This is a genomic window from Methylobacterium haplocladii, assembly GCF_007992175.1.
Lineage (GTDB): Bacteria > Pseudomonadota > Alphaproteobacteria > Rhizobiales > Beijerinckiaceae > Methylobacterium > Methylobacterium haplocladii.
This window is the reverse complement of the sequence record NZ_BJZT01000013.1, coordinates 57,672-115,342: the sequence shown is the minus strand read 5'-3', so window position 1 is coordinate 115,342 and position 57,671 is coordinate 57,672. Positions and strand designations below refer to the sequence as shown.

At 68.2% G+C, this 57,671-nt stretch carries 48 protein-coding genes (2 of these 48 cut by a window edge); 13 read left to right on the top strand and 35 right to left on the bottom strand.

Translation table 11 applies throughout. From position 1 onward, the window contains the following. Positions 1-467, top strand: partial view of an SH3 domain-containing protein gene (locus tag MHA02_RS07055; RefSeq protein ID WP_147077938.1) — the 3' portion only. 76 nt of this gene lie to the left of the window's left edge; 467 of the gene's 543 nt are visible here — the last part of the coding sequence; its start codon lies beyond the left edge, outside the window; it ends in the stop codon at positions 465-467. A gap of 53 nt (positions 468-520) precedes the next feature. On the opposite strand, the gene irr is transcribed toward MHA02_RS07055, so the two are convergent. Then, complete coding sequence (gene irr / locus MHA02_RS07050) at positions 521-1,030, bottom strand: Fur family transcriptional regulator Irr (RefSeq protein WP_147077937.1); 510 nt, start codon at positions 1,028-1,030, stop codon at positions 521-523. Positions 1,031-1,435: 405 nt separating this feature from the next. Beyond that, complete coding sequence (locus MHA02_RS07040) at positions 1,436-2,650, bottom strand: polyhydroxyalkanoate depolymerase (RefSeq protein ID WP_147077936.1); 1,215 nt, start codon at positions 2,648-2,650, stop codon at positions 1,436-1,438. A 398-nt stretch (positions 2,651-3,048) separates the two neighbouring features. Here MHA02_RS07040 and MHA02_RS07035 point away from each other — a divergent pair, with 398 nt between their 5' ends. Then, positions 3,049-3,705 carry a glutathione S-transferase family protein gene (locus MHA02_RS07035; protein WP_147077935.1) on the top strand — a complete coding sequence of 219 codons (657 nt, stop codon included), beginning with the start codon at positions 3,049-3,051 and terminating at the stop codon, positions 3,703-3,705. A gap of 330 nt (positions 3,706-4,035) precedes the next feature. Here MHA02_RS07035 and ligA read toward each other — a convergent pair whose 3' ends face one another. Beyond that, entirely contained in the window at positions 4,036-6,477 is a 2,442-nt protein-coding gene (ligA, locus tag MHA02_RS07025) for an NAD-dependent DNA ligase LigA (RefSeq protein WP_147077934.1), read from the bottom strand. Between the two features lie 104 nt (positions 6,478-6,581). Here ligA and MHA02_RS07020 point away from each other — a divergent pair, with 104 nt between their 5' ends. The 3 genes from MHA02_RS07020 to MHA02_RS07010 all read left to right on the top strand — a co-directional run bounded on the left by MHA02_RS07020 (position 6,582) and on the right by MHA02_RS07010 (position 8,604). Then, entirely contained in the window at positions 6,582-6,905 is a 324-nt protein-coding gene (locus MHA02_RS07020) for a hypothetical protein (protein ID WP_147077933.1), read from the top strand. A gap of 72 nt (positions 6,906-6,977) precedes the next feature. Further along, on the top strand, positions 6,978-7,505 hold the full coding sequence (locus MHA02_RS07015) for a Uma2 family endonuclease (RefSeq protein WP_306424456.1): 528 nt from the start codon (positions 6,978-6,980) through the stop codon (positions 7,503-7,505). A gap of 85 nt (positions 7,506-7,590) precedes the next feature. Further along, positions 7,591-8,604, top strand: a complete 1,014-nt coding sequence (locus MHA02_RS07010; RefSeq protein WP_147077931.1) for an adenosine kinase — start codon at positions 7,591-7,593, stop codon at positions 8,602-8,604. An 89-nt stretch (positions 8,605-8,693) separates the two neighbouring features. On the opposite strand, the gene MHA02_RS07005 is transcribed toward MHA02_RS07010, so the two are convergent. The 4 genes from MHA02_RS07005 to MHA02_RS06990 all read right to left on the bottom strand — a co-directional run bounded on the left by MHA02_RS07005 (position 8,694) and on the right by MHA02_RS06990 (position 14,277). After that, complete coding sequence (locus tag MHA02_RS07005; RefSeq protein ID WP_147077930.1) at positions 8,694-9,278, bottom strand: hypothetical protein; 585 nt, start codon at positions 9,276-9,278, stop codon at positions 8,694-8,696. A gap of 189 nt (positions 9,279-9,467) precedes the next feature. Then, positions 9,468-9,803 carry a hypothetical protein gene (locus MHA02_RS07000; RefSeq protein WP_147077929.1) on the bottom strand — a complete coding sequence of 112 codons (336 nt, stop codon included), beginning with the start codon at positions 9,801-9,803 and terminating at the stop codon, positions 9,468-9,470. An 83-nt stretch (positions 9,804-9,886) separates the two neighbouring features. Further along, complete coding sequence (locus tag MHA02_RS06995) at positions 9,887-10,480, bottom strand: hypothetical protein (RefSeq protein ID WP_147077928.1); 594 nt, start codon at positions 10,478-10,480, stop codon at positions 9,887-9,889. Further along, a complete protein-coding gene (locus MHA02_RS06990; RefSeq protein WP_147077927.1) occupies positions 10,477-14,277 on the bottom strand; it encodes a glycosyltransferase in 3,801 nt (1,266 codons plus the stop codon). Before MHA02_RS06990 ends, MHA02_RS06995 begins: the two co-directional genes overlap by 4 nt. 403 nt (positions 14,278-14,680) lie before the next feature. On the opposite strand from MHA02_RS06990, the gene MHA02_RS06985 reads away from it, so the two are divergent. Next, positions 14,681-15,340: a CmcI family methyltransferase gene (locus MHA02_RS06985; RefSeq protein WP_147077926.1), complete on the top strand. Its 660-nt coding sequence runs from the start codon at positions 14,681-14,683 to the stop codon at positions 15,338-15,340. Positions 15,341-15,571: 231 nt separating this feature from the next. On the opposite strand, the gene MHA02_RS06980 is transcribed toward MHA02_RS06985, so the two are convergent. The 5 genes from MHA02_RS06980 to MHA02_RS06960 all read right to left on the bottom strand — a co-directional run bounded on the left by MHA02_RS06980 (position 15,572) and on the right by MHA02_RS06960 (position 21,284). After that, complete coding sequence (locus MHA02_RS06980) at positions 15,572-16,522, bottom strand: glycosyltransferase family 2 protein (protein WP_210245056.1); 951 nt, start codon at positions 16,520-16,522, stop codon at positions 15,572-15,574. Positions 16,523-16,971: 449 nt separating this feature from the next. Next, a complete protein-coding gene (locus tag MHA02_RS06975) occupies positions 16,972-17,997 on the bottom strand; it encodes a glycosyltransferase family 61 protein (RefSeq protein ID WP_170249080.1) in 1,026 nt (341 codons plus the stop codon). Between the two features lie 136 nt (positions 17,998-18,133). After that, the gene (locus tag MHA02_RS06970; RefSeq protein WP_147077923.1) at positions 18,134-18,568 is read right to left on the bottom strand and encodes a hypothetical protein; all 435 of its coding nucleotides are present in this window, start codon (positions 18,566-18,568) and stop codon (positions 18,134-18,136) included. 286 nt (positions 18,569-18,854) lie between these two features. Then, positions 18,855-20,939 (bottom strand): ATP-binding protein, encoded by a 2,085-nt coding sequence (locus MHA02_RS06965; protein WP_147077921.1) that lies wholly within the window; start codon positions 20,937-20,939, stop codon positions 18,855-18,857. Between the two features lie 138 nt (positions 20,940-21,077). After that, entirely contained in the window at positions 21,078-21,284 is a 207-nt protein-coding gene (locus tag MHA02_RS06960; protein ID WP_147077919.1) for a hypothetical protein, read from the bottom strand. A gap of 302 nt (positions 21,285-21,586) precedes the next feature. On the opposite strand from MHA02_RS06960, the gene trpA reads away from it, so the two are divergent. Then, on the top strand, positions 21,587-22,420 hold the full coding sequence (gene trpA / locus MHA02_RS06955; RefSeq protein WP_147077917.1) for a tryptophan synthase subunit alpha: 834 nt from the start codon (positions 21,587-21,589) through the stop codon (positions 22,418-22,420). Between the two features lie 83 nt (positions 22,421-22,503). Here the strand turns inward: trpA and MHA02_RS06950 are convergent, their stop codons facing one another. The 4 genes from MHA02_RS06950 to MHA02_RS06935 form a co-directional block, all read right to left on the bottom strand. Beyond that, positions 22,504-23,760, bottom strand: a complete 1,257-nt coding sequence (locus MHA02_RS06950; RefSeq protein ID WP_147077915.1) for a CCA tRNA nucleotidyltransferase — start codon at positions 23,758-23,760, stop codon at positions 22,504-22,506. A gap of 184 nt (positions 23,761-23,944) precedes the next feature. Further along, positions 23,945-24,202 carry a DUF6111 family protein gene (locus MHA02_RS06945; protein ID WP_147077913.1) on the bottom strand — a complete coding sequence of 86 codons (258 nt, stop codon included), beginning with the start codon at positions 24,200-24,202 and terminating at the stop codon, positions 23,945-23,947. A 92-nt stretch (positions 24,203-24,294) separates the two neighbouring features. Continuing rightward, the gene (locus MHA02_RS06940) at positions 24,295-24,978 is read right to left on the bottom strand and encodes a CoA pyrophosphatase (protein WP_147077911.1); all 684 of its coding nucleotides are present in this window, start codon (positions 24,976-24,978) and stop codon (positions 24,295-24,297) included. Beyond that, the gene (locus MHA02_RS06935) at positions 24,975-25,580 is read right to left on the bottom strand and encodes a DUF1285 domain-containing protein (protein ID WP_147077909.1); all 606 of its coding nucleotides are present in this window, start codon (positions 25,578-25,580) and stop codon (positions 24,975-24,977) included. The genes MHA02_RS06940 and MHA02_RS06935 overlap by 4 nt, the downstream gene beginning before the upstream one ends. Positions 25,581-25,981: 401 nt before the next feature. On the opposite strand from MHA02_RS06935, the gene MHA02_RS06930 reads away from it, so the two are divergent. Then, positions 25,982-26,905: a crotonase/enoyl-CoA hydratase family protein gene (locus MHA02_RS06930; protein ID WP_147077907.1), complete on the top strand. Its 924-nt coding sequence runs from the start codon at positions 25,982-25,984 to the stop codon at positions 26,903-26,905. A gap of 48 nt (positions 26,906-26,953) precedes the next feature. On the opposite strand, the gene MHA02_RS06925 is transcribed toward MHA02_RS06930, so the two are convergent. The 3 genes from MHA02_RS06925 to MHA02_RS06915 all read right to left on the bottom strand — a co-directional run bounded on the left by MHA02_RS06925 (position 26,954) and on the right by MHA02_RS06915 (position 30,253). Next, the gene (locus MHA02_RS06925; protein ID WP_147077905.1) at positions 26,954-29,284 is read right to left on the bottom strand and encodes a putative bifunctional diguanylate cyclase/phosphodiesterase; all 2,331 of its coding nucleotides are present in this window, start codon (positions 29,282-29,284) and stop codon (positions 26,954-26,956) included. Between the two features lie 152 nt (positions 29,285-29,436). Continuing rightward, on the bottom strand, positions 29,437-29,784 hold the full coding sequence (locus MHA02_RS06920; RefSeq protein WP_147077903.1) for an antibiotic biosynthesis monooxygenase: 348 nt from the start codon (positions 29,782-29,784) through the stop codon (positions 29,437-29,439). A 46-nt stretch (positions 29,785-29,830) separates the two neighbouring features. After that, positions 29,831-30,253, bottom strand: a complete 423-nt coding sequence (locus tag MHA02_RS06915) for a PaaI family thioesterase (RefSeq protein ID WP_147077901.1) — start codon at positions 30,251-30,253, stop codon at positions 29,831-29,833. A gap of 211 nt (positions 30,254-30,464) precedes the next feature. Between MHA02_RS06915 and MHA02_RS06910 the strand changes: the two genes are divergently transcribed. The 4 genes from MHA02_RS06910 (at position 30,465) to MHA02_RS06890 (ending at position 37,772) form a co-directional block, all read left to right on the top strand. Continuing rightward, the gene (locus MHA02_RS06910; RefSeq protein ID WP_147077899.1) at positions 30,465-31,472 is read left to right on the top strand and encodes an AAA family ATPase; all 1,008 of its coding nucleotides are present in this window, start codon (positions 30,465-30,467) and stop codon (positions 31,470-31,472) included. Between the two features lie 235 nt (positions 31,473-31,707). Next, entirely contained in the window at positions 31,708-32,622 is a 915-nt protein-coding gene (locus tag MHA02_RS06905) for a DUF58 domain-containing protein (protein WP_147077897.1), read from the top strand. Between the two features lie 10 nt (positions 32,623-32,632). Continuing rightward, entirely contained in the window at positions 32,633-35,485 is a 2,853-nt protein-coding gene (locus MHA02_RS06900) for a DUF4159 domain-containing protein (RefSeq protein ID WP_147077895.1), read from the top strand. Between the two features lie 199 nt (positions 35,486-35,684). Continuing rightward, positions 35,685-37,772: a hypothetical protein gene (locus MHA02_RS06890; protein WP_147077893.1), complete on the top strand. Its 2,088-nt coding sequence runs from the start codon at positions 35,685-35,687 to the stop codon at positions 37,770-37,772. Positions 37,773-37,781: 9 nt separating this feature from the next. Here MHA02_RS06890 and MHA02_RS06885 read toward each other — a convergent pair whose 3' ends face one another. The 5 genes from MHA02_RS06885 to MHA02_RS22080 form a co-directional block, all read right to left on the bottom strand. Beyond that, positions 37,782-38,306 carry a GNAT family N-acetyltransferase gene (locus MHA02_RS06885; protein ID WP_147077891.1) on the bottom strand — a complete coding sequence of 175 codons (525 nt, stop codon included), beginning with the start codon at positions 38,304-38,306 and terminating at the stop codon, positions 37,782-37,784. 190 nt (positions 38,307-38,496) lie between these two features. Further along, positions 38,497-39,600, bottom strand: a complete 1,104-nt coding sequence (locus tag MHA02_RS06880; RefSeq protein WP_147077889.1) for a microcin C ABC transporter permease YejB — start codon at positions 39,598-39,600, stop codon at positions 38,497-38,499. A gap of 401 nt (positions 39,601-40,001) precedes the next feature. After that, on the bottom strand, positions 40,002-40,232 hold the full coding sequence (locus MHA02_RS06875; protein WP_147077887.1) for a hypothetical protein: 231 nt from the start codon (positions 40,230-40,232) through the stop codon (positions 40,002-40,004). A 549-nt stretch (positions 40,233-40,781) separates the two neighbouring features. After that, on the bottom strand, positions 40,782-44,243 hold the full coding sequence (addA, locus tag MHA02_RS06870) for a double-strand break repair helicase AddA (protein WP_147077885.1): 3,462 nt from the start codon (positions 44,241-44,243) through the stop codon (positions 40,782-40,784). A 131-nt stretch (positions 44,244-44,374) separates the two neighbouring features. Then, positions 44,375-44,521 (bottom strand): hypothetical protein, encoded by a 147-nt coding sequence (locus MHA02_RS22080; RefSeq protein WP_170249078.1) that lies wholly within the window; start codon positions 44,519-44,521, stop codon positions 44,375-44,377. Positions 44,522-44,762: 241 nt separating this feature from the next. Here MHA02_RS22080 and gcvP point away from each other — a divergent pair, with 241 nt between their 5' ends. Further along, complete coding sequence (gene gcvP / locus MHA02_RS06865) at positions 44,763-47,609, top strand: aminomethyl-transferring glycine dehydrogenase (RefSeq protein ID WP_147077883.1); 2,847 nt, start codon at positions 44,763-44,765, stop codon at positions 47,607-47,609. A 263-nt stretch (positions 47,610-47,872) separates the two neighbouring features. Here the strand turns inward: gcvP and recA are convergent, their stop codons facing one another. The 11 genes from recA to hemH form a co-directional block, all read right to left on the bottom strand. Then, positions 47,873-48,940, bottom strand: coding sequence for a recombinase RecA (gene recA / locus MHA02_RS06860; protein ID WP_373318367.1), 1,068 nt, complete (start codon positions 48,938-48,940; stop codon positions 47,873-47,875). Between the two features lie 158 nt (positions 48,941-49,098). Further along, positions 49,099-49,494 carry a cupin domain-containing protein gene (locus tag MHA02_RS06855; protein ID WP_147077879.1) on the bottom strand — a complete coding sequence of 132 codons (396 nt, stop codon included), beginning with the start codon at positions 49,492-49,494 and terminating at the stop codon, positions 49,099-49,101. 141 nt (positions 49,495-49,635) lie between these two features. Continuing rightward, positions 49,636-50,040 (bottom strand): F0F1 ATP synthase subunit epsilon, encoded by a 405-nt coding sequence (locus tag MHA02_RS06850; protein WP_147077877.1) that lies wholly within the window; start codon positions 50,038-50,040, stop codon positions 49,636-49,638. A 207-nt stretch (positions 50,041-50,247) separates the two neighbouring features. Next, positions 50,248-51,705 carry a F0F1 ATP synthase subunit beta gene (gene atpD, locus MHA02_RS06845; protein ID WP_147077875.1) on the bottom strand — a complete coding sequence of 486 codons (1,458 nt, stop codon included), beginning with the start codon at positions 51,703-51,705 and terminating at the stop codon, positions 50,248-50,250. An 85-nt stretch (positions 51,706-51,790) separates the two neighbouring features. Continuing rightward, entirely contained in the window at positions 51,791-52,681 is an 891-nt protein-coding gene (locus tag MHA02_RS06840) for a F0F1 ATP synthase subunit gamma (RefSeq protein ID WP_147077873.1), read from the bottom strand. Between the two features lie 164 nt (positions 52,682-52,845). Continuing rightward, positions 52,846-54,375: a F0F1 ATP synthase subunit alpha gene (atpA, locus tag MHA02_RS06835; RefSeq protein ID WP_147077871.1), complete on the bottom strand. Its 1,530-nt coding sequence runs from the start codon at positions 54,373-54,375 to the stop codon at positions 52,846-52,848. A gap of 68 nt (positions 54,376-54,443) precedes the next feature. Further along, positions 54,444-55,010, bottom strand: coding sequence for a F0F1 ATP synthase subunit delta (locus MHA02_RS06830; protein ID WP_147077869.1), 567 nt, complete (start codon positions 55,008-55,010; stop codon positions 54,444-54,446). 239 nt (positions 55,011-55,249) lie between these two features. After that, entirely contained in the window at positions 55,250-55,621 is a 372-nt protein-coding gene (locus tag MHA02_RS06825; protein ID WP_147077867.1) for a VOC family protein, read from the bottom strand. 41 nt (positions 55,622-55,662) lie between these two features. Beyond that, the gene (locus MHA02_RS06820; RefSeq protein ID WP_170249076.1) at positions 55,663-56,343 is read right to left on the bottom strand and encodes a nucleotidyl transferase AbiEii/AbiGii toxin family protein; all 681 of its coding nucleotides are present in this window, start codon (positions 56,341-56,343) and stop codon (positions 55,663-55,665) included. Further along, on the bottom strand, positions 56,330-56,626 hold the full coding sequence (locus MHA02_RS22075; RefSeq protein WP_170249074.1) for a hypothetical protein: 297 nt from the start codon (positions 56,624-56,626) through the stop codon (positions 56,330-56,332). Before MHA02_RS22075 ends, MHA02_RS06820 begins: the two co-directional genes overlap by 14 nt. Positions 56,627-56,651: 25 nt before the next feature. After that, on the bottom strand, positions 56,652-57,671 hold the 3' portion of the coding sequence (gene hemH, locus MHA02_RS06815; protein WP_147077863.1) for a ferrochelatase. It continues 75 nt past the right edge of the window; the window shows 1,020 of its 1,095 coding nt (coding positions 76-1,095); its start codon lies off the right edge, out of view — the gene reads right to left on this strand; its stop codon occupies positions 56,652-56,654.

The following is a 57,671-nucleotide window of genomic DNA, read 5'->3' as shown; positions in this document are numbered from 1 at the left end:
ACGGCGGGCGGGCGACGAAGCTGCCGCTGCCGCGCTATGCCAGCCTCAAGACCGATCGCGTCAACCTGCGCGAGGGACCCTCGAAGGATCACCGCACGCTCTGGGTGTTCCGCCGGGCTGGCCTGCCCGTGGAGATCATCGCCGAATACGAGACCTGGCGCCGCATCCGTGACTCCGAGGGCACGGAGGGCTGGGTGCTGCACTCGCTGCTGTCGGGCCGCCGCACCGCTGTCGTCACCGCACCGACGGGCGACAAGGCCGCGCCGACGGTGCCGCTGCTCGCTCGCGCCGATGGCGGCTCGAGCGAAGAGGCCAAGCTCGAAGCCGGCGTCATCGGCAGCGTGAAGAACTGCAGCGGCAGCTGGTGCCGCATCGTCGTCGCGCTGCCGCAGACCCGCGGCGACGTCGACGGCTACATCCGCCAGGAGCGGCTCTGGGGCGTCTACCCGAACGAGTCGGTGGAATAGAAAAAGCCGGCGATCCTCTCGCCGGCTTCACAACGTCCGATAGCGGTTCGGGATCAGGCCCGGCCGGCGACCGCCCGTCGGCGCAGGCGCACGATCACCTCGACGCCGGCGATCTCCATGCCCTCGGGCGCGTCCGGCAGGGAATCCACCGAGATGCCGCATTCCGGCATGTCCAGCACCTCGCCCTCTTCCTCAAGGAAGAAGTGGTGATGCTCGCTCGGGTTGGTGTCGAAATAGGCCTTGGAGCCGTCCAGCGCGAGCTGGCGCAGCAGGCCGGCTTCCGTGAACTGGTGCAGCGTGTTGTAGACGGTGGCCAGCGAGACCGGCACCTTGGCCCGCATCGCCTCGTCGTACAGCATTTCCGCCGTCAGGTGGCGGTCGCCGCGGCCGAACAGGAGCCAGCCCAGCGACAGGCGCTGACGGGTCGGCCGCAGACCCGCCCGGCGCAGGCGATCGCGCAGGTCGGACAGAGGGCAACCGCGACGGCCCGGCAAACCGGACTCGCTCGGAACGGACGACGTCCGCGCGTTCAACGCGGCCTGTAGCTGCACGAAATCGGACATCGGCGGGACTGACGGCTCACTCTTCACCTGAGAATATAGCTCGGACTATATGAGGCTCGGCCGCCTGCGGCAAGCCGTCCGTCGCCGCGGAGCAGCGCGTCCCACGCGGGTCGAGGCTTTGCAGCCTGGACGGCGCGCTCCCATTCCGGTCGATCAGACCGGCGACGCGCGCTCTCCCTCTGCCCGTACGCGGGGAGAGGGCCGCATGGACCTCGTCGTCCATGCGGGAAGCGCAGGCGAAGCCGGAGCGACGGTGAGGAGGCGGCGCCGGACGAGGTTCTTACGTCGAAGCCCCCTCACCTTCGGCTGCCGCCTCGCCGCGCCGACAACGAGGTCGTCGCGGCCCTCTCCCCGCAAGCGGGGCGAGGGGATGCGCGCCACCGGTCCGACCGACCGGAAACGGTCTCAGGCGTGGGACTGGATGAAGTTGCGCACCAGCGGATAGGTCTGCGTCTCCCAGCGGCGGCCGGAGAAGACCCCGTAATGGCCGACGCCGGCCTGCAGGTGGTGGCTTCGCATGTGCGGGGGCAGGCTGCTGCAGAGATCGTGCGCCGCCATGGTCTGGCCGACGGCGCAGATGTCGTCGCGCTCGCCCTCGACCGTCATCAGCGCGGTCCGGCGGATCTCGCGCATGTCGATCGGGTTGCCACGGTAGCTCAGCTCGTTCTTGGCCAGGGTGTAGTCCTGGAACACCGTCCTGACCGTCTCGATGTAGAACTCGGCCGGGAGATCGAGGACGGCGAAATACTCGTCGTAGAACGACTCGACGGCGCGGGCCTTGTCGGCATCGCCCCGGACGTAGTGCCAGAACAGGTCCTGGTGGGCCTGGCTGTGACGCTGCGCATTCATCGCGATGAAGGCCGAGACCTGCATGAAGCCCGGATAGACCCGGCGGCCGGCGCCCTTGTGACGGGCGGTCACCGTGCTGAGAAGATTCTTCTCGAACCACGCGATCGGCTTCGACGTGGCGAGCTCGTTGACCGAAGTCGGGCTGATGCGGCAATCCACCGGCCCGGCCATCAGGGTCATGCTGCGCGGCTGCGCAGGGTTCTTGGCGTGGGCCATCACGGCCGTCGCCGCCAGGGCCTGCACGGCGGGCTGGCAGACGGCGAGAAGATGCGAGCCCTCGCCCATCGTCTCCAGGAAGCGCACGACGTGGTCGACGTAGTCGTCGAAGCCGAACGCGCCGTCCGCGAGCGGCACGTCGCGGGCATTGTGCCAATCGGTAATGTAGACGTCGTTGTCGGGCAGAAGGGTGCGGACGGTGCCGCGCAGCAGCGTCGAGAAGTGGCCCGAGAGGGGGGCGAGCACCAGCACTTTCGGCTGCGGCGTCTCGATGTCCTTGCGGAAGCGCAGCAGCGTGGCGAAGGGCGTCGCCGTCACCGCCTCCTCGACCACCGGCACCTCGCGGTTGCCGACGGTGACCGTGCCGATGCCGTAATCCGGCCGGGCGAAGGTGAGGCCGGAGCGCATCATCATGCGCGCGCCGGCCGACCACCAGTTCGCTTGCTCGCGGAACGGCGTGCCGGACCAGGGCGAGGCGGCGGCGTTGAGGAACTGCCCCCAACCCCGGGTCTGCCGGGCCAGATCCGTCTGGGCGTCGAACGCACGGTACATCATCGGGTCCGCAACTCCTGGCGCGTACCCGCCGGAAACTCCGGCGCGTCCACGAGGGACCGGAATGCCGCCACTCGATCGAGCGCAGCAGCGGGTTAAACAAAGATTAAGGCCGGCTCGGAACTCCGCAACCGGCAAAGGTTACGAATTCCCCTGTATTCGCCGGGGGTGCAGCAAAAATGCCTCACGCCCCGCATCACCCGCAAATATTTGTTCCGACTTCGAAATTGTCGATTGGGACGAACACGTACCCTCGAACGTTGGACGAAAGGCCATGATCGTTCATTTCGGGCGATCCCGGCCTCCAGCGCAGGCCACGTTGCGGATCACGGCACAGGCATGCGACGGCACGAGTCTTGGATGCCGGTCTCGGCGACGACTTCGGCACGGGGAGGACGGCCATGGCCGACGCGACGCTCACGATTTCCAGCCGGAACTACTCGTCCTGGTCCCTGCGCGGCTGGCTCGTCTGCCGGATGGCCGGGCTCGACTTCGACGTCGAGCTTCTCTCGGGCAAGGAGACCTCCACGCGCGCCGAACTCCTGCACCTGTCGCCGTCGTTCCTGGTGCCGCGGCTGACGCACGGCGCCGTGGTCGTCTGGGATGCGCTCGCCATCGCCGAATACCTGAACGAGGTCCGTCCCGCCGCCGGCCTGCTGCCGGAGGCACCGGCGGACCGGGCGCGCTGCCGCGCCGTCTCCGCCGAGATGCATGGCGGCTTCATCAACCTGCGCTCGGCGATGCCGATGAACCTGCGCGCGCAGATCCCCGGCTTCCCGATCTTCAACGGCGCCCGGGGCGACATCGAGCGCATCCTCGCGATCTTCGAGGAGTGCCTGTCGCGCTCGGGCGGCCCCTACCTGTTCGGGGCGCGCCCGACGCTGGCCGATGCGATGTACGCCCCCGTCTGCTCGCGCTTCCGCACCTACGACGTGCCGCTGCCCTTCATGGCGGAGACGTTCCGCGACACGATCCTCGCCTGGGACCTGATGGCCGAATGGACGCAGGACGCGCTGGCGGAACCCGACGAGATCGAAGAACTCGACATGGAGTTTTGAGAAGCCGGTCGCGCATCCCGACCGCCCTCACGGACTACGCCTTCGGGCATCGCCGCTCGATCTGATCGGTTGTGCGCATTGCCCCTCTCCCCGCTCGCGGGGAGAGGCCTTCATGGACCTTGTCGTCCATGAAGGAAGCGCAGGCGAAGCCGAAGCGGCGGTGAGGGGGCGGCACCGGACGAGGCCCTTTCGTCGAAGCCCCCTCACCTTCGGCTGCCGCCTCGCTTCGGCGACGACGAGGTCGCCGAAGCCCCCTCCCCGCACGCGGGGCGAGGTGATGCTCGCGGCCCGAACGGACCAGCGGGAAGCCGGATCAAATGCCCGATCGGATCACGCCTCGGCCAGCATCGCCAGCCAGTCCTCCTCCGAGATCACCTTGACCCCGTGCTTCTCGGCATCCTTGAGCTTCGAGCCGGCACCGGGCCCGGCGACGACGAGGTCGGTCTTGGCCGAGACCGAGCCCGAGACCTTGGCCCCGAGGCGTTCGGCGGTCGCCTTGGCCTCGCTGCGGGTCATCTTTTCGAGGGTGCCGGTGAAGACCACGGTCTTGCCGGCGAAAGCCGTCACTGTCGCGGCGGCAGCCATCGGCTCGGTCGTCACTTGGCTGAGCAAGGCCGCGACCGCGCCGGCATTGTGGGGCTCGGCGAAGAACTGGATCAGCGAGTCCGTCGCGACCGGGCCGATCTCGCCGTCGTCGGCGAGAAGGTGGTAGGCGTCCCCGGGCACCTGCGTCATCGCCCGTTCGAGGGCCGCGTCCGCGGCGTCGGTGGTCTCGTAGTGCGTGAGCAGCGCCTCGCCCTGCGCCGAGGTCAGGCGCGCGCGCAGGCGGGCGCCCGTCGAAAGCCCCTTCAGCGCCTCGCCCGGCAACGGCTCGGCCTCGGCGAAGAGCTTATCGCGCGTGCCCGGCCCGATGCGCGGGATCGCCGAGAGTTCGAGCCAGTCCGGCCCGGCCTGCGCCTCGGCGGCGGCGGCGAGCGCGGCCTGGAGCGCCGGCATGTCCGGAAAGCGCTTGGCGAGGGCCTTCGCCGTCGACTCGCCGATATGTCGGATGCCGAGGGCGAACAGCAGGCGGTTGAGGGGGATGGTCCGGCGCGCGTCGAGGGAGGCGAGCAGATTCGTGATCGCCTTGTCCTCGTCCTCGCCCTTCTTCTTCGTCGGCTTCTTCGGGGCGGTCTCGCCCTCGGCCCGGCGCTGGGCCGAAAGTTCTTCACGACGCGCGACGATCGCGGCCTTCAGCGGCTCGAATTGCAGGCGGAACAGGTCGGCCGGCTGCTTCACCAGGCCGGCCTCGAACAGCACCTCGATATAGGTCTGCCCGAACCCCTCCAGGTCGAAGCCGTTGCGCGAGACGAAGTGCTTGAGCCGCTCGACGCCCTGCGCCGGACAGATCAGGCCGCCGGTGCAGCGCCGGATCGCGTCCAGCTTCTTCGTCCGCGGGTTGATCTCGCGCACCGCCCGGCTGCCGCAGGCCGGACAGTGGTCGGGAAACACGAACGGCTTGGCGGCGGCGGGGCGCTTGTCGAGCACCACGTCCATCACCTTCGGGATGACGTCGCCCGCCCGCACGACGATGACCGTGTCGCCGATGCGGATGTCGCGGCCCTCGCGAATGGGCTCGCCGTCGCCGCCGACGCCCTGGACGTAGCCCTCGTTGTGGAGCGTGGCGTTCGAGACGACCACGCCGCCGACCGTGACCGGCTTCAGCCGCGCCAGCGGATTCAGCGACCCCGTTCGCCCGACCTGGATGTCGATCCCCTCCAGCGTCGTGAAGGCCTCCTGCGCCGCGAACTTGTGCGCGAGCGCCCAGCGCGGGCTGCGCGAGACGAAGCCGAGGCGCTTCTGCAGGGCTAGGTCGTCGACCTTGTAGACGACGCCGTCGATGTCGTAGCCGAGGTCCGCCCGCTGCCGCCCGATTTTTTCGTAATGGGCGATCAGGTCGGCGGCGCTCGTGCAGCGGACCGTCAGCGGGTTCACCGACAGGCCCCAGTCGCGAAATTTCTCCAGCGTCGCGAACTGCGTCGGCGCCACCGGCTCCGACACCTCGCCCCAGGCATAGGCGAAGAAGTGCAGCGGCCGCGACGCGGTGATCGCCGCATCCTTCTGGCGCAGCGACCCGGCGGCGGCGTTGCGCGGATTGGCGAAGGCCGGCTTGCCGTCCGCCTCCTGGCGGGCGTTGATGCCCGCAAAATCCGCGTGCGACAGGTAGACCTCGCCGCGCACCTCCAGCACGTCGGGCCAGCCCTTGCCGGACAACGTCTCGGGAATGTCGTCGACGGTGCGCGCGTTGGCGGTGACGTTCTCGCCGACTTCGCCGTCGCCGCGCGTCGCCGCGGTGACGAGCCGGCCCCGCTCGTAGCGCAGCGACAACGACAGGCCGTCGATCTTCGGCTCGGCGGTGAAGGCGAGCGGCTCCCCATCGGGCTGGTTCAGGAAGCGGCGCACCCGCGCCACGAAGTCTTCGACCTCCTCGTCGGCGAAGGCGTTGCCGAGCGAGAGCATCGGCACGGCGTGCCGGACCTTCTCGAATCGGCTCGAGGGTTTCGCACCGACGGAGGCGCTGACCTCACCCGTTCCCGCGAGATCGGGAAATCGCGCCTCGATCTCTTCGAGTTCACGGCGCAGCGCGTCGTAGTCCGCGTCCGTGATCTCGGGCGCGTCCTCGCCGTGATAGAGCCGGTCGGCCTCGGCGATCTCGGCTGAGAGGGCGGCATGGCGCGCCTTCGCGCTCGCCTCGGTCAGGCTGTCGATTTCGGCGTTGGAACGAGCGGGCATGGACGGTTTCTAAGCGAAGATTCGACGGCGGCAGGTTAACACCCGAATCCTGCCACACATGCCGCATCCTAACGCGGGCGAGACGGCCGGAGAGGATATTGGCGATGCGGAGAAGCGTGATCGGAGCGGGGCTTCTGCTCTCATTGGCGTGGTCCGCTGCAGGGCACGCGGCCTGCACGGCGCCGGTGCCCCCGCCCTCCGACGGCAAGCCCGAAAAGCCCAAGCTCCCCGAAAAACCCGCCTGCCTCGACGCCAAGGGCGGCTGCCCCGGCTGGGAGGCCTACAGCTACAACGACGCGATCAAGGCCTACAATGCGCAGGCCCAGGTCTTCCGGCCGCTGGCGGAAGCCTATGCCCAGAAGCTCAACGCCTACGTCAAGGCGAGCGGCGAATACGCGCAGTGCGAGATGAAGAGCCTGCAGCAGTAGAGGTTCGGCCGCTTCGCCGCGTCCGCAACCCATGGTACGTTCCGTAACATGGGCGTGCAGCCGAAACCTCGCATGACGGTCGACGCGTTCCTGGCCTGGGCCGACGGCCGGGACGGGAAGTACGAACTCGTCGACGGCGAGGTGGTGGCGATGGCGCCGGAGCGCGTGCGGCACGCCGAGACGAAAGCGGCGGTCTTCGATGCGCTGCGGGCGGCGATCCGGGAGGGTCGGCGCCCCTGCCGCGCGCTCATCGACGGCGTGGCCGTCAGGGTCGACGCGCAGACCAGCTACGTGCCCGATGTGCTCGTCTATTGCGGTGAGCGTGCCGACCGCGACGCCATGGAGGTGGCGCCCGTGATCGTCGTCGAGGTGGTCTCGCCGTCCTCGCGCTCGATCGATACGAACCGCAAGCTCAACGGCTATTTCCGCATCCCCAGCGTGATGCACTACCTGGTCGTCGACCCGAGCGGTCCGCTCATGATCCATCACAGCCGCGACGGCGCGGGCGGCATCGCGGCACGCATCCTGTCTGCCGGCAGCCTCGATCTCACGCCGCCCGGCCTGACCGTCGCCGTGGCGGACCTGTTCGGACACGCCTGAGCGGGAGCGCAGCACCGCTTCGCCTTGACGCTCGCCGGTGCGGCTGCCACAGGCCCGAAGCATCGCTGACCAGACCGGACACCCGATGCCCGAATCCCTCGATCTCCTCGTCCTCGGCAACGCCATCGTCGACCTGATCGCGCGCACCGACGAGACCTTTTTGGCCGCCCAGGGCGTGCCGAAGGGCGCGATGCAGCTGATCGACGAGGCACGCGCCGAAGAGCTCTTCGCGGCGATGGGGCAGACCACGGTCGTCTCGGGCGGCTCGGGCTCGAACACGGCGGCGGGTGCGGCGATCCTCGGCGCGAAGACCGGCTTCGTCGGCAAGGTTCGGAACGACGAACTCGGCGGCCTGTTCGCGCACGATCTCCGGGCCACCGGCGTGCGCTTCGACGTCGCCGCCGCGACCGACGGGCCGGCCACCGCCCGCTGCTTCATCCTGGTGACGCCGGACGGCGAGCGTACCATGAACACCTATCTCGGCGCCTGCCAGGGGCTGTCGCCGGCCGATGTCGACGAGGCCACCGCCGCGAGCGCCCGCACGATCTACCTCGAAGGCTACCTGTGGGATCCGCTGGAGGCCAAGGAAGCGTTCCGCAAGGCGGTGAAGATCGCGCACGGCGCCGGCAACGCTGTGGCGCTGACGCTCTCGGACGCCTTCTGCGTCGGCCGCTACCGCGACGAATTCCTGGGCCTGATCCGCGACGGCAGCGTCGACATCCTGTTCGCCAATCTCGGCGAGCTGAAGAGCCTCTACCAGACCGACGACGGCGAGGCCGCGATCAAGGCCCTGCGCGACGAGCGCGACGCAAGGGGCCGGCATCTCCTCGGACTCGTCACCCGCTCGGCCGAAGGCGCCCTCGTGGTGAAGGGCGGCGAAGTCCGCGCCGTCGAGGCGTTCCCCGTGCGGGAAGTCGTCGACACCACCGGTGCGGGCGATCTGTTCGCCGCCGGCTTCCTCGCCGGCCATGCCCGCGGGCTCGACAACGTCGCGAGCGCACGTCTCGGAGCGCTCGCCGCCGCCGAGGTGATCGAGCATATCGGCGCCCGCCCCCAGCGGGACCTCGTCGCCCTGGCCAAGGCGCAGAACCTGCTTTGATCGTCGTCTGACCCGGCGGCAGCCTCGGGACCGGCACGGACAAGGGCCGGCCCTGCCGGTGTCCGGGTGGGGCCGACCGCCCGCGCGACTCAGGCTTCGAAGTTCAGGAGCAGGGCGCTGGCGGATCGGCTTCCGCCGGAGGTGGCGTTCGCACCGTAACCGCTCGGCTGGTTCTGCGCGCTCTGCAGCTGCTTCATGAAACTCGCCAGGATGTCACCGGCGCTCTGGCCCGTCGTGCTGCCGGAAGCCGATGTGCTCGGGTCGGCGAACGGGTCGCTCGGGGCGGTGTCGTCGGCGGGGGGCGGCCCTGGCGGAGGGCCGCCCGAACGGCCGACCTCGCCGTGTCCACCTTTTCCGCCGTGACCCTCGGATCCTTGGGCGAAGACCTGCTTGAGGGTCTCGGCCTGGTCGCTGGTGAGAGTGCCGCTGCCGACCTGCTGGGAAATCAGGTCGTCGATCCGGCTCTTCATGTCCGAGGGGCCGAGCTTCGCCGAGGCGGAAGAACGGCCGCTGCCGCTCGACAGGGCGCTGTCGATGGACTCGACGGCGCTGTCGAGCGCGGTCTCGTCGGTGCTGCTGATCTTGCCGGCGCTGACCTGGCTCGTGATGCTGTCGAGGAGGCGCTGCTTCGGCGAGGTGAACGCCATGGCGCTGGCGGAGGAGACCGTACTCATCGTCGCGATTCCGATAGAGTGGGCAAAATTCCCACCGGCTGGAACCTGGGCCCGGACCGTTAAGATTCGGTCACCCGGTCCCGGAAAACGCTCGCGTGCGAGCTGGAGCGTTCAGACCTGCCGGCATCACCGACGGGGCGATGTCCACGACGCCCGCCGAGGGAATCGCCGCCGAGCGAGCGTAGCGGGTCAGTGCAGACCCTCCAGCGCCTCGAACGCGGTCACCGCTTTGGCGCAGGCGGCCTCGGACGGGCTCGGCAGGCTGGTCTCGAAAGCGATCGCCCGATCGAGCTCGGGCAGGTAGCGATCCTCGGTGAAGGCCGAGCCGACCGCCGCCAGCATCCGCGCCCGGTTCGCCGTGACCACGGCGCCCGTCCGGCCCTTCGCCACGCCGCAGGCCATGGCGCGGCCGATCACGCGACCCTGCTTCGCACCCTCGACCTGCGGGATGACGAGGGGCCTGTCCTGAGCCACCGCAGCGCTGCCGGTCAACACGACGACCAGCGACAGAGTTCGAACCTTCATCCCGGCCCCTCGAAGCGCCTGTCCGACGCCATGGTTATCGTCATCCGCCCGGCGAATGCGAATCACCCGCGTCGTCGCGACCTTCAATCCGACACGCGGGTGCCACGCCGCAGGACGGCTTCGTTGATCCGCAGGAGGATCTCGTCGGGCACGTGCAGGCTGAACCCGGCATCGCGCGCGTCGGACGTGAACCGGGCGACGAGGGCCTCGGCGGCCCGCGACGTTGTCCTGTGACCGGCCAGAGGCGAGCGGAACGCAAGGCGGCCCTCCGCCCGGCCGTGCCGGATGTAATGCATGAGCGGCTCGATGCCGGCCGCGGCGACATCCGGATTGGCCGCAAGATATTCGCCCGCGCCGAAGTCCGGACCGGGATCGCGCCGCTCGCGCCGGCCGATGCGGGCGTAATGGAACAGCGCTGGCTGCGACCCGAGATCCTTATAGAACCGGGCATACCATTCGGGATCGATGAAGCGGTTCGGCAGCCGGCCCTCGTCGGCCCCGTGATCGCGGAAATGGCCCAGGGGGTCGACGCCGGCAGCGGTCACGTCCGGGTAGCGCTCCAGATACCATGCGACATCGAAGCTCTCGGCGAGCGCGGCGATGGCCGCCGCCTGAGGCCGCATCGACCGGCGAAGGCGGCGGATTCGGTGCAGCTTGCCGCGAAGATAGCGCTTCATGACGACGCTCCGATCCGACGCTGGCGGCCAGCCGGCTGCTCGTCGGGGTCCAGCGTGCGATAGACCCGCTCGCCGCGCACGATGGCCAGGAGCTGCGCGGTCGCCTCGGCCCAGCTTAGGCGGGCCATCGGTACCGGCGCTACGACGCGTCCTGATTGTCTGGCGGCGAGCCAGGACCGGATGGCGGCGGCAAGGCCGCCGGGCCGGTCGTCGAAGTAATCCGCACCTGCCCCCCCGACCTCCCGGAAGACCGGCAGATCCCGCGCGATGATCGGCGTGCCCCGCGCAGCCCCCTCGACGAGCGGCAACCCGAAGCCCTCGCCGTGCGAGGCGACGACAACCGCCGTGGCCGCGCCATAGAGCGTGTCGAGGTATTCGTCGCTGACCTTCGGCAGCCAGACGAGACGCGCCCCGTGTTCTGCGTGGCCCCGGATGCGGTCGGCGAGCTCCTGGACCATCCAGCCCTCCTTGCCGACCACGACGAGGGCCACGTTGCGGCCCTCCGCCCAGAGTGCCTCGAAGGCATCGAGCGCATCGACGTGACCCTTCCGGGGTTCCACCGTGCCGACGATCAGGAAGGTCGGCCGCCGGACCATCGCCGCCAGCACAGCCTCGCCGTCGTCGGGGACTCCCGTCGTCGGCATGCCCACCGCGAGGTCGTGGCCGAGATGGAACCAGCCGATCTCGAGCGCGTCGGCGCGACCGGCGATCGTCGCCGGGTCGGCGAGCCGTGCGACGCTGTCGGCGGTCGCGGCGGAGATGCAGGCGAGGTGATCGGCGCAGGTTGTGATGGTGTCGAGCCAGCGCCGATCCAGCGCTTCGAGCCAGTCCGGAAAGAACCGGGGCATCTCGAGCGGCAGCAGATCGTAGACGACGAAGGTAATACCGCCGCCTGCCCGCCGGAAGCGGCCGAGCCAGGGCGCCGCGTCCGGAATCCGGTCCGGCACCCAGTCCAGGCCGAGGTAGCGATCGCCCGGGCCGAAGGCGACGGGCGTGTCGTCGAGCGGGCCGGTCGGCAGGCCGAGCCGGTCGCGGAGAAACGCACGCGCGTAATGCGGGACACCGTCCCGGATCACGACCGGCTCGATGCGAAAACCGTCCGGCGGCGCAGCGATCAACCGTTCCAGGACGGCGCGCACCACCCGCTCGATACCGGTGCGCAGGTCCTCTCGGGCTATTCCCGAGACGTCGCAGAGTAACTGGCGAAGGCGCGGCGGCGGATAGAGCGCCTGCAGGTGGCCGGCGAGGCGCGCGAGATCGTTCGAAGTCGGGCGTGTCTCGGCGGCGATATCGGCAACGGCTTCGACCAGCACACGCTCGCTGACACGCGGGGAGGTTGCTGCAAAACCTTCGACGAGTTCAGAGAGGCGGCGACCGATGGCCCGCGGCTCGAGCGCGCCGGCGATATAGGCACGCGCGGCCTCGCCGAGCCGGCGGCAGTCCTCGGGATCCCGGCGAAGCCGAAGCAGGATCGCCGCGACATCCTCGGCGCTCGCATCCGGTTCGAGCTTGACGAGGCAACCGTCGGGGAGTTCTGCGACGGGACCGAGGTCGGTCGCGAGGGTCGGCAACCCGTAGGCCATGGCCCCGAGCGTGGCACCCGAGGTCTCACCGCGGGACTCGGTCCGAAGCTGGACCGCGATATCCGCCGCTTCCATGTACTGCCCGTACTCGGTGTCGGACAGGCGTCCGGCGAACACCACGCCGGCATCGGGATGGTCTGCCGTCGCGGCAGCCAGAACTTCGCCCGCATAGGGCTCCTGATGGGGGCCAACGAAGACGAGGCGGTTTTCGGGGTCCGCAGCGAGGCCGCTCGACGAAAACGCTTCCGCCGTCAGGAGATTGAGCTTGCGCGGATCGACGATGCCGAAACTCGCGACGACGAAGGCATCCGGCGGAATCCCGAGCGCCTTCCGCGCGGCTTTCCGCCCGCCGCGCTTCGGCAGGGAGCGCAGATGCGGCACCACGGCGATCATGGACCGCACCGTCGGCCCGAAGGCCGCTTCGGCGATCCCGGCCGCGAAGTCTGAATGCACGATGACGCCGTGGGCGTTTCGGAAGACGCCGCCGCTCATGGTTAGGTCGCGGGCGACGCCGTCGTAGCCCTCCTCCGTCAGTAGGCGCAGTCCGGTCACGCCGTGGGACGCGTAGATCTCCTCGGCGATCGCGTCTGCCGGCTTGCCGGCGACATGCAGCAGGTGGATGGCGAGGTTCGAGAGGAAGGCGTCGTGCAGGATGACCGTGCCCGGAAAGCGCGCGAGCAGCCGGAACATGTGGGTGTGGAAGGTCGAATTGCCGAAGGAATAGACGATGCGGTCGTATTCGCCCGCATGCCGTTCGAAATGGACGATGTCCCGCACCGCGCAATTGCCGGCGAGCCAGGCATCGTCCGTCGTGCCGTCCGGATGCACGAGGTCGATCTCGTAATGGTCGAGCAGTTCGCGAAGGAGTTCGGCGCTGTAGTCGGCGATGCCGGAATGGTCGGGTGGCAGGGGCGAGACGAAGGCCATGCGGGGCCGGCGCACCGGTGCGGGCAGCGGCATCCGTTCCGGCAGTCGCACCGCTTCACGCTCGCGCAGTCGGCGGGCGTGAAGCGTCTCGAAGGCGTCGAGGGCGCGTCGGGCCGCCGCCCGCCACGTGAACAGCTTGGCCCGTTGCGGCCCGTAGGCGCGCATCGCCTCGCGCCACTCCCGATCGCCGAGGGCGAACAGCAGGCGCTCGCGCAAGGACTCGACGTCGAAGGGATCGAACATGCAGTCCTGCCGCCCGACCACCTCGGGCAGGCTGGTGTTGTCGGCGACCAGCACCGGCGCGCCGCAGGCCATCGCTTCCAGCGGGGGCAGACCGAAGCCCTCGTGGGTCGAGGGGAAGACGAGGACGTCGCAGAGGCCGTACAGCGCGATCAGGTCGGCATCCGCGATATAGCCCGTGAAGATCACGTGATACGGCGGCACGCCGTTACGCCGGGCGGCGGCGATGATCGCGTCCTTCTCGTGCGCCACGAGTTTGCCCGCGAAGACGAGATCGAGGTCCGACCGCAGTCCCGCGGGCAACTTCATGTAGGCCCGGATCAAGAGTTCGAGATTCTTGCGCGGATCGGCGGCGCCGACGAAGAGGACGAAGCGCCGGGTCAAGCCGAATCGGCGCAGCAGCGCATCCTTCTCAGGCGCCGACAGGCGGGCGGGGCGGAAATGATCGCCGACGCCGGCGAACATCACGGCGATCCGTTCCTCCGGCAGATGCAGCAGGTCGATCGCTTCGCGTTTCGAATAGTCCGAGATCGAGAGGAGCAGATCGGCGCGCTTCAGGTCCTGCACGTTGCGCAGATAATGCCGTTTGTAGGCGGGGGAGCCGAGGTAGCGGTCCGGGTCGGCGAGTGGGATCAGATCGTACAATGTCACCGCGGTCGCATGGTCGGCCGGAAGCCGCCCGACGGAGGTGATGAAGTCTTCGGTGAACCCTTCGAACAGCGAACCGACATGGACGATGTCGGGTGCGATCTCGGCGATACGCGCTTCGCGCAGCAGTGCCGCGGCACGGGCGCGCCAGACATTCTGCTCATGCACGCAGGCCGTCGGCCCATAGGGCCCGAAGCTGTGGACCCGGCCCGGCGGCAGAAGCCGCCGGAACTCGGTCTCGACGGCGTCGATCTCGTGCGAGAGATCCTCGCCGAGGAGCACGTGGAACTCGTGGCCCCCTTCCGCGATCATCGCCAGGGCCAGTTGCCGGGTCAGACGCCCGATGCCGCGCTCGCGGCTCGACGACTGGAGCCCCTGCAGGTCGAGGAGGATCTTCAACGGAAGCGCGCCTCTCGCTTGGACTGCTCCATCGTTGGGCTGGCCTTTTGCAACGCACCATCTCGAACGGCCCGGCTCACATAAGCGGCGGGGCCGCCCTTGTCATCCAATGATCGTCTGGAAGCGGAACGGACCAACAAAGCTGCCGTTTCCGGCAGCTTCCGACAAAGTGCAAATCATCGCTCACGAGGAGAGCGCAGAAACCTTGCCCCCGGAATACGCCATTGTTTCCGATGCCGTGATTGGCTCAGGCAGTACGAGGTTGGCTGCGCCGAGAGGCCGCTACTAGCAGCCACGAAGGGTGACACTTGCCGACGCGCCAACTCGAGGCCATAGCGCTTGCCATCCGACCGCCATCTGTTACTTTGAGAGTCATCCGGATGGACGAAAATAGAGATCAATAATGAGTGACGGATTTCTCCATAAATACTTCCTTTCCAACGGCCATAAGCCTCTACTTAAGTGGATACACTACTTCGATATCTATGAACGCCACTTCGAGCGCTTTCGCAACAAGAGCCCGGTCATGCTCGAAATCGGCGTTGCTCATGGCGGTTCGGTTCAGATGTGGAAAGAGTACTTTGGCCCAGGATGTAAAATAGTCGGCGTCGACATCAATCCAGACTTCAAGCGCCACGAGTCAGAAAACGTCGAGATTTTCATCGGCAGCCAGGACGAACCGAACGTTATCGACGCCATTCTCCAGAAATATCCTCGCATCGACATCGTGCTCGATGATGGAAGTCACATGATGGAGCACATGACCAATACTTTCAATCTTCTGTTTCATCGCATATCGCCGACGGGCGTGTATATGGTAGAAGATACGCATACATGCTACTGGCCTGAATTTGGCGGCGGCCTTGACGATCCGAAGTCCTTTCTTGAAATCTGCAAGCACAAGATCGACGACATGAACGCCTCGTATACCAGGAACGCACTGCCGATCTCGGATTTTACGAAATCCATTCACTCCATGTCGTTCTATGACAGCATCATCGTATTCGAGAAGAAGCCCCAGGGCGCGAGACAGATGCCCATCACGGGGCCGTTGGGCGCCTGATGATCTCGGACACCTTCCAGGCATCGGCCAAGACATCAGCCTGCTCGTCAGAGCGAAACAGTCCGGGAGTGAATCTTAGCGCCAGATACTGATTATCGTTTTAGGCTTGTCCAAATACCACACCTCACAATGCTGTATTGCGGCCGTAATAGCCTGAAAAGCATCTATAAGAGACGCTTCAGGTCTCTAAAACCGTCTGACGAAGAGAAGCACTGCGCCTGGAGTGTCGTGCTAAATCGTAGTCGGGCTAATTACTAGCGGGCCGATATACGCCAAGCCTTCTATATCTCTTTCAAAAACTTCTGCCGGCCAATCGTTCCAGTGAATGACAAATTTGCCATCAACTATGTCGAATCGATTCGCGGTTTTGCTCAATGGATTCACAACAATATTACCAGTGTAATCAAAATATAAATCGGCCACCCAAGCGGAATGTGATGTTTTTAGGGTCTCAGAATTCCTCCAATCTGGCACGTAGCCGTTTTGAACTTGGATTTGTATGGCTTCGAAAACTGCTTGATTTCGATAAAACTGCGGCCAGTCGACCTGCCGATCTTCTTGTGTGTGATACAGGTGAATAATATGCGTTCCGCAACGCCCAGGAACAAATCCTTTGGCTTGCACGCGAACCGAAAACTCGAGATCTTCCCAACCATAGCCAAAAATCTGCTCGTTAAAATCCAGAGCATCGAAGACGTTCCGATGAAGAACGAACCAAGAATTCCCCTCTGAAAAGGCGGCCGCTCCGATGCTTTCGATTTCTTTCAAGGATTGATTGATAGTTTCTTTTTCGGTTTTTTGCCAATAAACATATGGTATAGTGTAATATTCACCAGGTCTAGGCAAGATAATTTTTGCTAAAACCGTGTCAGCATCGCAGAAAAACATCCATGATGCTTTTGATGCTCTAGCGGTTTTAATAGCTGAGTTTCGCAGTTTTGAAAAAGAAAATGATCGATTTCCACTATCGTCTAGAACGTAGGGATCCTCTGCGACTATGCGATCACCAAAAAAATCGACAATGGTCTTCGGCATGCTGGCCGGACGACAATCCGTAATCAAGTAACTTTGACGCGCGATTCCAATGCCGATCTTTATCTGTTCAATCAGCGAATTTTTGAGTCGATCAAACCTATTTGCTGTAACAAAATAGGCAAACATCAGATCATCTTGCAACATCACAGCTCGCAGTTCTGCGCTTCGATCACCCGCATCCTCTTATGGATGACTTGAGTCAGCATGGCTGAAGTTTGCGTTTCAGGCATATGCGCAAGATTCTCAATCTACTCGATGACAGCGGTTGAAAAACAAGGCACTTCCTGCTTCCATCCATGTGGCGGCAACCGCGGTTGCGCGAGCAAAGCGGTTGGTCAAGCGGCGTCCTTCGGTCGATCGCCTATCCTCTGAACGTCTTGGAGCCTGGGCGTCAAGGCTAGCATCCTGCTGTCATCAGGTTGCACCGGTTTTGCGGACGATCTCCTACCGGCCGGTCGAGGAAGGCATCAAACTATGAGCATCGCCCCGGGGATGGCCGCCTGAGATGATCCAGGAAGACTTCGGCCGAAGCAGTGCAAGCTGGAGAGCCGAAGTCGTCCCGCATCGTGTCATGAAACATCAGGCTCTGCATCGACTCAGATGATCGTCGATAGAGTCTGATCGAGCAGGTCGACGTCGATGACGTAGCCGCATTCGGACCCCTCGCGATCGAACGCAGAAAATGATTCGCCGAACAGATAGGAGATCCGATGGCGCCGGATCGCCGCGATGGAGGTCTGCAGGAAGTTGCGGCTGTGATTGGGCTGAAGGACGAGGACGTGGCCACGTTCCCCCGTGTAGACGGTGTTGTGAAGCCCCGAGCCGGACTGCCCGACGACGGCGGACGCCTGCGCGAAGATCGCAATCTGCTCCCACCACGGAACGGCCCCCGGATCGACGGTCACGAAGCCGTGCCGTCGTGCTACCACCTCCACATCGGCGAGGTTGAACAGCGGCCGGGGATCTCGTTTGCGCGAGCTTCGGGTCACCAGAATCCGGTCATGGGCTCGCCCGTGTCCGGCGCGGGCGATACAGTCGGTAATCAGCGCATCGTAGGTTTCGCAGGCGAAGTCGTGGACGACGTTGCTGCTCCAGTGTGCAAGGCTCGGAACGATGAGCCTGTCGCAGTGGACCGCGATACCGGGATTGAGCGGAAACAGGCGACTTCGGGCGATGCCGAGCTGTTCCAGCATCTCGATCTGATACTCGGCGATCGACGCGCTCACGATGAAGGCCGCCTGATCGCTGCACAGGCGTTGCGCGAGCCGAACACGCGGAAGCGTCTCGAGCAGCCAATGGCCGTAGACGAAGTCGCTGCGGCGGGCGAGGAGCACGGCCTCGCCGAGCCGGTGCGGATGCTCCGACCAGTTATCGATGCGGCGCTTGCCATCGTGCAGGGGGCCGACATCGCGGAAGAAACCCCAGGCACCGATATCGATCGGCGATGCCGTCACCGACGAATCGAGCAGGAGATGGTCGTCGACGAAGGCCAGACCGTCGCCGTAAGCGTAGGCATCGGTCAGCACGGCGCAGCCATGGGCCGGCATCGTCATCGGCCGTCCGGCGAAGCGCGTGAGGAGTTCCAGGCCGCCGGCCCCCCCGAGAAACGAAGGCGACGGCATCTCGATCGATTTGGCAGAGCCGAACTCATACCACCCCGCTCGGTTCGACGGCAGCAGGCCGAGGTGCCCTAGTGGCAGTTCGCTGACGAGCCGAGATGTCATGGGTGGCAATGGCCGGGGCGTGTCCGAGAGTGTGTCACAGGCGCGGCCAGAGCCATGCGACCGTCCCGCCCATACCGAGATCCACGCCCGTCGCTATCTCATTCGAGGGAACCGGAAGCCGAGAGGTGATCGAGCGGGTCGCATCGTCGTCCAAGACGGGCGCGAGGACGATTCCCTTCACCGCATGCGCGTTGTCGACATACCCGGACAGCTCCCGCAACGGCAGTCCCAGAGCAAGCAGCGTGTGATCGGCGGCGAGAGGAGCCTGGCTCTCGCTCCCAGGTAGGAGCCGAACCTCGAGCTCGTGCGATGCGCCGTAGGCGGCCACCCATGGGGCGTCCCGCCCAGCAAGAACGAGGCGTACATCATCGGTCAAGGTCATCATGTCGAGGAGTGCCAGGACCGAGAGCAGAACGATATCCCGTGCACCGGCGGTCGGACCGGACTGCGATGTCAGGAATGCGTCCACGCGTCGCCGGATCTCTCCTGCGACACGCGGTAGATCGATCCCCAAGGCAGCCGATGCCTCACTCAATCCAAGGCGTGTCTCGCCCGTCACGCCGAATGCGTCACGGCCGCTCCGGACGGTCCGCGACTGCGGGGCCAGGAGATCCGGAAGAAGTCTCATGGCCTGAGCTGCGATCATTCGGGTTGTCTACGACCGCCCGCCCGGAGTGCCAATCCCAATCGGCCGACGGCAGAGCGACCACCCGTGCCATGCTGTGCAGGCAGGAGCACCCGGGGCAGCCCGCCCCTCACGCAGCCCGCGCGCGCCACTCCAGCAACCCAGGCAGCGCCTTGAGATCGAGGGGCTTGGGCAGGAAGGCGTCGAAGCCGGCTTGGCGGGCGGCGCGTTCGTCCTCGCCGGCGGCATTGGCGGTGAGGGCGACGAGTCGATGCGGCACGGGGGCGCCCTCGGCTTCGCGGGTCCGGATGCGGCGGACCGTCTCGAGACCGTCGAGGCCGGGCATCCGGATGTCGATCAGGGCGAGGTCGAAGGGGGTCGGAGAGGCCTCGATCGCGGCGAGCGCCTCGATGCCGTCGCGGGCCAGCGTCACCGTGGCCCCGAGGCGTTCGAGGGCTTTGGTGGCCAGCAGCGCGTTGATCGGATTGTCCTCGGCGAGCAGCACGCGCCGGCCGCGGCCGGGCATCGGACGCCCCTGGGCGCGCGGGGCCTCCGCCGAACCGGCGGGGTCCGGGCGCGGCGTGGCCGCGACCGCCGGCGGTTCCGCGGCGGCGGGGCCGGTGCCCGGCTCCAGGAGGCGATCGAACAGCGAGCGGGCGCGCACGGGCTTGATCAGGTAGCTGTCGAAGCCCGCGGCGCCCGGTGCGCCGAATTCGCGCCGGTCGAAGGGCGAGAGCAGGATCAGGCTGCAGCGCACCCCCCCGCGCCGGGCCTCGGCCGCGAGGCGGCGCACGCCCGCGTCACCCAGCGCGCGGTCGGCGATGAGCGCGTCGAAGCCGGCTCCGGAGAGCGCATCGAGCGCTGCCTCGACGCTCGGGACGATCACGGCCGCGGCCCCAGACCGGGAGAGGCGCCGGGCGAGGTAGGGCGCCTGGAACGCCGATTCCGCCACGATCAGGATCTTTCGCGCACGCAATGACGGCGGGCGGGAAGCCGTCTCGTCGCTTGCCGGCGGCAACGGCAGGAACACCCGAAACACGCTGCCGCGACCCGGCTTGGAGACGACCTCGATGCGCCCGCTCATGCGCTCCACCAGCCGCTGCGTGATGGCGAGCCCGAGGCCGGTGCCCTCGTGGTGCCGGCTGGCGCTGCCGTCGCCCTGCTCGAACTCTTCGAACAGCGCCGGTATCCGCTCTTCGGGGATACCCGGGCCGGTGTCCTCGATCGACAGCACGACGGCGTCGGCCGTCTGCGACAGCACGACCCCGACGCCGCCGGTCTGCGTGAACTTGATCGCGTTGCCGGCGAGGTTGAGCAGGATCTGCCGGACCCGGTCGGCATCGCCGACGCGCTGCGCCAGGAAGTCGTCGGCGACGTCGAGGGCGATCTCCAACCCCTTGTCCTGGGCGCGCGGCGCCAGCAGCTCGATCACGCCTTCGACCGTCGCCGCGACGTCGAACGGCTCGGCCGCGAGGTCGAGCTTTCCCGCCTCGATCCGCGAAAAATCGAGGATGCCGTCGACCAGGGAGAGCAGCGCCTTGCCGCTGGTGCGGACGGCCTCGACATAGGTGCGCTGCTCGGCATCGAGCCCGGTTTCGAGCACGAGGTCGGCCATGCCGAGGATGCCGTTGAGCGGCGTGCGGAATTCGTGGCTGACGGTGGCGAGGAAGCGGGATTTCGCGATGTTGGCGCTCTCCGCCCGGCTCTTGGCTTCATCGAGCGAACGCGCCGCCTCGATCCGGGCGGTGACGTCGCAGCCGGCCCGAAGCCAGTGCGGCGCGCCGCCGCTGCCCTGAACCGGCATCTCGATGAAGGAGAACCAGCGCGGGCGCCCGTCCACCGGAAGCACCCGCTCCTCGACCTGCCGGACGCCGTCCGCACGCTGCACGGTCTCGCCGGGCTCCAGGATCTGGAGCTGCACCATCGAGCCGATCAGATCGAGGGGGCTGGCGCCGAGCATCGCCGCGAATCCCGCGTTGGCGAAGGTGATGCGGCCCTGGCCGTCGCGCTGGACGATGCATTCGGTGGTCGCCTCGATCAGCGTGCGGTAGCGCTCCTCGCTCTCCGAGAGCAGCCAGAGCCGGTCCTGCAACGCCTCGGCATCGTCCGGGTCCTGCGTGGCGGAGCCGTCCCGGCGGATGGCGGCGACCAGCAGGGCCGCAAGCCCGATCACGGTCAGGCCCAGGACCAGCAGCGCGATCCCCTGCAACGACATCGACACGCTCCACGCACGGCCCCGCGGCCAGAGGCGAGGACCGTGACAGCGGCACGTGAAGGGGGGCTTGAGAAAGAGACCTAAGGAAGAGTCACCGGATCGTCGCGAATCCGGTCGGCGCAGCCAAGATGCGCGTTCTCAATCGGATTTTTTGCCGGATAGGGCTACAAGCTCCCGGCCAAGATCCAGCAGCAGCATGTCGAGCAGCACACGCGTGGTAAAGGAGCCGTCCGACCCGAGCCGCCTGCGCGCTTCGAGGAAGAGTTCGATGACCTCTTCCATCTTGGCGCGCTCACGACTGCTCACGTCGACCTCGGGGGAAAAATCGACGTCTTCGAACGCCAAGGTCTTTCACTATAGAGCGCTACAAAGAAATTTCAACAAAGCCACCAAGCTGAACAATAAACTCTTTTTACTGCCAAACAATATAAAACATGATAATTTATTCAGTTATTACTGTGATTTATACTGAGACACACTCGGATCTCATGGCAGAGACCCCGACTTGCGCCATGACGCCGCATCAGGCGGTTTTGGGCGATCGGCCTGCCTTGCACGACCCGGCATCCCCTCACGCTTCACGCGTCGATGGCGATGGTGTAGGCGCGACCGCTTCGAGACCCAGCGTTCCTTCCCGGATTTCGGCCATGACCGCCCGCATCGACGCCACCTTCGCCCGCTGCCGCGCGGAAGGCCGCGCCGCCCTCGTCACCTATGTGATGGCGGGAGACCCCGATCCCGAGACCTCGCTCGCCCTGCTGAAGGCGCTCCCCGAGGCCGGGGCGGACATCGTCGAGTTCGGCCTGCCCTTCACCGACCCGATGGCCGACGGCCCGGCGATCCAGGCGGCGGGCCTGCGGGCGCTCGCCGCCGGGCAGGACCTGCGCAAGACCCTGGCCTTGGTGAGCCGCTTCCGTGAGTCGAACCGCGACACGCCGGTCGTGCTGATGGGCTATTACAACCCGATCTACGTCTACGGCGTCCCGCGCTTCCTCGACGACGCGCTCGCTGCCGGCATCGACGGCCTCATCGTGGTCGATCTGCCGCCGGAGGAGGACGAGGAGCTGTGCCTGCCGGCCCTGGCCAAGGGCCTCGCCTTCATCCGTCTGGCCACGCCGACCACCGACGCGAACCGGCTGCCGGCCGTGCTGAAGAACACCGCCGGCTTCGTCTATTACGTCTCGATCACCGGCATCACCGGCACGGCGACCCCGGATTTCGGCCGCGTCGCGGAAGCCGTCGGCCGCATCCGGCCCCATACCGAGCTGCCCGTGGTCGTGGGCTTCGGCGTCAGGACGCGTGCCGACGCGGCCGCCATCGCCCGCGGTGCGGACGGCGTCGTCGTCGGCTCGGCCCTGGTCGCCGCCCTCGCCGACAGCCTCGGCGGCGAGAACCGTGCGGGTGCCGGCACTGTCGAAGCCGTGACGACGCTGGTGCGGGAACTCGCGGCCGGCGTGCGGGAGACGAAGCGGGGCGATTGATCTCGTCTCCGGTCGATCGGATCGGCCTACGCGCCCCCCTCTCCCCGCAAGCGGGGCGAGGGAGGCGCGCACCGCCGATCCGCTCAACCGGACACGCTCTCCTCCGCCGCCGCCACGGCGTGCGCGATGAGGCGCTCCCGGGCGGCCGCGTCCGTCGGGCAGCCCTCCGCGAGCCAGAGCGCCCGTGCCGCCGCGAGGCCGCGGCCGACGGCGCGGCCGGGGGGGACGCCGCGGGCGACGAGGTCGCCGCCGCCGAGGGGAAGCGCCGGCCGGTCGCGGGACGCCACCAGACCGGCCAGGACAGCGCGGGCCTCGTCGTCGACCCGCGGGCGCGGCTCGCCGTCGAGGGCGCGCAGCACCTCGGCGAGCATGGCCGGCCCGTGGGTCGCGGCGAGACCTCGGACCTCCCGCCCCTCGATCGCCGCGCGGCCGTGCAGATCCGTCGAGGCCACGGCATAGCCTGCGAGATGCGCGTGTTCGGCCTTCGAGAGCCGCAGGCTCTCGCGCAGGCGCTCGGCATCCTCGACGATCCGGACACCGAGCGCTGCGAGCCGCGCGACCGCGGAGGCGCCCGGGTCCGAGGCGGCTCGGGCAAGCCGCCCCAGATCGCCGACCCCGCCGAGGAGGCGGGCCAGGAGCCCGGTCTCGCTCATGACGGTGATGGCCGCCACGGCGCGCGGGGCGAGCAGCAGCTTCAGGGTTTCCGCCCGTACCCGCTCGCGCGAGAGACGGTCGAGGGTGGAACGAGCGGCGACGACCGCGCGAAGGCCCGCCGGGTTCGGTTCGCCGCGCCCGAAGCGAGCATGGAAGCGGAAGAAGCGCAGCGCGCGGAGCGCATCCTCACGAAGGCGCGTGGCGGGATCGCCGATGAACCGGACCCGGCCGGCGTCGAGATCGGCGAGGCCGTCGGTGAGATCGTGGAGCCGGCCGTCCGCGTCGAGCGAGAGCGCGTTGATGGTGAAGTCGCGCCGCTCGGCATCGCGGCCGAAATCGCGGCCGAAGCGCACGACGGCATGGCGCCCGTCGGTCTCGATGTCTTCGCGCAAGGTCGTAACCTCGACGGGCGCGCCATCGACGACGAGGGTGACGGTGCCGTGGTCGAAGCCCGTCGGCACCGCCTTGAGCCCGGCGGCCCTGGCGAGCGCCATGGTACGCGCGGGCCTGTGCGTCGTGGCGAGGTCGATGTCGGCCGCGTCCTGACCGAGCAGGGCATCGCGCACGCAGCCCCCGACGAGGCGCGTCTCCTCGCCTTCCGCGCGGAGTGCGGCAAGACAGGCCACGACGCTGGGGCGCGTGAGGAGGCGTTGCAATCCGTCCGCGTCGAGACCGTCCGGGATCATGCGAAATCCGATCGATCGCTTCGGGATGCGGCGCAACCCTCTCCCACCGTCGGCGGAGATGGCCGCGAAGCGGACGAAGGGGCCGGCGGCGACATTCCCGGTATCTGGCTCGGGTGCCGCCCGCTCCACCGCGCTGCGTGCGGTCCCCTTCGCCCGAGGGGCGACAGGAAGCGCGACGGCCGCTTCATTGGAATTGCCCCGGCACGAGCCGGCCGTTCTCCATGTGCGGCGGCACGTAGCCGTCGGGGTGGCGGACGGCGGTGAGGCCGGTCATCAGCAGCGAGGCGACGACCACGAAGAGCCCGGCCAGCACGAGGCGCAGCCATTGCGCTTCCCAATGCCCGGCCTGCAGCGGGTTTCGGCGCAGGAGCAGGAGAACGCCGGCGAAGGCGAGGAATGGCAGCGCGAAGAGGACGAGCTCTTCCAGGATCCAGCGAAGCATATGGGCGGTCTACGCGAAACCGGGATGGCGCGCCTCGTCCGATTGCCGCGCTTTCCGACGACGCACACGGATCCGCTTCGTCGAAAGGCGCTCTACCGAAACAGGCGCTCATAGAGGTTATGCACGATCCCGGCCGTGAGGCCCCAGATCAGGCGGTCTCCGAACGGGATGGCGTAATAGATCCGCATCCGCCCCTGCCAGCTGCGCGTCTTGATGAGGTGGCGGCCCGGATCCATCAGGTGGCCGAGGGGCACCTCGAACACGTCGGCGACCTCGTCCGGATTGATGGTGAGGCGCGGGTTCGGCTCCACGAGGCCGACCACGGGCGTGACCAGGAACCCGGTCGCCGAGAGGTAGGGGTCGAGATAGCCGAGGGGACGCACGGCGGCCGGCGACAGACCGATCTCCTCCTCGGCCTCGCGCAACGCCGTGGCGACCGGCGACGGGTCGCCGGGATCCATCTTGCCGCCGGGAAAGGCGATCTGTCCGGAATGGTCGCGCAGATGCGCGGCGCGCTGCGTCAGCACGACCGCGAGGCCGCCCGGCACCGGCAGGATCGGCACCAGTACCGCCGCCGGCCGATGCGGCTGCCGCGGCGCGACGGCGATGCCGTCCGGGTCGAGATCGTGGTCGCCGCGCGGGTTGCAGGTCGGGTCGCCGGGGCCCGGCGGCTCGCGCACGAGGCCGCGCTCCGCCCGGCGCAGGAAATCCGAAAGGTCGTCGGCCCAGATCGCGGGACCGAGACCGGGAGCGAGGGCGCCGTCGGGAGCCCTCATACGGCGATCTCGAGATCGGCGCTGCGCGCGATCGGGTGGAAGCCACCGGCGGCCGCGAGCCCGAGCCAGGGCCGGCCGTCGATCTCACGCTCCTCGGCCAGTTCGACGAGGTCGTAGGTCAGCGACCGGGTCAGCAGCGCCCAGAGGCCGCCACGCACTTTCACGTAGGGCTTGAGGCCGCCCGAGCCGTCCTGCTCGAACCGGATCGGATGCGCGTCGTCGAGGGGCACGAGGTCGTCGACGTTGGTGCGGAAGCCGATGCGCCGGCCGGCGCCCTCCCCCTCCACCGCCATCTCGACGGCGACGAAGGGCGCGTCGTCGACCGTGATGGTCATGCGCTCGGCCGGGGTCACGAGCACGGTCGAGCCGTCGGCCTCCCTGCGCAGGATGGTGGAAAACAGTCTGACCAGCGCCGGCCTGCGGATCGGCGTGCCCTCGTGAAACCAAGTGCCGTCGGCGGCGATTCGAATGTCGATCCTGCCGCAATGCTCGGGATGCCAGTTCTCGACCGGCGGCGCCCCACGCTTCGGCAGATCGCCGAGCGCGGCGCTCAGGCGGCCGAGCGCGGGATCTTCGATCGGGGGCGTCGGATCTGGCGTCATCGGGAACTCCAACGCGCGTGAACGGCGCCTGTTGCGTCGTCCGGGCAGAAGCCCGCAACCCCTGCGATCCGCGTCGCCCGCCGCCGTATGGCGGCTTCGTTCTCTCGAACGGCGGTTAAGTAGAAAACTGTTCCCCGACGTAGAGTTCCGGCTTCCGTAAACACCCATACGCAGGCCCGACCTGCTCACAGGGTTAATGCCGGATTAACCATATAAGAGATTGCAAAGACTACGATCGGCGCCAACCAAGACGCATTTTGAGGCGGGATGACAGCAAATGCCTAATAGATTCTCATCGTCGGCTCGCCGCGGATTTGCTAGGGTTCACCATCGGTTAACGGGATCGCACAGCGATGGCCAATTCTCCAAGTCCGGCGAAACGTTACCTGCCGTTCGGAGGAATGCTCAGCAATCCCGACTGGGGCATCGGCCGCACCAAAGCCTATCGCGGCCGGCCCGGCCGGGTCGATACCGTCAAGCCGGACGAGCGCCTGTTCGCGCTGCGCCAGCTCGAAGTGGTCTACGACAAGGGCCGGGAAACGCTCTGGACCTACATGCGGCCGGACGGGCGTCCGAGCTACAATCCCGACATGCTGAGCGATTTCCGGTCCTGGCAGGACGGGATCGAGGCCAAGTTCTCCGGTGAGGAGGCGAGCCTGCGCTATCTCGTCCTCGGCTCGCGCTATCCCGGCGTGTTCAGCTTCGGCGGCGACCTCCGGCTCTTCGCCCAGAAGATCCGCCAGCGCGATCGGGAAGCGCTCGTCGGCTACGGCAATGCCTGCGTCGAGATCCTGCATCGCAACATGAACGCCCTCGACCTGCCGATCGTGACGATCGGGCTGGTGCAGGGGGATGCGCTCGGCGGCGGGTTCGAGTCGCTGCTCTCCTTCGACGTGGTCGTCGCGGAGAAAGGCGCCAAGTTCGGCTTCCCCGAGATCCTGTTCGGGCTCTTCCCCGGCATGGGCGCGTTCAGCTTCCTCGCCCGCCGCATCGGCGCCAACAAGGCGCAGGAGCTCATCCTGAGCGGCAAGACCTACTCGGCCGAGGAGATGCATGCGATGGGCATCGTCCACGTGCTGGCCGAGCCCGGCAAGGGCGAGGAGGCGGTGCAGGACTACATCGGCCGCAGCGGCCGACGCCACAACGGCCACCGCGCGATCTACAAGGCCGCCCGCGAGGTCAACCGGATCTCGCTGCTCGAGCTGAAGAAGATCGTCGCGATCTGGGCCGATGCCGCCCTGAAGCTGCGCGAACAGGACCTGAAGGTCATGGAGCGCCTCGTGGCGGCCCAGGACAGGCTCGGCGTGCAGACGGCAGCAGCCTGAGAATTCGGCATCCGGCGGATCGCTGGGTAGGGCGTCCGGCCGATCGGATCAGGCGGCGCTGCGGATCATGCCCGAACCGTCGGCCATAACGGTGCGGATGGCGCCAGCCGAGATCGGGCGGCTGAACAGGTAGCCCTGGCCGAGGTCGCAGCCTTCCGCCTTCAGGATCGCGAGCTGTTCCTCGGTCTCGACGCCCTCGACGACGATGGTCATGCCGAGGCTCTTGCCCATGCCGACCACCGCACGAATGATCGCCACCGAATCCGCCGCCGCGTTCAGCTCGTTCACGAAGGAGCGGTCGATCTTGAGTGTGTCGAACGGATATTTCTTGAGGTAGCTCAGCGACGAATAGCCGGTGCCGAAATCGTCCAGCGACAGGTGAATGCCGAGCGACTGGAGCTGGTCGATGGTGGTGAGCGTGTGCTCGTTGCCGTCGAGGGTCACGCTCTCCGTGACTTCGAGTTCGAGCCGGTTCGCCGGCAGGCCCGAACGCTGCAGGGCGTTCACGACCTGCAGCGACAGGGACGGGTTGTTGAACTGCACCGGCGAGAGGTTGACGGCGACCCCGACCTCGACCGGCCAGTTCCGCGCCTCGCGGCAGGCCTCGTTGAGGACCCAGTCACCGATCGGCAGGATCAGGCCGGTTTCCTCCGCGACGTGGATGAACTCGAGCGGCGAGACATAGCCGCGGGTCGGATGCCGCCAGCGCAGCAGCGCTTCGCAGCGGGCGACCCGGCCGGTGCCGAGATCGATCAGCGGCTGGTAGAGCAGCTCGAACTCGTCGTTCGCCAGGGCGGTGCGGAGCCCCATCTCGATGGCGTGCCGCGCCTGGGTCTCGGCCTCCATCTCCTGCTGGAAGATGCGGTAGGTGCTGCGGCCGTCGGCCTTGGCGGCATAGAGCGCGATGTCGGCGCATTTGAGCAGCCGGTCGCCGTCGTCGGCATGCTCGGGCGCGAGGGCGGTGCCGACGGAGGCCCCGATCCGGACCGGCGAGCCGTCGATCTCGAAGGGCTCCTCCAGCAGGCGGACGATGCCATGGGCGAGCGCACCGGCCTCGTCGGGGCTGCCGACCCCGTTCTGGATGATCACGAACTCGTCGCCGCCGATCCGCGAGGCACTGTTGGCGCCGTTGACGACCGTGCGCAGGCGGTCGGCCACCAGCTGCAGCAGCCGGTCGCCGGCGGGATGGCCCTTGGTGTCGTTGATCGCCTTGAAGCGGTCGAGGTCGAGCAGGTGGATGGCGAAATGGCCCGAGCGGCGACGGGCCAACTCGAGGGCCTCGTCGATCTGCTGGCGGAAGCTGCTTCGGTTGTAGAGGCCGGTCAGCTCGTCGTAGCGCGCCATCCGGTTGATGCGCGCCTCGTCGCGCTTCCGCTCGGTGATGTCCTCGTAGATCACGACCGCTTCGGCCTCGGCCGTGCGACGCTGCACGAGCGAGATGAAGCGGTCCTCGGGAAGCCGAACGACGAGCGAGCCTTCGGCCAGGGCGGCGTTGGCCTGCTCGAAGGCGCCCAGGAGCGGGCGGCGCTGACCGCTGGCCGTCTCGATCTCGGCCTGACTCTCGCCGAACAGGCCACGGGCCGAGGCGCCGACGACGACGCGGGACGGATCGAGACCCGAGATTTCGAGGAAGCGCCGGTTCCAGACCTTCAACCGGCCGCGGGTGTCGAACATGCACAGCCCGTGGGACATGTTGTTCAGGGCGATGTCGAACAGATCGGCCTGCGCCTTGAAGCTTTCGGCCAGCGCCGCCTTCTCGCGGGTCGTCACGAGGGCGGTGACGACGATTTCGCGAATGCTGAGCGTGATGTCGATCATGCCGTAGGCGAACAGGATGATCACGGTCCCCAGCGCCATGTGCGACCCGTCGCCTGCCACGAACATGCCGAGGCTGAGCGGGAGCGAGGAAAGCAGCAACTGGCCGATGGCGAGGAAGGGACGGCCGGCGTTGCGGCCGGAAATGCCGGCGCCGTAGCCGATCGCCGTACTTGCCGTGATCACCTGCAGCGCGACGTCGTCGGAGCGCGTGATCGCGAGAAAGGCGCACAGACCCAGCAGCGCCGCGAAGGCGAAACCGCCCGCGGCGTAGAAGAACTCCCACGTCTCGTGGTTGCGCGAAACAGCCGGGCGGTTTCGGATGTAGATCCGGGCGACGGCGATGCGGCCCGCGCCGACGATCACGATGGCGGCCGCAACGAAGGCGAAGCTCGGATCGCCCGACCGCAACGCCGCAGCGCCCGAGATGATCGCCCCCGAGACGGCACCCACGACGAGGGACTTGAAGGGCGTGTAGAGACCGTCGACGAGTGCACGCTTGACGTCGATGGCGAGAGCCCGGTCTTCGGCCTTGATGGCTGTGACTTGTCTGAGAAGGCTCAAGAGCTCGATTCCGGGAACCGCTCGATCCCTCCCGGTTACCAAGAGAACTTAAAGAACACCTGAATGGCCGAGATCTCTTTACCAAGGCAGGAAGAGTTATTTCCAACAGCGTCAGGTTGTTGGAAACTCCGCAGCCGCCTCGACCGCGCAGATCATCCGCCGGGCTCGACCGCACACTGTTTGCGACCTGCGCCGACCCCCAACGACGTTGGGGATCGGCGCAGGTCGCCACTCGCGCGCTGGTTGAGATAGAGGAAGGCGGGAGACTCAACTCCGGCGTGCGCGCGGATCTCGACCAGCCTTTCGGATTCGAAGAAGTTTCGTGCCTCGGCGAGCGACCGCCACTGGGAGAAGTGCACCACCCTGTTCGGATCCGTGTCGTCGCAGAGGACCTGATAGGATAGCTCGCCCGCATCCCTGCGCAGCGACGCCGCGTCGTCGAACACCGCTTTCCAGGCGTCGTAATCGGCGACGTCATGGATGATCAGGACGAACTGCACGGCCGTCATTCTCCGGAATGGTTCTACCGTCGCCGACGACGGAGAGTCAGGATCGCTCCTGCAGGACCTTCCAGATCCCCGAGATCGACACGAGTGGTTTGCCGCCGCTCGTCAGGGTCCCGCGCACGAAGACCAGCGAAGATGTCGTGCGCACGATTTCGGGCGTGGTCTCGATCACGTCTCCGATCTTGGCCGCGCCGACGAACTGCACGTTCATCTCGACGGTGACGCATTTGGCATCGGCCGCATCCATGACGGCGATGCTGAGCGCCCGGTCGGCGAAGGTCACCAGCATGCCGCCATGGACGATGCCGACGAGGTTGCCGTGTTTCTCCTCGGCTCGGAAGGCGAAGCGCTTCGTCCCCTCGGCGGTGCGGTGGTAGACCGGGCCGGTCAGTTCGATGAAGCCGGGATCCTCGAAGGCCGTCCAGCCCGCGGGAAACGCCGTATCGTCCGGTCCCTGGCCCATCCTGATCCCACTCCCGTGCGGCGAAACGTCGGCCCGTCCCCGCGTAATGTCGCGGTCATGCTGCCGTAAGGCAGTTTTCGCCCATATAGCGTCCGTCACGCGCGCCGAAACCGCAGTGCTTGCGTTCGCTGCGTTTTCGGCGGCAGACTCGTCCGGTATTGGCCACGCCGAGCGACGTTGCGGCCAAACTTCATTCGGAGCATCCCCCTCGATGGCACAGGGCGCCAATCCGGCAGCGACGAGCCTCGACGACGGTATCGTCGCGACGGCGGAAGCCTGCCTCGCTGCGGTGGGCCGGGCACGCGAGTCGATCCATTCCGTGATCTTCGGCCAGGAGAAGGTGGTCGACCTCGCCCTCGTCACCATCCTGGCGGGCGGCCACGGCCTGCTCGTCGGCCTGCCGGGGCTCGCCAAGACCAAGCTCGTCGAGACGCTGGGCACCGTGCTCGGGCTCGATGCGCGCCGCGTGCAGTTCACGCCCGACCTGATGCCCTCCGACATCCTCGGCACCGAGATCCTCGACGAGGACGCCGAGCGCCGCCGCTCCTTCCGCTTCGTGAAGGGGCCGGTCTTCACGCAGCTTCTGATGGCCGACGAGATCAACCGGGCGTCGCCCCGCACGCAGTCGGCGCTGCTGCAGGCGATGCAGGAGCACCACGTCTCTGTCGCCGGCGAGCGCCACGACCTACCCCGGCCCTTCCACGTCCTCGCGACCCAGAACCCGATCGAGCAGGAGGGCACCTATCCGCTGCCCGAGGCGCAGCTCGACCGGTTCCTGCTCGAGATCGACGTCGGCTACCCCGACCGCGCCGCCGAGCGCCGCATCCTGATCGAGACCACCGGCGTCGAGGACCAGACGGCCCGGGCCGTGATGACCACCGACGAACTCCTCACCGCACAGCGCCTCGTGCGCCGTCTGCCGGTGGGCGAGGCCGTGGTCGACGCGATCCTCGACCTAGTCCGCTCCGCCCGGCCCGAAGGCGGCGATGCTGCCGTCGGCAAGAAGCTGCTCTGGGGGCCCGGCCCCCGCGCCAGCCAGGCGCTGACCTTGGCGGTACGCGCCCGCGCGCTGATCGAGGGCCGCGTCGCGCCCTCCGTCGCCGACGTGAAGGCGCTGGCCGAGCCGGTGCTGAAGCACCGCATGGCGCTGAACTTCGCCGCCCGCGCCGATGGCGAGACCATTCCGGGGCTGATCGCCCAGCTCGCCGGGAAGCTCTAAGGCCCTCTCACGCTTCGGTCGTCGGAGCGATCGCACGCCAATCACCGTCATTCCGGGGCTTGCCGAAGGCAAGAACCCGGAATCCAGAAACGCTGGTGGATCAGAACGATGCAGACCGTATCCGCCTTTCCGACGAGCGTCGGCGGCTCTGGATCCCGGGTTCCGCTGCGCGGCCCCGAGATGACCGTGGTGAGTTCCACGCCGGCCATCTTGATCCCAAGCGAGACATAACCCGGTGGTCGCGACACGCCTGATCGATGCCGAAAGGCGCGCGCCTGGCCGGGGCGAGACCGAGTCCGCACTCTCGCTCGCCAGCCGGATGCCGCGCCTGATTCTCGAGGCCCGGCGCGTGTCGAGCATGCTCGCCCACGGCCTGCACGGACGCCGCCGGGCGGGGCCGGGCGAGACCTTCTGGCAGTTTCGGCCCTTCGTCAGCGGCGAGGCTGCAGCGCGGATCGACTGGCGGCGCTCGGCCCATGACGACCGGCTCTACGTCCGCGAGCGCGAGTGGGAGGCCGCCCACACCATCTGGTTCTGGATCGACCGCTCCGCCTCCATGGGTTTTTCGTCCGACCTCGCGCTGGCGCCGAAGATCGAGCGGGCGCTGGTGCTCGGGCTGGCTTTGGCCGACACCTTCGTCGAAGGCGGCGAGCGCGTCGGGCTGCTCGGCCTGACGCGGCCGGTGTCGTCGCGCGGCATCGTCGAGAGCATGGCGCAGACCCTGGCGCACGACACGCCCGGCCTGAGTCAGGATCTGCCGCCGACGGCGACGCCCGGCCGCTTCGACGAGGCGATCCTCGTCAGCGACTTCCTGACGCCCCTCGACCGGGTGCGGGAGTCCGTGCAGGCGATCTCGGCGCGCGGTACGCACGGCCACCTCGTGGTCATCGTCGACCCCATCGAGGAGACCTTCCCCTTTTCCGGCCAGACCGTGCTGCACGAGCCCGAGGGCGGGCAGAGCCTCGACATCGGCGATGCCGGGGCCTGGGGCGAGGCCTATCGCGCGCGGATCGCGCAGCACCGCGACGGCCTGTCCGAGATCACGCGGGCCCAGGGCTGGACGCTGACGATCCACCGCACCGATCGCCCGGCGAGCGAGGCGGCGCTTCGCCTGCTGACGCTCGTCGCCGCCGCGCGCGGAAGCGGCTGAGGAGCAACGCGTGTTCGGAGTCCCCCTCACCTTCGCCGCACCACTCGCGCTGGCAGCCCTCGCCGCGCTGCCGGCCCTGTGGTTCCTGCTGCGGGTGACGCCGCCGCGGCCGCGCCGCATCGAATTCCCGCCGCTGAAGCTCGTCGCCGACCTGATGCCGAAGCGCGAGACGCCGGCCCGCACGCCGCCCTGGCTGCTGCTGCTGCGCATCCTCGCCGCCGCCTGCCTGATCCTCGCCGTCTCCGGCCCGGTCTGGAATCCGGCCGGCATCGGCGCCGCCTCGGGCCGCACGCCGCTGCTGGTGATGCTCGACAACGGGTTCAGTGCCGCCCACGACTGGCGCGACCGCCTGCGCGCCGCCACCGACGAGATTGAGGGCGCCGCCCGCGAGGGCCGCCCGGTGGCCCTGCTCCCCACCGCCGACCCGGCCGCCGCGATCGAAGCCAAGGCGCCGGCCGCCGCGCTGGAGCGTCTGCGCGCCGTGCAGCCGCGTCCGATCGTCATCGACCGCGCCGCGCATCTCCCGCAGATCGCCGCCTTCCTCGACAGGACGCCGAACGCCGCGATCGTCTGGATCAGCGACGGCGTCGAGGATGCCGGCGCGGCCGGCTTCCCCAAGGCATTTTCGGAACTGGTTGCGAAGCACGGCACCGCGCTTACCGTCCTGAAGGCAGACCAGCCCCCGGCACTGGCGCTGGCCGGGGGCGAGGCCGGCGGCCGGCTGACTGCCCGCGTGCTGCGCGCCGCCCCGAACGGCCGCGATGCCGGCGCGGTGCGCGCCCTTGACCTGAAGGGCCTGCCGCTCGCCGAGATTCCCTTCACCTTCGAGCCGGCCGCCACAGAGGCCGAGGTCGGCTTCGACCTGCCGGTGGAGATCCGCAACACCATCGCCCGGCTCGAACTGGCCGGCGAGCGGTCGGCCGGCGCCGTGGTGCTGATGGACGAACGCGGCAAGCGCCGCCGCGTCGGCCTCGTCTTCGGCGGCACCGCCGATCAGGCCCAGCCGCTGCTGGCGCCGACCTACTACCTATCCCGGGCGCTGACCCCCTTCGCCGACGTGCAGCAGCCGCGCGGCGGCCAGGGCACGGCCGAGGCGATCGGGCAGATGCTCGACAATCAGGTCACCGTGCTCGTGCTCGCCGATGTCGGCGCGCTCGACGACAAGACCCTCGCGCGCGTTGAAAAATTCGTCGACGAGGGCGGCCTGCTACTGCGCTTCGCCGGCCCGCGTCTCGCCGCCGGCAACGATCCGCTCGTGCCGGTGCGCCTGCGCCGCGGCGGGCGCAACCTCGGCGGCACCCTCTCCTGGGACAACCCGAAGACGGTGGCCGCCTTCGCCCCCGAGAGCCCCTTCGCCGGCCTCAAGCCGCCAGCCGACATCGGTGTGCGCCGCCAGATCCTGGCCGAGCCCGATGGCGACCTGCCCGGCAAGACCTGGGCCTCGCTGCAGGACGGCACGCCCGTCGTCACCGCCGAGAAGCGCGGACAGGGCCTGCTCGTGCTGTTTCACGTCACTGCCGACACCACGTGGTCGAACCTGCCGCTCTCCGGCCTGTTCGTCGACATGCTGCGACGGGTCGTCGGCATGGCCGGTTCGGGCGTGAAGCCCACGGCGGGCGACGGCACGCAGGCCAAGGCCGCCGTGCTCGCCCCGCGCCTGACCCTCGACGGCTTCGGCGCCTTGGGCAGCCCGCCGGCCTCCGCCACCGCCGTCTCGGCCGATTACGGCGACCGCGCCACGCACGACCACCCGCCGGGCTTCTACGGCCCGGCCGAGGGCGGCATCGCCGTCAACGCGCTGAAGGCCGACGACCGCCTCAGGCCGCTCGACATCTCCGGCATCGCGGGTGCGCGCCTCGGTGGCCTCGGCGGCGCCGAGACGCTGGACCTGCGCGCCTTCCTGTTCAGCCTCGCCCTGGCGCTGCTGATCCTCGACACCCTCGCCGGCCTCTGGCTCGGCGGGTTCCTGGGCCGTGGCCGCGGCGGATCCGGCAACGGCCTGATCGGCCGCCTGCGCAGCCGCCCGGCGTTGATCGCCTGCTTCGCGGTCGGGCTCGTCGCCCTCGTGCCGGTCGTCGGGCCGGCGCGGGCGGAGACCGGGTCTGCGGCCCGTGCCGGCAACACCGAATCTGCCCTCATCACCCGCCTCGCCTTCGTGACGACCGGCGACGAGGCCGTCGACACTGCGAGCCGCAGCGGCCTCTCCGGCCTGACCCAGGTCCTCGCCGCGCGCACGGCCCTGGAGCCCGGCGATCCGGCCGCAATCGATCCGGCCAAGGACGAGCTCGCCTTCTACCCGCTGATCTACTGGCCGATCGTCGCCGGCCGGCCCCAGCCGAGCGAGGCCGCGATCCGCAAGATCGACGCCTTCATGAGGAACGGCGGCACGGTGATCTTCGACACCCGCGACGCCCAAGTCGCCCGCCCCGGCGGCCCGCCGACGCCCGAGGGCGCCTACCTTCGCAAGATGCTGGCGACGCTGGAAGTGCCCGAGCTCGAGCCGATCCCGAACGACCACGTGCTCACCAAGGCCTTCTACCTCGTCGACAACTTCCCCGGCCGCTACACCACGGGTCAGACTTGGGTCGAAGCCCTGCCCCCCGCTCCGACCGACGGCGCCGAGCGCCGGCCGGCGCGTGCCGGCGACGGCGTCACACCGATCATCATCACCGGCAACGACCTCGCCGCCGCCTGGGCCTTCAGCAAGGAGGGCGCACCCCTCTACCCGATGTCCGGCGGCGACCAGCGCCAGCGCGAGATGGCGTTTCGCGGTGGCGTGAACATCGTGATCTATACGCTGACGGGGAACTACAAGGCCGACCAAGTCCACGTGCCGGCGCTGCTGGAGCGGCTGGGGCAGTGAGTTTTTGTGAGATCAGGCTCGCGCCAGCCCCTCCCCCCTCTGCGGGGGAGGGTGCCCCGCGAATGCGGGGTGGGAGAGGGGCCGGCTCAGGTCCATTCGGAGAGGGCGCTCCCCTCTCCCGACCCCTGCTGACGCAGGGGCCACCCTCCCCCGCAGAGGGGGGAGGGTTTCCCGAGATTCATTCTGAAGGCCCCGCCCCATGCTGAGCCTCAGCTTCACGCCGCTGATCCCGTGGCCGGTGCTCGCCGGCTTCGGCGTCGTCGTCGCGGTCTTCGCCGTGCTGGCGATCGTCGCGCGGGGGCGGACCGCGCTGCTGCGTGCCGTGGCGCTCGCTCTGGTGCTCGCGGCGCTCGCCAACCCGTCGCTGGTGCGCGAGGACCGCGAGCCGGTGAAGGACGTCGCGGCGATCATCGTCGACCGGTCGGGTTCCCAGACCCTCGGCGACCGGCCGCAGATGACCGATCAGGTGAAGGCCGAGCTGGAGCGCCGCTTCGGCGGCCTCAACAACATCGAGCCGCGCTTCATCGACGTGCAGGACGCCAAGGACGGCGACGACGGCACCAAGCTGTTCACCGCGCTCTCGCAATCGCTCGCCGACGTGCCGCCGGAGCGGCTCGCCGGCGTCGTGATGCTCACCGACGGCGTCGTGCACGACATCCCCGCCTCCCTCGAGGCGCTGGGCATCAAGGCGCCGCTGCACGTCCTCGTCACCGGGCACCCGGACGAGCGCGACCGGCAGATCAAGATGCTGGAGGCCCCCCGCTTCGGCATCGTCGGCAAGGACCTGACGATCCGCGCCGAGGTGCAGGAGCGAGGTGGCACCGGCAACGCGGTCGTCACCGTGCGCCGCGACGGCGAGGAACTCGGCCGCAAGACGTTCCCCACCGGCCAGCCCTTCTCGCTCACCACCAAGATCGAGCATGGCGGCCCGAACGTCGTGGAGATCGAGGTCGAGCCGCTGCCGGGCGAGCTGACCACGGTCAACAACCGCGCCGTCCTGCCGATCGAGGGCATCCGGGAAAAGCTGCGCGTGCTGCTGGTCTCCGGCGAGCCGCACCAGGGCGAGCGCACCTGGCGCAACCTGCTGAAATCCGACGCCAATGTCGACCTCGTGCACTTCACCATCCTGCGCCCGCCGGAGAAGCAGGACGGCACGCCGATCTCCGAGCTGTCGCTGATCGCCTTCCCGACCCGCGAGCTGTTCGTCCAGAAGATCAAGGACTTCGACCTGATCATCTTCGACCGCTATGCCAACCAGAGCGTGCTGCCGTCGGCCTATTTCGACAACATCGTGCGCTACGTCCGCGAGGGCGGCGCGCTGCTGGTGGCGGCAGGCCCCGAATTCGCTTCGCCGATGAGCCTCGCTCGCACCCGGCTCGCCTCGGTTCTGCCGGGCGAGCCGAACGGCAAGGTCGTCGAGCAGGCCTTCAAGGCGGCGATCACCGAGACCGGCGCGCGCCATCCGGTGACGCGGGCGCTGCCGGGCTCCGAGGCCAAGCCGCCGGCCTGGGGCGACTGGCTGCGCATCGTCTCGTCGCAGTCGCGGCCCGGCGTGCAGCCGATCCTGTCCGGCGCCAACAACCTGCCGCTGCTCGATCTCGCCCGTGAAGAGAAGGGGCGCGTCGCCCTGATGCTGTCGGACCAGTCCTGGCTCTGGGCCCGCGGCTACCAGGAGGGCGGCCCCTATCTCGACCTGCTGCGCCGCCTCGCCCACTGGCTGATGAAGGAGCCGGGTCTCGAGGAGGAGGCGCTGCGCGCCCAGACCACCGGCCGCGGCCGCGAGGTCCGCGTCGAGCGCCAGACCATGAAGGAGACGGCCGAGCCCGTCACCGTCACCGGCCCCACCGGCAACGCCCGCACCCTCGACCTGACGCAGGCGGAGCCCGGCCTGTTCACCGCGACCTTCGAGGCGGAGCAGCTCGGCCTGCACACCCTGCGCTCGGGCAACCTCGTCGCCTTCGTCAGCGTCGGCCCGGCCAACCCGCGCGAACTCGCCGACGTCTTCAGCGATACCGAGCGGTTGAAGGCCGTCGCCGAAGCCAGCGGCGGCACCATCCGCCGCCTCGCCGACACGAACGGCGCGACCACGGTGCCGCGCCTCCAGGCCGTGCGTAGCGGCCGCCTCGGCGGCGCCGACTGGATTGGTTTCCGCCCGAGCGACAGCGCCAATATCTTGGGTGTGGAGGTCTATCCGCTAGCGTTGGGGCTGTGGGCGCTCGCGGCGCTGGCGCTGGCGGTGCTGGCGATGTGGCTGGTCGAGGGGCGGCGTGGCAGCCGGGCGGCGTAACCGCCTACCCTACCCCGCAGAGGGAGAAGGGTTGACGCGCGCTGCAATGACCGCTCCCACCATACCTTCGCAAGCACCGTCAGCCAATTGCAGCCACAGGAACCGCGCCGGATCGACCGGCCCCGGCAGGACGATGCGTCCCATCGGAACAGGGGAGAAGCCGAAGCGCCGATAGTAAGGCAGGTCGCCGACGAGGACGACGAGGCCATGCCCGCCGGCCCGCGCCGCGTCGAGGCCGGCCTGCATCAGGGCGCAGCCGATGCCGCGATTGGCAAAGCTCGGATCGACGGTGATCGGACCGAGCGCCAGCAGCGGCCGGCCGCCGGCCTCCGCCGGACCGATGCGCAGCGAACCGACGAGATAAGTGCCGACGAGCGCGGTGAAGCAGAGCTCCGGCAGCGCGGCTGCGCCCTCGCGCAAGCGATAGGCCGTACGGGCGAAGCGGCCGGGGCCGAAGGCGCGGGCATGCAGGCGCTCGATGGCTTGCACATCGTCCGGGTGCTCGGGCCGGATGACGAGGGGTAAAGCCGTCACGGCGAGGGCTGCCGATCGATGCCGGCTCCGCTTGCCGATCTCGAACCCCGGCGTGCCAAGCTTTCCGCCGTCATTGCGAGGCGAAGCCGAAGCAATCCGGGGCCACACACGCGACGGCCGTGCGTTGGCCCTGGATTGCTTCGCTGCGCTCGCAATGACGGGAGGAGTTCGGCTATGCCGCCAGCCGGGTTCACGCCGCGCGGGCCGAGAAGTCGATGCGCGGATCGATCCACGTATAGATCAAATCTGACAGCAGGTTCACCGCGAGCCCCATCAGCGAGAAGATGTAGAGCGTCGCGAACACGATCGGGTAGTCGCGCCCGATGATCGCGGTGAAGGACAGGAGCCCGAGCCCGTCGAGCGAGAACATCGTCTCGATCAGGAGCGAACCCGTGAAGAAGGCGGTGATGAAGGCGCCCGGGAACCCGGAGATCACGATCAGCATCGCGTTGCGGAAGACATGGCCGTAGAGCACCCGCGTCTCGGTGAGGCCCTTCATCCGCGCCGTCATCACGTATTGCTTGCGGATCTCGTCGAGGAACGAGTTCTTCGTCAGCAGCGTCGAGGTGGCGAAGGCGCCGAGCACCAGGGCCGAGAGCGGCAGCACGAGGTGCCAAGCATAGTCGGCGGCCTTGCCGAGGAGGCTGAGCTGGTCGAAGTTTTCGGACGTGAGCCCCCGGATCGGAAAGATCTGGAAGAACGAGCCGCCGGCAAACACGATGATCAGCAGCAGGCCGAACAAAAAGCTCGGGATCGCGTAGCCGATGATGACGACGCTCGACGTCCAGATGTCGAAGCTCGAGCCGTCCTTCACCGCCTTGCGGATGCCGAGCGGGATCGAGATCGCGTAGGAGATCAGCGTCATCCAGAGCCCGAGCGAGATCGAGACCGGCAGCTTCTCCTTGATCAGCTGCAGCACCGACACATCGCGAAAGTAGCTCTTGCCGAAATCGAAGCGGACATAGTCCCAGAGCATTTTCGCGAAGCGCTCCGGGGCCGGCTTATCGAAGCCGTACTGCACCTCGAGCTTCTTGATGAAGGCCGGATCGAGCCCCTGCGCGCCGCGATACTTGGAGTTCGATTCGCCGCTTCCGCCGCGGGTCACGCCGCCGCCCATGTCGCCCTGGCCGCCGGTGATGCGCGAGAGCGAGCCTTCCTGCTGGCCCTGCATCTGCGCGAGAACGCGCTCCACCGGGCCACCGGGGGCGAACTGGATGATCGCGAAGGTGATCAGCATGATCCCGAAGATCGTCGGGATCATCAGGGCGATGCGGCGGGCGATGTAGCCGAGCATGGATCAGGTCTCGTTCGATGCGCGCCGGAGCCGAGGGCTCTCCTCCCGCTCGCGGAGGGCTACACGGATCCGATCCGCCATCCCACCTGCGACCTCACCCTGAGGCGCCGGAGCGCAGCGGAGGCCTCGAAGGGTCCTCCAGATCCCGCCGCGATCCCTGGAGGACCCTTCGAGGCCCGCTGGCGCGGGCACCTCAGGGTGAGGGGGTTTGGTGGGACGACTGAAGAGAATGGCTTCGACCCGGATCCGTACAGGTCTTAGCCCTCCCGGGAAGGGCTATCGCACATGAGCCGAGATGTCGAAACGCCAGCTGTTGCCGCGGCGGGCGGGCGTCGCCGTTGAGCCCCGGAAGCGGTGACGGAAGGGGCTCGGGGGGCGGCGCGAGCCGCCCCGGCCTGTCGTCAGATCCGTGCCGCTTCGAGGGCGTGCCGATTGCCGTTCAGGCCGGCACAGAGATCGTCGATCTCGGCCACGTCGAGGGCATCGCCGGCGGTCTCGGCGATGATGTCGATGAGGTGGTCCTGCTGCGGGTCGAACGGATGCCCCTGCATCCGGTAGAACTGGTAGTAGCGCAACGCCGCCAAGAGGGTGTCGCGTTCACGGGCCGTCACGGTGATGTTCTGCGTGGTCAATGGGCATCCCCTTGGCTTGCAACGAACGTCGTTCGGGGCGCCGGGCGAGATCGTGAGCCGACTCGCCAAGCTCGGCCATTCTAATGCCCGAAGCGCGGAAGCGTCCACAGCTTGGCCTTACGGCAGGGCTGGCGGTGCGGCATCGTCGGACCGCTGGACCGCCGGCCGCGCGCGAGGAATGCCGGGCTCATCGAGGCGAACAGGGGAGGCTGGCGGGCGATGTCCCGCCGTTCAGGCGGCAGCGTTTCGAACGCAGATCAGGTCGATGTCCGACACCCTCTACGGTCGATCGGAAAGGTCGTCCATTCGGGAAGCGCAGGCGAAGCCGGAGCGACGGTAAGGGGGCGCCGGAAGAGTCTCATCCGGTGCGGCCCCCTCACCTTCGGCTGCCGCCTCGCCGCGCCGACGACGAGGTCGTCGCGGCCCTCTCCCCGCACGCGGGGAGAGGGGATGCGCGCAGCCCGAGCGGATCACTGGGAAACGCTATGATGGGTCCTTGTCCCTCCTCGTGAAACTGGAGCGTGTTGCCCCGAGCTCGGAATCCGGGGTTCAGGCCACCGCCCCGCCGATCGTCGCCAGCGCCGCCGCGACCGCTGCCGGATCGAGCCGGCGCAGGATCGGCCCCGAGGTCCAGACCAGCATCGGCACGATCGGGCGATCGGGATAGATCGTCTGCAGGAGCGTCGCGTAGAGAGCGATCTGGGCCGCTTCCGCCGCCGGCAGCGGGGCGTCCTCCGCCAGCGGACGGCCGGTCTTGAAGTCGCAGACCAGCACGCGGCCGCCGTCGAGCGCGAGGCGGTCGACCCGGCCGAACACCCGCCGCTCCTGGCCGCCAAGCATGACGCTGCCGGACAACGCGACTTCGGCACGGGCTTCGGGTGCGAAGAGGGGCGCGAGGTCCGGCTCGTCGAACAGGCGCAGGCAGGCCGCGACGAGGCTGTCGCGCTTCGGCTTCGGCATCGACGGGGCGCGGGCCGCGACGAAACGGGCGGCGGCCTCCGCCCGCTTCTCCGGTGCGAGACGCGGCAGGTGCTCCACCAGGGCGTGGATCAGCTTGCCCCGCTTGCGCAGTTCCGCGACCGCCTGCCGGCGGCCAGGGTCCGGCCGGCCGTCGGCGGCGGAGAGCGCGCCGGAGGGGCTGACCGGAGGCGCTGCCTCATGCTCCGGCGCGGCCGGGCGGTGCAGCCACGACGGCACCGACGCGTCGCCGGCTTCCGTCGTCCCCGCTTCGTGAGCCCGGGCCCCGCCGGCCGTGCCCTCGCGCCAGAGCGTGACCGGTCCCTGGGGCGTTTCCAAGGCCTCGCCCGGCCCGAGGCCGCGCTCCAGGCCGATCCGCACCATCTCGCACCACGAGGCCGGCGATTCGAGGGTCGCGCCGCGATAGGGGGCGATCACGAGATGGTCGGCGGCGCGGGTCATCGCGACGTAGAGGAGGCGGTTGTGCTCCTCGCGCGAGCGTGCGTGCAGCATCTCGCGGGCCTCGGCGGTCGCGGACGAGTCCTGCGTGCGGCCCATGGCCCAGACCGGCGGGAGCAGATCCCTGCCGGCGGGCGCGGCCAGCGAGAGCAGCGGCGGGTCGTTGCGCCCCAGCGGCTCGCAGCCGTCGATCACCACCACCACCGGCGCCTCGAGCCCCTTGGCGCCGTGGACGGTCATCACCCGGACCTCGTTGCGATGGGCCTCCATGTCGCGCTTGACGGTGTGGCCGGATTCGCCCCGTCCGGGCCGTGCGACGTAGCGGGCGAGGAAGCTGTCGAGGCTCGGCGCGTCGCTGCCGCCCTCGAAGGCCTGGGCGGCGGCGAGGAACACGTCGATGGCGTCGCCCGCCTCGCCGCCGAGCCGGGCCACCAGCTGCCTGCGGCCGCCGAGCGGCCCGAGCAGGGCGGCGTAGAAGCCGAACGGCCCCTCCGTCGCCGCGAGCCCGATCCAGACCGCGAGCGCGGCCTGCCCGCGCAGGGCCGCCGGATCGCCGGCCTTCGCGAGCCGGGAGAGCGCGTCCTCCAGCGTTTCCTCCTCCGGGCGGCGGGCAGCGATGCGCACGAGGTCGTCGTCGGTGAGCCCGACCAGCGGCGTCTTGAGGGCGGTAGCCAGCGTCAGGTCGTCGGCGGGCAGCAAACCGGACCGGCCCGCCGCGACGAGATCGAGCACGGCGATGTGGCCGGCGACTTCGAGCCGGTCCTGACCGGCGACGGGCACGCCGAAGCCCTTGAGCGCGCGGATCACCTCCTCGAACGCCGCCGAGCGCTTGCGCACCAGGATCAGCACGTCGCCGGGCCGCCAGACCCGCCCGCAGACGTCGCCCGTGGTGGTCCAGTCCCGCACCGCGGCGGCGATGCGCCGGGCCACCACGATGGCCGGGGCGTTGGCCTCCGGCGCGTCGACGGGCGCGGCCCAGGCATCGGGCTCCGGCTCGTCGGCCGGTTCGGCGATCGGCCAGATCTCGACCGAGCCGGGTGCGGTGCCGCGGGCCGAGCCGTGGACGGTGCCGGTGGCCGCGTCGTCGAAGGACAGGCCCTCGTAATGCTCCGGCACGGCGAACACCGCATCCACCGCCCGCAGCACGCCGGCAGCGGAGCGGAACGAGAGCGTCAGCCCGACATCGGCGAAGGGGAGCGCGGCCTCGTCGGCGGCCCGGCGCCAGTCCCGGCGCGTCTCCTCGAACTCGCGCGGCTCGGCCCCCTGGAAGCTGTAGATCGACTGCTTGGGATCGCCGACCGCGAAGCGGGTGCGCAGGATCTCGCGGGACCCCTCTCCGGCCGCGAACTCGGCGGTGATGCGGCGCAGGATCTCCCACTGCTCGGGATTGGTGTCCTGCGCCTCGTCGACGAGGACGTGATCGATGCCGCGGTCGAGCTTGTACAGCACCCAGGTCGCGTCGACCCGCCGCAGCAGGTCGACGGTCTTGTGGATCAGGTCGTCGAAATCGAGGGCACCGAGCCGTGCCTTCCGAGCCTCGACGCGGTGGTGGATCTCGGCGGCGAGCGTGAAGAGCGCGCTTGTGCGGGCATGGGTCCGGGCCGCCCGGAGACGATCGAACAGCGGAATCAGGCGGTCCTGCTCGTCGGCCAGCGTCTGGCGCGCGTCCTCCGGAACGCCCTTCGTGCCAAGGCTCTTGCGAGGCTTGTCGTCGTCGGTGAAGAACACCGCGCGATAGGCTTCCAGCGCCTGTGCCGGGTCCGGCGCATTCGCCGCGGCGATCAGACCGGCGGCGATCCTGTCGTCCGTCGCCTTGCCCGTGCGCAGCCGGCCCGCGAGGTCCGCGTCCCCGACGAGACCGCCCGAGAGGATGCGATCCTCGATCGTGGCCACGGTCTCACCGGCCGCCAGCCCGAGAGCCCGCGAAAGGTCGGCGAGGCCGGCGTCCAGGGTGCGCCCCCCGTCCGCGAAGAAGGCGCGCTTCCGCATCGCACCGCGCAGGGCCTCGCGAAGCGCATCGCCGGCCGCCTCCGGCCCGACCACGTCAAGGGCCGTGCGCAGGTCCGGGTGCCCGCCGAGCACCGCATCGGCCAGCACCCCGTCGGTCTCGGCCGCGAAGGCCTCGCGGGTCTGGTCCTCGTCGAGCACCTCGAACCGGGCCGGCACGTTGGCTTCGAACGGAAACATGTGCAGCAGCCGCTCGCAGAGGGCGTGCAGCGTCTCGATCTTGAGGCCGCCGGGCGTCTCCACCGCGCGGGCGAAGAGGCGTCGAGCGAGGCTCAGGTTTTTTCGCGACGGGCGCTCGCCGGTGAGTTCGACGAGCTCGGCGGTGAGGGCGTCGTCGTCGAGCGTCACCCAGCGGCCGAGGCGCTGGAACACGCGGATCGACATGTTGGCCGCCGCCGCCTTGGTGAAGGTGAGGCAGAGGATGCGCCCGGGGGGCGCCCCGTCGAGCAGCAGGCGCAGCACCCGGTCGGTGAGCACCTTGGTCTTGCCGGCTCCGGCATTGGCCGAGACCCAGGCCGACACGCGCGGATCGGCCGCCCGGCGCTGGGCGGCCTGGGTCTGGGGGTCGACGACGAAGGGGGCGTTCACCGGGCGGCTTTCCGTGACGCGGATCCGCGCCGATCGTTCCGGCGGTCCGGCAGCTTGGTGTGGGACATGGTCGCGGCTCTCTCGCTATTCCTGACGACCGCCGATCGTCGGAGCATCATAGGTCCCTAGCCTCAATCCGTCAGCGGAATGGCCGTGACGAAGTGTGCAGCGTCTTCGTCGTCGACCCACCAGACCGAACGCACGCGCGGCGACCGCCCGTCGGGCGCCGAGATCGGCCATTGGAAGACGATCCGCGGCGCGTGGCCCGGCTCGTCCATCTGCAGCAGATAGGAATCTCGACCGACATGCCGTCAGGGTATGGGCCGTCCATGATGAGCAAGCCGGCGTTTTTGTCCGCGAGCCAAGTCGATCGGCGGCAGCACGGCGCCCCCGACGATTGCACCAAGCGCCACCTCCACAGGCGCCGCGCGCCGGGCTAGGCTGCTGCATCGCTGCGCAAACAAAAAACCAAGGGGTCGCGCCGCGGCACTTCCATCGCGTCTCAGCGAGGCCAGCCCCATGAAGGTCGACAAGCACGATCCGTTCGATTTCGCAGCCCGCCGGCATATCGGCCCGAAGCTCTCGGAGATCGCCGAGATGCTGGAGGTGGTGGGGGCGAAGACCCTGCACGCGCTGATCGACGAGACGCTGCCGCCGGACATCCGGCAGGCGGAGTACATCGATTTCGGGCGCTCGCTGACGGAGCGGCGGGCGATCGAGCGGATGCGGGCGACGGCGAACAAGAACCGGCTGCTCGTCTCGCTGATCGGCCAGGGCTACCACGGCACCACGATGCCGCCGGCGATCCAGCGCAACATCTTCGAGAACCCGGCCTGGTACACGGCCTATTCGCCCTACCAGCCGGAGATCAGTCAGGGCCGGCTCGAGGCGCTGATCAACTTCCAGACGCTGGTCTGCGACCTGACGGCGCTCGACGTGGCCAACGCCTCGCTCCTCGATGAGGCCACCGCCGCAGCCGAGGCGATGGGCACGGCCAAGCGCATCGCGACGAACGGCCAGAACACCTTCTTCGTGGATCGCGAGTGCCTGCCCCAGACGATCGCGGTCCTCAAAACACGCGCGACGCCGTTCGGTTGGCTGATCCAGGTCGGCGACCCGTTTTCGGATCTCGACCCGGCCGCGGTGTTCGGCGCGATCTTCCAGTATCCGGGCGTCTGCGGCGCGATCCACGATTTTTCGGACGTCATCGCAGGGCTCCATGAGGCCGGCGCCGTCGCGGTGATGGCGGCCGACCCGCTGGCGCTGACCGTGCTCAAGGCGCCGGGCGAGATGGGGGCCGACATCGCCATCGGCTCGATGCAGCGCTACGGCGTGCCGATGGGCTATGGCGGCCCGCACGCCGCCTACATGGCGACCCGCGACGCGCACAAGCGCGGACTGCCCGGCCGACTCGTCGGCGTCTCGGTGGATGCGCGCGGCAACCGCGCCTACCGCCTCGCCCTGCAGACCCGCGAACAACATATCCGCCGGGAGAAGGCGACCTCGAACATCTGCACCTCCCAGGTGCTGCTCGCCGTGATCGCCTCGATGTACGCGGTCTATCACGGGCCGCTCGGGCTGAAGGCGATCGCGCTGCGTGTCCACCGCGACGCCGTGCGCCTCGCCGAGGGCCTCGAAGCCCTCGGCTTCGCGGTGGAGCCGAAGGAGTTTTTCGACACGATCACGGTGGAGGTCGGGGCGTTCCAGGGCGTCATCCTGCGCAGCGCCGTGGAGAACGGCGTGAACCTGCGCAAGATCGGCACGGACCGCATCGGCATCTCGGTCGACCAGCGCACCCGGCCCGACATCGTTCAGGCGGTCTGGCGCGCCTTTGGCGGCGCGGCGCTCGACTACGACGAGAGCTATCCCGAGCAGCGGCTGCCGAAGGCGCTGGAGCGGACGTCCGAGTATCTCACGCACCCGATCTTCCACATGAACCGGGCCGAGAGCGAGATGACGCGCTACATGCGCCGCCTCGCCGACCGCGACCTCGCCCTCGACCGGGCGATGATCCCGCTCGGCTCCTGCACGATGAAGCTCAACGCCACCGCCGAGATGCTGCCGATCTCCTGGCCGGAGTTTTCCGAGATCCATCCCTTCGTGCCGGAGGACCAGGCGCTCGGCTACAAGGAGCTGATCGACGACCTTTCCCAGAAACTCTGCGACATCACCGGCTACGACGCGATCTCGATGCAGCCGAACTCGGGCGCGCAGGGGGAGTATGCCGGACTGCTCGCGATCCGCCGCTACCACCTCTCCCGCGGCGAGGGCCATCGCACCGTCTGCCTGATCCCGTCCTCGGCGCACGGCACCAACCCCGCTTCGGCGCAGATGTGCGGGATGGGTGTCGTGGTGGTGGGCGCCGACGCGCACGGCAACATCGACGTCGACGATTTTTCGCGGAAGGCCGAGCAGCACTCCGCGAACCTCGCGGCCTGCATGATCACCTATCCCTCGACGCACGGGGTGTTCGAGACCCGCGTGCGCGAGATCTGCGACATCGTCCACGGCCACGGCGGACAGGTCTATCTCGACGGGGCGAACCTCAACGCGATGGTCGGGCTCGCCCGGCCCGGCGACATCGGCGCCGACGTCAGCCACCTCAACCTGCACAAGACCTTCTGCATTCCCCACGGCGGCGGCGGGCCGGGCATGGGGCCGATCGGCGTCAAGGCGCACCTGATCCCGTTCCTGCCGAGCGACCCGCGCTCGGGCCAGGAGGGCGCGGTCTCGGCCGCCCCCTTCGGCTCCGCCTCGATCCTCCCGATCTCGTGGAGCTACTGCCTGATGATGGGCGGCCGCGGCCTGACCCAGGCAACGCGCGTCGCCATCCTCAACGCCAACTACATCGCGAAGCGGCTCGAGGGCGCCTACCCAATCCTCTATTCGGGCAAGACCGGACGCGTGGCGCACGAATGCATCGTCGACGTTCGGCCCTTCCAGAAGAGCGCCGGAATCAGCGTCGACGACGTCGCTAAGCGCCTGATCGATGCCGGCTTCCACCCGCCGACCATGAGCTGGCCAGTGGCCGGCACCCTGATGATCGAGCCGACGGAATCCGAGACCAAGGGCGAGATCGACCGCTTCTGCGACGCGATGCTGTCGATCCGCGAGGAAATCCGGGCGATCGAGGACGGGCGCATGGACCGGACGGACAACCCGCTCAAGAACGCGCCGCATACGGTGCAGGACCTGATCGGCCCCTGGGAGCGGCCCTATTCGCGGGAAGCCGGCTGTTTCCCGGGCGGGTCCTTGCGCATGGACAAGTACTGGCCGCCGGTGAACCGCGTCGACAACGCCTACGGCGATCGAAACCTCGTCTGCTCGTGCCCGCCGGTGGAGGCTTATACCGAGGCTGCCGAGTGATGCTCGGGACGTGCCCTCCCCCCATTGCGGGCTACGCCACTACGGATCCGATCGGCCCTCCCACCCACATCCTCACCCTGAGGTGCCGCAGCGCAGCGGAGGCCTGGATGGGTCCTCCAGATGCCGCCGCGATCTCTGGAGGACCCTTCGAGGCCCGCTGGCGCGGACACCTCAGGGTGAGTGGGGTTGGTGGGACGATAGAAGAGAATGGCTTCGACCCGAAGCCCTACGGGCAGTAGCCGCAAGGGCGAGAGATATTCCAATCAGTCGTCCAACTCGTCCGCGCTCGGCTTGACCGTCTCCAGAATCCGCTCGGCGACGAGGCCCGAATTCTGGCGGATCGAGGCTTCGATCTTGTCGGCGATGGCCGGGTTGTCGCGCAGGAAGCCCTTCGAGTTCTCGCGGCCCTGGCCGAGGCGCTGGCTGTCGTAGGAGAACCAGGCGCCGGACTTCTCCACGATGCCGGCCTTCACGCCGAGGTCGATGAGTTCGCCGACCTTCGACACGCCCTCGCCGAACATGATGTCGAACTCGACCTGCTTGAAGGGCGGCGCGACCTTGTTCTTGACGACCTTGACGCGGACCTGGTTGCCGATCGCCTCGTCGCGATCCTTCAGGGTCGAGATGCGGCGGATGTCGAGGCGGACGGAGGCGTAGAACTTGAGCGCATTGCCGCCGGTGGTGGTCTCCGGCGAACCATACATGACACCGATCTTCATGCGGATCTGGTTGATGAAGATGACCATGCACTTCGACCGCGAGATCGAGCCGGTGAGCTTGCGCAGGGCCTGGCTCATCAGGCGGGCCTGAAGTCCCGGCTGGCTGTCGCCCATCTCGCCCTCGATCTCGGCGCGCGGCGTGAGCGCGGCGACCGAGTCGACCACGAGGACGTCGATGGCGCCCGAGCGCACCAGCGTGTCGGTGATCTCCAACGCCTGCTCGCCGGTATCGGGCTGCGAGATCAGCAGGTCGTCGAGCTGTACGCCGAGCTTGCGCGCGTAGATCGGGTCGAGGGCGTGCTCGGCGTCGACGAAGGCGCAGACGCCGCCCGTCTTCTGGGCCTCGGCGATGGTATGGAGCGCCAGCGTGGTCTTGCCCGAGGATTCCGGGCCGTAAATCTCGATGACACGGCCGCGCGGCAGGCCGCCGACGCCGAGCGCGATGTCGAGGCCGAGCGACCCGGTCGATACGGTCTCGACTTCCGCAATCTTGTCGTTCTTGCCGAGCCGCATGATCGAGCCCTTACCGAAGGCACGCTCGATCTGGGACAAAGCGGCGTCGATCGCCTTCGACTTGTCCTTGTCCACTGCCATCGTCGAGGGTTCCACCATCTTCAGCGCAGGCTGGGCCATGAGTCGGGCTTCCTTATGCATGGGGCGGGCAGCGTTCTCAATGCGGCGCCGCAGCCCATTTTGTACCTCTTTTGTTCTCACGCCGCAAGCCGCTCATCGGCAGAAGTTCCATCTTCGTTCCGGGTCGATGTCCCGGCTCAGGGCACCGGCACCTGGAGCGGCTTGTCCTTGTCGACGACGTAGACCGACAGGATCTTCAAGGGCACGGCGCCGACATTGGTGTAGCCGGCGTGGGGCACTTCGCGCAGGTTGATGCCGTTCTCGCCGGCGGGGCGGGTCTTCGGTTCCTTACCGGGCGATTGCGCCGTACCGCCTTGGAGGACGTAGAACGCCTCCTCGCCATTGTGGAAATGCCGCTTGGAGGTCGCGCCCGGCGGGATCTCGACGAGCTGGACCACGATCTCCTTGCCCTCGACCCCGGAGACGGGCGTGCGGCCGAGCTCGGTGCGCTTCACCTCCTGCGCCGCGGCGCTTCCGAGAAGGAGCGTGGCGGCAAGACCGGCGATCACGGACGGCAGACGATGATGGAGCATGGGCGTTCCTCGATGCGCGGCGAGGATGGCACAGGCGGAGAGCGGCCGCGAGAGCGGCGGCAGACACGAAAACACCCGCCGGAAGGGGCTCCCGGCGGGCGTTTTCGTCTGTGGGAGCCGCCGATACGGACTGCCGAAAATTCAGTTGGCGCCGAGGACGTGCTTGGCTTCGCGCAACTGCACGATCTGGCCGTTGAGCTGCTCGCGCTTCTCGAGATCCTCGGTGGCGTCGCGGGCGAGCTCGGCGGCCTCGATCTCCTTATCGATCATGGCCGGATTGACCTCCTCGATCGGCGCGGCGCGCTCGGCGAGCACGGTCACGGCGTTCGGGCCGATATCGGCGAAGCCGCCCTGCACGTAGATGCGCTTGCCGCTGCCGGCCTTCTCGGTGACGGTGATCACCCCGACTTTGAGGGTCGTGAGTACGGGCGCGTGGCCCGGCAGCACCGTCATCTCGCCCTCCGTACCGGGGATCTGAACGGCCTCGACCTCGCCGGAATACAGCGTCCGCTCGGGGCCGACGAAATCGAAGTGGAAGGTGGCCATCGTTTGAGCGTTTCCGTCGTCCGGTTGGCATGTGCCTCGCCCCAGCGGGGAAAGGCTGACGATTCGCGAAGGACCTTGGACCAGCCGGTCCTCCGTCAGTCGTCATTGCGAGGGGAACCCGAAGCAATCCAGAGCGCATCCCAGACGATCGGCGCTTTGGCCCTGGATTGCTTCGCTACGCTCGCAACGACGGCAGCAGGAGGCCGCTTACGCGGCGTCCTTCGCCAGCTTCTTGGCCTTCTCCTTGGCGTCCTCGATGGTGCCGACCATGTAGAACGCCGCCTCGGGCAGGTCGTCGTAGTCGCCGTTCACGAGGCCCTTGAAGCCCTTGATGGTGTCTTCCAGCGGCACCTGGATGCCCGGCGAGCCGGTGAACACCTCGGCGACCGAGAAGGGCTGCGAGAAGAAACGCTCGATCTTGCGGGCGCGGGCCACCGTCAGCTTGTCCTCTTCCGAGAGCTCGTCCATCCCGAGGATCGCGATGATGTCCTGGAGCGCCTTGTAGCGCTGCAGGGTCTGCTGCACGCGGCGGGCGACGTCGTAGTGCTCCTCGCCGAGGATGGCGGGGGAGAGCATGCGCGAGGTCGAGTCGAGCGGGTCCACCGCCGGGTAGATGCCCTTTTCGGCGATCGAGCGCGACAGCGTCGTGGTCGCGTCCAAGTGGGCGAAGGAGGCGGCGGGCGCCGGGTCGGTCAAGTCGTCGGCCGGCACGTAGATCGCCTGCACCGAGGTGATCGAGCCCTTGGTGGTGGTGGTGATGCGCTCTTGCAGGGCGCCCATGTCGGTCGACAGGGTCGGCTGGTAGCCCACCGCCGAGGGGATGCGGCCGAGAAGCGCCGAGACCTCGGAACCGGCCTGCGTGAAGCGGAAGATGTTGTCGACGAAGAACAGCACGTCCTGGCCCTGGTCGCGGAAATCTTCCGCGATGGTCAGGCCGGTCAGCGCGACGCGCGAGCGGGCGCCCGGGGACTCGTTCATCTGGCCGTAGACCAGCGCGCACTTGGAGCCTTCGGCGGAGCCGCCGTTCTCCTTGGGATCCTTGTTGACCTTGGATTCGATCATCTCGTGGTAGAGATCGTTGCCCTCGCGGGTGCGCTCGCCCACGCCGGCGAAGACCGAGTAGCCCGAGTGCACCTTGGCGATGTTGTTGATCAGCTCCATGATCAGCACGGTCTTGCCGACGCCGGCGCCGCCGAACAGGCCGATCTTGCCGCCCTTGGCGTAGGGGGCGAGGAGATCCACCACCTTGATGCCGGTGACGAGGATCTGCGACTCGGTCGACTGCTCGGTATAGGCCGGGGCCGGCTGGTGGATGGCGCGGAGCGTGTCCGAGTGGATCGGTCCGGCCTCGTCGATCGGCTCGCCGATGACGTTCATGATGCGGCCGAGGGTGTTGTGGCCGACCGGCACCTTGATCGGCGCGCCGGTGTCGGAGACCTCCTGGCCGCGCACGAGGCCTTCCGAGGTGTCCATGGCGACGCAGCGGACCGTGCTCTCGCCGAGCTGCTGGGCCACTTCGAGGACGAGGCGGTTGCCCTGGTTGGTGGTCTCCAGTGCGTTCAGGATCTCCGGCAGGTGGCCGTCGAACTGCACGTCGATCACCGGGCCGATGACCTGGGTGATGCGGCCCTTGGAGTTGGTGGCGGGGGAAGCGGTGTTCGCCATGGAGAGCGTGTCCTTCAGATGATCTGTTGCGTCGCGCTCCCTGGCGACGAACCGGCATCCGGTCCGTCGGAGAGCGCCCTGTGGGTCAGAGCGCTTCCGCGCCCGAAATGATCTCGATGAGTTCCTTGGTGATCATGGCCTGACGCGTGCGGTTGTAGATCTGCGTCTGCTTCTTGATCATCTCGCCCGCGTTGCGCGTGGCGGAATCCATGGCGCTCATGCGCGAGCCCTGCTCGGAGGCGGCGTTCTCGAGGAGCGCCTTGTAGACCTGCACCGTGAGGTTCTTCGGCAGCAGCGTCGTGAGGATCGCCTCCTCGCTCGGCTCGAACTCCATGGCGGCATCCGCCGAGGCGCCGGTCGAGGTCTTGCCGTCGGTGCTCGGCAGCTCGGCCGGGATCAGCTTCTGCGCCGTCGGCACCTGCGATATCACCGACTTGAACTGCGAGTAGAACAGGGTCGCGACGTCGAACTCGCCGGCGTCGAAGCGACCGAGGATCTTGTCCGCGATCTCGCTGGCGAAGGCGTAGTCCACCGGCTTAGTGCCGCGGATGTCGATGTTCTCGATGATCTCCGACCGGAACTGCCGGCGGAGCATGTCGTAGCCCTTCTTGCCGACGGTGAAGATCTTGACCGTCTTGCCCTCGCCCTGGAGCTTGCGGGCGTGCCGGGCGGCAAGCCGCGCGATCGACGAGTTGAAGGCGCCGCACAGGCCGCGATCGGCCGTGCAGACCACGAGCAGATGGGTCTTGTCTTCACCGGTGCCCGAGAGCAGCTTCGGGGCGCCGACGCCGCCCACGAGGTTCGCGGCGAGATTGCCGAGCGTCGCGGACATCTTCTCGGCGTAGGGCCGTCCGCTCTCGGCGGCGTTCTGGGCGCGCCGCAGCTTGGCGGCGGCGACCATCTGCATGGCCTTGGTGATCTTCTGCGTCGACTTCACCGAAGTGATGCGATTCCGCAGATCCTTCAAACTCGGCATCGAGAAGCTTTCGTAATCCTTGCCGCTTCCATGTCACCGTCATTCCGGGGCGCCGCAGGCGAACCCGGAAACCACGACTGGGAGCGACGATACCGAAACTCGGAGCTTGTGAGTGGATCCCGGGTTCCGCTTCGCGGCCCCGGGATGACGTGGTGTGTGCGAGATCAGTTGAACGACTTGGAGACGCTCTCGACCACGCTCTTGAGCTTGCCGGCGCTGTCGTCCGACAGGTCCTTCGAGTCGCGGATCGCGCCGAGCAGGTCCGAATGCTTGGAGCGAAGGGTCTCGAGCAGCTTGTCCTCGAAGGGACGCACTTTGCTGACGGGCATCTTATCGAGATAGCCGTTCACGCCGGCATAGATCACCGCGACCTGCTCTTCCATCTTCAGCGGGGCGAACTGCGCCTGCTTCAGGAGCTCGGTGAGACGCGAGCCGCGGTTCAGGAGCTTTTGCGTCGAGGCGTCGAGGTCCGAGCCGAACTGCGCGAAGGCTGCCATCTCGCGGTACTGCGCGAGCTCGCCCTTGATCTTGCCGGCGACCTTTTTCATCGCCTTGGTCTGGGCCGAGGAGCCGACGCGCGAGACCGAGAGGCCGACGTTCACCGCCGGGCGGACGCCCTGGTAGAACAGGTCGGTCTCGAGGAAGATCTGGCCGTCGGTGATCGAGATCACGTTGGTGGGGATATAGGCCGAGACGTCGTTGGCCTGGGTCTCGATGACGGGGAGCGCAGTGAGCGAACCCTTGCCGGCGGCGTCGCCCATCTTGGCGGCGCGCTCGAGCAGGCGCGAGTGGAGGTAAAACACGTCGCCGGGATAGGCCTCGCGGCCCGGCGGGCGGCGCAGCAGCAGCGACATCTGGCGGTAGGCGACGGCCTGCTTGGAGAGGTCGTCGTAGACGATCACGGCGTGCATGCCGTTATCGCGGAAGTACTCGCCCATGGCGCAGCCGGCGAAGGGCGCGATGAACTGCATCGGGGCCGGGTCGGAAGCGGTGGCCGCGACGATGATGGAGTATTCCAGGGCGCCCTGGTCCTCGAGGACCTTCACGAACTGGGCGACGGTGGAGCGCTTCTGGCCGATGGCGACGTAGACGCAGTAGAGCTTCTGGCTCTCGTCGTCGCCCTGGTTCAGCGGCTTCTGGTTGAGGATGGTGTCGAGCGCGATCGCGGTCTTGCCGGTCTGGCGGTCGCCGATGATCAGCTCGCGCTGACCGCGGCCGATCGGGATCAGCGCGTCGACGGCCTTGAGGCCGGTCGCCATCGGCTCGTGAACGGACTTGCGCGGGATGATGCCGGGCGCCTTCACGTCGACGCGGCGGCGCTCGGTCGACTGGATCGGGCCCTTGCCGTCGATCGGGTTGCCGAGGCCATCGACTACACGGCCGAGCAGGCCCTTGCCGACCGGAACGTCCACGATGGCGCCGGTGCGCTTGACGGTCTGGCCTTCCTTGATCTCGCGGTCCGAGCCGAAGATCACGACGCCGACGTTGTCGTTCTCGAGGTTCAGGGTCATGCCCTGCACGCCCGATTCGAATTCGACCAGCTCGCCGGCCTGGACCTTGTCGAGGCCGTAGACGCGGGCGATGCCGTCACCGACGGCGAGCACCTGCCCGACCTCGGAGACTTCGGCGGCTTCGCCGAAGTTCTTGATCTGCTCTTTGAGGATCGCGGAGATCTCGGCGGGGCGGATGTCCATCGTCGGGCCTTCTTATGAGTGTCGGACGTCTGTCGCGTGTTCGGATGAGCCGTGCGGCGCGTGCCCGTTCAGGCGGCGCGCATGGCGAGGCGGATACCGTTGAGCTTGGTCCGCAGGGATGCGTCGACCATGCGGGAGCCGATCTTGACGACGATGCCGCCGATCAGGCTCGGATCGACCTTGAGGTCGAGCTCGATCTCGGAGCCGGCGACTTCGCGGAGCGTCGCCTCGATCTCCTGGATCAGGGCGTCGGAGGGCTTCTCCGCGACGCGCACCTCGGCGCGCACGATGCCCTTCGATTCCCGCACCTTCTCGCGATAACCGCGGATCATGTCGGGGAGAGCGAAGAGGCGGCGGTTGGCGGCCGTGAGCTTGATGAAGTTGGCGGCGATGCCACCGATGCCGACCTTGGCCAGGATCGCCTCGATCGCGGGCTTCTGCTGCTCGGCGGTATAGGCCGGGCTCCTCACGAGGCGGCGCAGGTCGTCGCTCTCATTGTAGATGGCGTCGAACTGATCGAGGTTCTTGGAGACCTCGTCGATCTGCTTTTCGTCACGCGCCAGCTCGAACAGGGCGAGCGCGTAGCGGCCCGCCACACCGGAGACCAGGGTACCGTCGGAACCGCTCTGCGCCACCTGCCCGCTCTCTTTTGTTTCGTGCCCGCCGGTTCCGCGGACCGTGCCCGCCGAGGATCGGGGCGGCGGCTCGGCGAACCGTGGAAAAATGGGAATGCGCCGGGCATTCGGGCGGGTGGCGACACCCCCCCTCCAGCGCGGGGTGGCCGTAGCATGGCACCGTCGCTCCGCGCAAGGCGACGGTTCCCCCGATTCGAACACCCGGCCAGGGAATCGGCGGAAGGGTTTAGCACCGCCGCTCACGCACCCCGCAACAGGCGCAGCGGCCAGCCGATCCGCACCAGCGTCTCGTCGGGATCGGACAGCGAGAATTCACGCATGCCCCAGGGCTTGTCCTCGACGCCGCCCGGCTCGAGGGTTTCGCCGGCAAAACGCTCGGCCAGCGCGTCGACCTCCGCCGCGTAGAGATAGAGCCCGAATGGATTGCGGCCTCGCACCAGCCAGCCTTCGACCGCGGCCGTGAGGTGCAACATGGCGCCAGTCGGATGGGTCAGGATGCGATAGCCGGCTGCGCCGTCGTCGCAACGGAAACCGAGCCGGGTGTAGAAGGCCTGGGAGGCGTCGAGGTCGTTCGCGGGCAGGACCGCGACGAGGGCGGGTTTGATGTCCATGCGCTCCTCCTCGGTCGAGCGGTGCGAATCGCGTCCGCCATTCACGCCCGTCGAGAGGCCGCCAGCAAGATGGCTTCCGCGAGCACCCGGCGGCCGATCGTGAAGGCCTCGGCCACGAGGCCGGCGGACGACGGTGTCGGGACGATGCTCTGCGCCAGCGCTTCTGTCCCGCGCGCGGCCTGCAGTTCCAGGGCTTCACAGGTCCGCTGGAGCGCGTCGGAGACCTCTTGGGCGAGCAGCTTTGCGAGACCGGGCCTGACGTTCGCGACGGCTGCGAGATCGAAGACGTCGCGCGCCGTGAATCGCGCGGCGCGAAAGCGGATTTTCTTGACGACGACCTCTTCCGGCGTCTCGACCGGGATCCGGCGAGCGCCGTAATCCCGCCAGCCATAGCCCGGCTCCGTCTGCAGGACCGGCGAGAGGAAATCGATTTCACCTTCGGCCCGCTCGAACTTCAGGGAATGGCCTGGCCATTGGAAATTCGGCGAGATGCGAGCCGCGGCCGGATTTCTGGCAGGCGTGAACAGCTTCAACGGAACCGTCGGAACGAAGAGGTCGACGTCGTAGCTGACGCGGTGATCGATCGAGAGCGCGATGGCGGTGCCACCGCCGAGCGTCCAAGGAGCAGGCTTCGTCTCGTCGGCTTCGGCTCCGAAAACATGATCGAGGGCCGGCAGCGCGAGATCGAGAAGCTCCCGCCAGCGCGTCTCAGGCGCGCTCATCGAGCCACTGCCGCGTTTCGTGCCCGGGCGCGAGGCAGCGCCGGGCGCCGCGGGCGAGGATCGGATAAGTGACGGCCCCGCTGCGCACGAGATCGCCGATCGTCTCGATCTCGACTTCGTCGAAGAAGGCGCGGACATGATGCGTAAAGGCGGCCGGCACGGTCTCCGCCATCAGCGCGGCGAGGAGCGTCGGCGCATCGATCGGATCGCGTGCGGACGCGTTGATGTGGCGGACGGCGAAGGCCAGCGGGCGCTCCGCGGCCGGGTTCGGCAGTGAGGCCATGGCTCGGACTCGGGCGACGCGGGCCTCAGATCCAGCCCTGCAGCTCCCGTCTTACCACGTTCTCGATCACCCGCATGCCGAGATCGGAATCGTTGAGGCAGGGGATGAAGGCGTAGTGCTCGCCGCCGTTTTCTTCGAAATAGTGGCGGTTCTCGCCGTCGAGTTCTTCCAGCGTCTCCAGGCAGTCGGCGGTGAACCCGGGGGCGACGATCGCCATGCGCTTCACGCCGGACTTGGCCAAAGCCATCACCGTCTCGTCGGTGTAGGGCTTGAGCCATTCCTCGTTGCCGAAACGGGACTGGAAGGTGACGCGCATCTTCTCCGTCGAATAGCCCAGCTTCTCGCGGATCAGCCGGCCGGTCTTGAGGCACTGACAATGGTAGGGATCACCCTTGAGCAGGTAGCTCTTGGGCACCCCATGGAACGAGGTCAGAATCACCTCGGGCTCGAAATCGAGCTTCGCGAGGCCCTCGCGAATCGAATCGGCCATCGCTTCGATGTAGACCGGGTCGTCGTGATACGGCGGCGAGACCCGCACCGTCGGCTGCCAGCGCATCTGCATCAGCGCCTTGAAGGCCTGGTCGCAGGCGGTGGCCGAGGTGGCGGCGGCGTATTGCGGGTAGAGCGGCACCAGCAGGATGCGGTCGCAGCCCTCGTCCAGCATCGCCTGGATGCGCACCGAGACCTCCGGCTTGCCGTAGCGCATGGCCCAGTCGACCAGCACCGTGTCGCCCATCGCCGCCTGCAGCTTTTCGGACTGGCCGCGGGTGATGGTCTTCAGCGGACCCTCGTCACGCTCCTTGTTCCAGACGCTGTCGTAATCCTTGCCCTTGGGGCCGGGGCGCTTCGTCAGGATGATGAGGTTCAGGAGCGGCCACCAGATCAGGCGCGGCACCTCGATCACGCGGCGGTCCGACAAGAACTCCTTGAGATAGCGGCGCATCGGCCAGTAGCTGGTGCCCTCGGGCGTGCCGAGATTCATGAGCAGCACGCCGACGCGGCCGCACGTCACCCGCGGGTGATCGCCCGGCATGGTGGGGATCGC

Bases quoted from the DNA above. Each gene is read 5' to 3' on its own strand.
- irr (WP_147077937.1), bottom strand. From the start codon at position 1,030: ATGTCCGATTTCGTGCAGCTACAGGCCGCGTTGAACGCGCGGACGTCG.
- MHA02_RS07040 (WP_147077936.1), bottom strand. From the start codon at position 2,650: ATGATGTACCGTGCGTTCGACGCCCAGACGGATCTGGCCCGGCAGACC.
- MHA02_RS07035 (WP_147077935.1), top strand. From the start codon at position 3,049: ATGGCCGACGCGACGCTCACGATTTCCAGCCGGAACTACTCGTCCTGG.
- ligA (WP_147077934.1), bottom strand. From the start codon at position 6,477: ATGCCCGCTCGTTCCAACGCCGAAATCGACAGCCTGACCGAGGCGAGC.
- MHA02_RS07020 (WP_147077933.1), top strand. From the start codon at position 6,582: ATGCGGAGAAGCGTGATCGGAGCGGGGCTTCTGCTCTCATTGGCGTGG.
- MHA02_RS07015 (WP_306424456.1), top strand. From the start codon at position 6,978: ATGACGGTCGACGCGTTCCTGGCCTGGGCCGACGGCCGGGACGGGAAG.
- MHA02_RS07010 (WP_147077931.1), top strand. From the start codon at position 7,591: ATGCCCGAATCCCTCGATCTCCTCGTCCTCGGCAACGCCATCGTCGAC.
- MHA02_RS07005 (WP_147077930.1), bottom strand. From the start codon at position 9,278: ATGAGTACGGTCTCCTCCGCCAGCGCCATGGCGTTCACCTCGCCGAAG.
- MHA02_RS07000 (WP_147077929.1), bottom strand. From the start codon at position 9,803: ATGAAGGTTCGAACTCTGTCGCTGGTCGTCGTGTTGACCGGCAGCGCT.
- MHA02_RS06995 (WP_147077928.1), bottom strand. From the start codon at position 10,480: ATGAAGCGCTATCTTCGCGGCAAGCTGCACCGAATCCGCCGCCTTCGC.
- MHA02_RS06985 (WP_147077926.1), top strand. From the start codon at position 14,681: ATGAGTGACGGATTTCTCCATAAATACTTCCTTTCCAACGGCCATAAG.
- MHA02_RS06975 (WP_170249080.1), bottom strand. From the start codon at position 17,997: ATGCCGTCGCCTTCGTTTCTCGGGGGGGCCGGCGGCCTGGAACTCCTC.
- MHA02_RS06965 (WP_147077921.1), bottom strand. From the start codon at position 20,939: ATGTCGTTGCAGGGGATCGCGCTGCTGGTCCTGGGCCTGACCGTGATC.
- trpA (WP_147077917.1), top strand. From the start codon at position 21,587: ATGACCGCCCGCATCGACGCCACCTTCGCCCGCTGCCGCGCGGAAGGC.
- MHA02_RS06950 (WP_147077915.1), bottom strand. From the start codon at position 23,760: ATGATCCCGGACGGTCTCGACGCGGACGGATTGCAACGCCTCCTCACG.
- MHA02_RS06945 (WP_147077913.1), bottom strand. From the start codon at position 24,202: ATGCTTCGCTGGATCCTGGAAGAGCTCGTCCTCTTCGCGCTGCCATTC.
- MHA02_RS06940 (WP_147077911.1), bottom strand. From the start codon at position 24,978: ATGAGGGCTCCCGACGGCGCCCTCGCTCCCGGTCTCGGTCCCGCGATC.
- MHA02_RS06935 (WP_147077909.1), bottom strand. From the start codon at position 25,580: ATGACGCCAGATCCGACGCCCCCGATCGAAGATCCCGCGCTCGGCCGC.
- MHA02_RS06930 (WP_147077907.1), top strand. From the start codon at position 25,982: ATGCTCAGCAATCCCGACTGGGGCATCGGCCGCACCAAAGCCTATCGC.
- MHA02_RS06915 (WP_147077901.1), bottom strand. From the start codon at position 30,253: ATGGGCCAGGGACCGGACGATACGGCGTTTCCCGCGGGCTGGACGGCC.
- MHA02_RS06910 (WP_147077899.1), top strand. From the start codon at position 30,465: ATGGCACAGGGCGCCAATCCGGCAGCGACGAGCCTCGACGACGGTATC.
- MHA02_RS06890 (WP_147077893.1), top strand. From the start codon at position 35,685: ATGCTGAGCCTCAGCTTCACGCCGCTGATCCCGTGGCCGGTGCTCGCC.
- MHA02_RS06880 (WP_147077889.1), bottom strand. From the start codon at position 39,600: ATGCTCGGCTACATCGCCCGCCGCATCGCCCTGATGATCCCGACGATC.
- MHA02_RS22080 (WP_170249078.1), bottom strand. From the start codon at position 44,521: ATGGACGAGCCGGGCCACGCGCCGCGGATCGTCTTCCAATGGCCGATC.
- gcvP (WP_147077883.1), top strand. From the start codon at position 44,763: ATGAAGGTCGACAAGCACGATCCGTTCGATTTCGCAGCCCGCCGGCAT.
- recA (WP_373318367.1), bottom strand. From the start codon at position 48,940: ATGGTGGAACCCTCGACGATGGCAGTGGACAAGGACAAGTCGAAGGCG.
- MHA02_RS06855 (WP_147077879.1), bottom strand. From the start codon at position 49,494: ATGCTCCATCATCGTCTGCCGTCCGTGATCGCCGGTCTTGCCGCCACG.
- MHA02_RS06850 (WP_147077877.1), bottom strand. From the start codon at position 50,040: ATGGCCACCTTCCACTTCGATTTCGTCGGCCCCGAGCGGACGCTGTAT.
- atpD (WP_147077875.1), bottom strand. From the start codon at position 51,705: ATGGCGAACACCGCTTCCCCCGCCACCAACTCCAAGGGCCGCATCACC.
- MHA02_RS06840 (WP_147077873.1), bottom strand. From the start codon at position 52,681: ATGCCGAGTTTGAAGGATCTGCGGAATCGCATCACTTCGGTGAAGTCG.
- atpA (WP_147077871.1), bottom strand. From the start codon at position 54,375: ATGGACATCCGCCCCGCCGAGATCTCCGCGATCCTCAAAGAGCAGATC.
- MHA02_RS06825 (WP_147077867.1), bottom strand. From the start codon at position 55,621: ATGGACATCAAACCCGCCCTCGTCGCGGTCCTGCCCGCGAACGACCTC.
- MHA02_RS06820 (WP_170249076.1), bottom strand. From the start codon at position 56,343: ATGAGCGCGCCTGAGACGCGCTGGCGGGAGCTTCTCGATCTCGCGCTG.
- MHA02_RS22075 (WP_170249074.1), bottom strand. From the start codon at position 56,626: ATGGCCTCACTGCCGAACCCGGCCGCGGAGCGCCCGCTGGCCTTCGCC.